At 45.3% G+C, this 57,671-nt stretch carries 54 protein-coding genes (1 of these 54 cut by a window edge); 22 read left to right on the top strand and 32 right to left on the bottom strand.

The features are described from left to right. On the top strand, window positions 1-115 hold the 3' portion of the coding sequence (gene tenA / locus KE627_RS08125; RefSeq protein ID WP_013727278.1) for a thiaminase II. Its footprint begins 545 nt before the window's first position; the window shows 115 of its 660 coding nt (coding positions 546-660); the start codon falls outside the window, past its left edge; the stop codon is at window positions 113-115. A gap of 34 nt (window positions 116-149) precedes the next feature. Next, entirely contained in the window at window positions 150-698 is a 549-nt protein-coding gene (locus KE627_RS08120; protein ID WP_013727277.1) for an RBBP9/YdeN family alpha/beta hydrolase, read from the top strand. Between the two features lie 112 nt (window positions 699-810). Here the strand turns inward: KE627_RS08120 and KE627_RS08115 are convergent, their stop codons facing one another. Further along, entirely contained in the window at window positions 811-1,548 is a 738-nt protein-coding gene (locus tag KE627_RS08115) for an SGNH/GDSL hydrolase family protein (protein ID WP_013727276.1), read from the bottom strand. 68 nt (window positions 1,549-1,616) lie between these two features. Then, window positions 1,617-3,131 carry a ribosomal protection-like ABC-F family protein gene (abc-f, locus tag KE627_RS08110; protein ID WP_013727275.1) on the bottom strand — a complete coding sequence of 505 codons (1,515 nt, stop codon included), beginning with the start codon at window positions 3,129-3,131 and terminating at the stop codon, window positions 1,617-1,619. Between the two features lie 504 nt (window positions 3,132-3,635). On the opposite strand from abc-f, the gene KE627_RS08105 reads away from it, so the two are divergent. Beyond that, window positions 3,636-3,824, top strand: a complete 189-nt coding sequence (locus KE627_RS08105; protein WP_013727274.1) for a hypothetical protein — start codon at window positions 3,636-3,638, stop codon at window positions 3,822-3,824. 170 nt (window positions 3,825-3,994) lie between these two features. On the opposite strand, the gene KE627_RS08100 is transcribed toward KE627_RS08105, so the two are convergent. Then, entirely contained in the window at window positions 3,995-4,627 is a 633-nt protein-coding gene (locus tag KE627_RS08100; protein WP_013727273.1) for a DNA alkylation repair protein, read from the bottom strand. 16 nt (window positions 4,628-4,643) lie between these two features. Beyond that, the gene (locus KE627_RS08095) at window positions 4,644-5,789 is read right to left on the bottom strand and encodes a hypothetical protein (protein ID WP_013727272.1); all 1,146 of its coding nucleotides are present in this window, start codon (window positions 5,787-5,789) and stop codon (window positions 4,644-4,646) included. A 61-nt stretch (window positions 5,790-5,850) separates the two neighbouring features. Between KE627_RS08095 and KE627_RS08090 the strand changes: the two genes are divergently transcribed. Then, a complete protein-coding gene (locus KE627_RS08090) occupies window positions 5,851-6,384 on the top strand; it encodes a GNAT family N-acetyltransferase (RefSeq protein WP_013727271.1) in 534 nt (177 codons plus the stop codon). Window position 6,385: 1 nt separating this feature from the next. On the opposite strand, the gene KE627_RS08085 is transcribed toward KE627_RS08090, so the two are convergent. The 8 genes from KE627_RS08085 to KE627_RS08050 all read right to left on the bottom strand — a co-directional run bounded on the left by KE627_RS08085 (window position 6,386) and on the right by KE627_RS08050 (window position 14,231). After that, complete coding sequence (locus KE627_RS08085; protein WP_013727270.1) at window positions 6,386-7,048, bottom strand: YoaK family protein; 663 nt, start codon at window positions 7,046-7,048, stop codon at window positions 6,386-6,388. Window positions 7,049-7,131: 83 nt separating this feature from the next. After that, window positions 7,132-7,992 carry a metallophosphoesterase family protein gene (locus KE627_RS08080; RefSeq protein ID WP_225424174.1) on the bottom strand — a complete coding sequence of 287 codons (861 nt, stop codon included), beginning with the start codon at window positions 7,990-7,992 and terminating at the stop codon, window positions 7,132-7,134. A 93-nt stretch (window positions 7,993-8,085) separates the two neighbouring features. Continuing rightward, complete coding sequence (locus KE627_RS08075) at window positions 8,086-9,390, bottom strand: D-alanyl-D-alanine carboxypeptidase family protein (RefSeq protein ID WP_056938725.1); 1,305 nt, start codon at window positions 9,388-9,390, stop codon at window positions 8,086-8,088. A 96-nt stretch (window positions 9,391-9,486) separates the two neighbouring features. Then, on the bottom strand, window positions 9,487-10,221 hold the full coding sequence (locus KE627_RS08070; RefSeq protein WP_013727267.1) for a glycosyltransferase family 2 protein: 735 nt from the start codon (window positions 10,219-10,221) through the stop codon (window positions 9,487-9,489). Window positions 10,222-10,457: 236 nt separating this feature from the next. Further along, window positions 10,458-11,186: an L-ribulose-5-phosphate 4-epimerase gene (locus KE627_RS08065; protein ID WP_013727266.1), complete on the bottom strand. Its 729-nt coding sequence runs from the start codon at window positions 11,184-11,186 to the stop codon at window positions 10,458-10,460. A 12-nt stretch (window positions 11,187-11,198) separates the two neighbouring features. Then, the gene (locus KE627_RS08060; RefSeq protein ID WP_013727265.1) at window positions 11,199-12,809 is read right to left on the bottom strand and encodes a xylulokinase; all 1,611 of its coding nucleotides are present in this window, start codon (window positions 12,807-12,809) and stop codon (window positions 11,199-11,201) included. A gap of 122 nt (window positions 12,810-12,931) precedes the next feature. After that, entirely contained in the window at window positions 12,932-13,603 is a 672-nt protein-coding gene (locus KE627_RS08055) for a Crp/Fnr family transcriptional regulator (protein WP_013727264.1), read from the bottom strand. Between the two features lie 13 nt (window positions 13,604-13,616). Beyond that, a complete protein-coding gene (locus KE627_RS08050; protein WP_225424175.1) occupies window positions 13,617-14,231 on the bottom strand; it encodes a hypothetical protein in 615 nt (204 codons plus the stop codon). Window positions 14,232-14,742: 511 nt separating this feature from the next. Here KE627_RS08050 and KE627_RS08045 point away from each other — a divergent pair. Both KE627_RS08045 and KE627_RS08040 read left to right on the top strand, forming a co-directional pair. Then, window positions 14,743-15,366, top strand: a complete 624-nt coding sequence (locus KE627_RS08045) for a LysM peptidoglycan-binding domain-containing protein (protein ID WP_013727262.1) — start codon at window positions 14,743-14,745, stop codon at window positions 15,364-15,366. Between the two features lie 424 nt (window positions 15,367-15,790). Continuing rightward, window positions 15,791-16,219, top strand: a complete 429-nt coding sequence (locus KE627_RS08040; protein ID WP_013727261.1) for a hypothetical protein — start codon at window positions 15,791-15,793, stop codon at window positions 16,217-16,219. 72 nt (window positions 16,220-16,291) lie between these two features. Here KE627_RS08040 and KE627_RS08035 read toward each other — a convergent pair whose 3' ends face one another. The 4 genes from KE627_RS08035 to KE627_RS08020 form a co-directional block, all read right to left on the bottom strand. Further along, window positions 16,292-16,939, bottom strand: coding sequence for a TetR/AcrR family transcriptional regulator (locus KE627_RS08035; RefSeq protein ID WP_013727260.1), 648 nt, complete (start codon window positions 16,937-16,939; stop codon window positions 16,292-16,294). An 11-nt stretch (window positions 16,940-16,950) separates the two neighbouring features. Beyond that, window positions 16,951-18,558: an ABC transporter permease gene (locus KE627_RS08030; protein WP_056938727.1), complete on the bottom strand. Its 1,608-nt coding sequence runs from the start codon at window positions 18,556-18,558 to the stop codon at window positions 16,951-16,953. A 1-nt stretch (window position 18,559) separates the two neighbouring features. Continuing rightward, window positions 18,560-19,480, bottom strand: a complete 921-nt coding sequence (locus KE627_RS08025; RefSeq protein ID WP_013727258.1) for an ABC transporter ATP-binding protein — start codon at window positions 19,478-19,480, stop codon at window positions 18,560-18,562. A gap of 149 nt (window positions 19,481-19,629) precedes the next feature. Then, the gene (locus tag KE627_RS08020) at window positions 19,630-20,478 is read right to left on the bottom strand and encodes an aldo/keto reductase (protein ID WP_049775808.1); all 849 of its coding nucleotides are present in this window, start codon (window positions 20,476-20,478) and stop codon (window positions 19,630-19,632) included. 207 nt (window positions 20,479-20,685) lie between these two features. Here KE627_RS08020 and KE627_RS08015 point away from each other — a divergent pair, with 207 nt between their 5' ends. Further along, window positions 20,686-21,270, top strand: a complete 585-nt coding sequence (locus tag KE627_RS08015; protein WP_013727256.1) for a stage II sporulation protein M — start codon at window positions 20,686-20,688, stop codon at window positions 21,268-21,270. A 518-nt stretch (window positions 21,271-21,788) separates the two neighbouring features. Here KE627_RS08015 and KE627_RS08010 read toward each other — a convergent pair. Next, window positions 21,789-22,562, bottom strand: coding sequence for a (S)-acetoin forming diacetyl reductase (locus KE627_RS08010; RefSeq protein WP_056938728.1), 774 nt, complete (start codon window positions 22,560-22,562; stop codon window positions 21,789-21,791). Between the two features lie 165 nt (window positions 22,563-22,727). Further along, window positions 22,728-23,939 (bottom strand): MFS transporter, encoded by a 1,212-nt coding sequence (locus KE627_RS08005; protein ID WP_013727254.1) that lies wholly within the window; start codon window positions 23,937-23,939, stop codon window positions 22,728-22,730. 176 nt (window positions 23,940-24,115) lie between these two features. On the opposite strand from KE627_RS08005, the gene KE627_RS08000 reads away from it, so the two are divergent. From KE627_RS08000 to KE627_RS07965, 8 genes are all read left to right on the top strand, one after another. After that, on the top strand, window positions 24,116-24,595 hold the full coding sequence (locus tag KE627_RS08000; protein WP_056938729.1) for a PH domain-containing protein: 480 nt from the start codon (window positions 24,116-24,118) through the stop codon (window positions 24,593-24,595). Next, a complete protein-coding gene (locus tag KE627_RS07995; protein ID WP_056938730.1) occupies window positions 24,585-26,033 on the top strand; it encodes a PH domain-containing protein in 1,449 nt (482 codons plus the stop codon). The genes KE627_RS08000 and KE627_RS07995 overlap by 11 nt, the downstream gene beginning before the upstream one ends. 59 nt (window positions 26,034-26,092) lie before the next feature. Next, complete coding sequence (locus KE627_RS07990; protein ID WP_056938731.1) at window positions 26,093-26,938, top strand: aldo/keto reductase; 846 nt, start codon at window positions 26,093-26,095, stop codon at window positions 26,936-26,938. A gap of 138 nt (window positions 26,939-27,076) precedes the next feature. Next, window positions 27,077-28,384 (top strand): lipoate--protein ligase, encoded by a 1,308-nt coding sequence (lplA, locus tag KE627_RS07985; RefSeq protein ID WP_225424176.1) that lies wholly within the window; start codon window positions 27,077-27,079, stop codon window positions 28,382-28,384. Between the two features lie 16 nt (window positions 28,385-28,400). Then, window positions 28,401-28,709 carry a glycine cleavage system H family protein gene (locus KE627_RS07980; protein ID WP_013727250.1) on the top strand — a complete coding sequence of 103 codons (309 nt, stop codon included), beginning with the start codon at window positions 28,401-28,403 and terminating at the stop codon, window positions 28,707-28,709. Between the two features lie 130 nt (window positions 28,710-28,839). Next, complete coding sequence (lplA, locus tag KE627_RS07975) at window positions 28,840-29,913, top strand: lipoate--protein ligase (RefSeq protein ID WP_056938732.1); 1,074 nt, start codon at window positions 28,840-28,842, stop codon at window positions 29,911-29,913. A 1-nt stretch (window position 29,914) separates the two neighbouring features. Next, on the top strand, window positions 29,915-31,297 hold the full coding sequence (locus tag KE627_RS07970) for a lyase family protein (protein ID WP_056938733.1): 1,383 nt from the start codon (window positions 29,915-29,917) through the stop codon (window positions 31,295-31,297). Window position 31,298: 1 nt separating this feature from the next. Further along, window positions 31,299-31,607: a glycine cleavage system H family protein gene (locus tag KE627_RS07965; RefSeq protein ID WP_013727247.1), complete on the top strand. Its 309-nt coding sequence runs from the start codon at window positions 31,299-31,301 to the stop codon at window positions 31,605-31,607. 238 nt (window positions 31,608-31,845) lie between these two features. On the opposite strand, the gene KE627_RS07960 is transcribed toward KE627_RS07965, so the two are convergent. The 4 genes from KE627_RS07960 to KE627_RS07945 all read right to left on the bottom strand — a co-directional run bounded on the left by KE627_RS07960 (window position 31,846) and on the right by KE627_RS07945 (window position 34,642). After that, window positions 31,846-32,349 carry a DNA-3-methyladenine glycosylase I gene (locus KE627_RS07960; RefSeq protein WP_041805839.1) on the bottom strand — a complete coding sequence of 168 codons (504 nt, stop codon included), beginning with the start codon at window positions 32,347-32,349 and terminating at the stop codon, window positions 31,846-31,848. 65 nt (window positions 32,350-32,414) lie between these two features. After that, window positions 32,415-33,056 (bottom strand): uracil-DNA glycosylase, encoded by a 642-nt coding sequence (locus tag KE627_RS07955; protein WP_013727245.1) that lies wholly within the window; start codon window positions 33,054-33,056, stop codon window positions 32,415-32,417. A gap of 154 nt (window positions 33,057-33,210) precedes the next feature. Beyond that, complete coding sequence (locus KE627_RS07950; RefSeq protein ID WP_013727244.1) at window positions 33,211-33,777, bottom strand: L,D-transpeptidase; 567 nt, start codon at window positions 33,775-33,777, stop codon at window positions 33,211-33,213. Between the two features lie 43 nt (window positions 33,778-33,820). Further along, window positions 33,821-34,642, bottom strand: coding sequence for a sugar phosphate isomerase/epimerase (locus KE627_RS07945; protein ID WP_013727243.1), 822 nt, complete (start codon window positions 34,640-34,642; stop codon window positions 33,821-33,823). A gap of 165 nt (window positions 34,643-34,807) precedes the next feature. Here KE627_RS07945 and KE627_RS07940 point away from each other — a divergent pair, with 165 nt between their 5' ends. Together KE627_RS07940 and KE627_RS07935 are read left to right on the top strand one after the other, a co-directional pair. Next, window positions 34,808-36,157, top strand: coding sequence for a TMEM175 family protein (locus KE627_RS07940; RefSeq protein ID WP_013727242.1), 1,350 nt, complete (start codon window positions 34,808-34,810; stop codon window positions 36,155-36,157). A gap of 187 nt (window positions 36,158-36,344) precedes the next feature. Beyond that, window positions 36,345-38,750, top strand: coding sequence for a Xaa-Pro dipeptidyl-peptidase (locus KE627_RS07935; protein WP_056938734.1), 2,406 nt, complete (start codon window positions 36,345-36,347; stop codon window positions 38,748-38,750). 88 nt (window positions 38,751-38,838) lie between these two features. On the opposite strand, the gene KE627_RS07930 is transcribed toward KE627_RS07935, so the two are convergent. Both KE627_RS07930 and KE627_RS07925 read right to left on the bottom strand, forming a co-directional pair. Next, entirely contained in the window at window positions 38,839-41,979 is a 3,141-nt protein-coding gene (locus KE627_RS07930; RefSeq protein WP_225427163.1) for a MucBP domain-containing protein, read from the bottom strand. Between the two features lie 318 nt (window positions 41,980-42,297). Continuing rightward, window positions 42,298-44,166, bottom strand: a complete 1,869-nt coding sequence (locus KE627_RS07925) for a DUF5776 domain-containing protein (protein WP_013727239.1) — start codon at window positions 44,164-44,166, stop codon at window positions 42,298-42,300. Window positions 44,167-44,415: 249 nt separating this feature from the next. On the opposite strand from KE627_RS07925, the gene KE627_RS07920 reads away from it, so the two are divergent. The 4 genes from KE627_RS07920 (at window position 44,416) to KE627_RS07905 (ending at window position 47,579) form a co-directional block, all read left to right on the top strand. Then, window positions 44,416-45,027 carry a TMEM175 family protein gene (locus tag KE627_RS07920; protein WP_056938736.1) on the top strand — a complete coding sequence of 204 codons (612 nt, stop codon included), beginning with the start codon at window positions 44,416-44,418 and terminating at the stop codon, window positions 45,025-45,027. 100 nt (window positions 45,028-45,127) lie between these two features. Then, on the top strand, window positions 45,128-45,934 hold the full coding sequence (locus KE627_RS07915) for a hypothetical protein (RefSeq protein ID WP_056938737.1): 807 nt from the start codon (window positions 45,128-45,130) through the stop codon (window positions 45,932-45,934). Window positions 45,935-46,161: 227 nt separating this feature from the next. Beyond that, window positions 46,162-46,812: an ABC transporter ATP-binding protein gene (locus KE627_RS07910; protein ID WP_013727236.1), complete on the top strand. Its 651-nt coding sequence runs from the start codon at window positions 46,162-46,164 to the stop codon at window positions 46,810-46,812. After that, on the top strand, window positions 46,809-47,579 hold the full coding sequence (locus KE627_RS07905; protein WP_013727235.1) for an ABC transporter permease: 771 nt from the start codon (window positions 46,809-46,811) through the stop codon (window positions 47,577-47,579). The genes KE627_RS07910 and KE627_RS07905 overlap by 4 nt, the downstream gene beginning before the upstream one ends. Window positions 47,580-47,686: 107 nt before the next feature. Here the strand turns inward: KE627_RS07905 and KE627_RS07900 are convergent, their stop codons facing one another. The 5 genes from KE627_RS07900 to KE627_RS07880 all read right to left on the bottom strand — a co-directional run bounded on the left by KE627_RS07900 (window position 47,687) and on the right by KE627_RS07880 (window position 53,751). Beyond that, entirely contained in the window at window positions 47,687-49,009 is a 1,323-nt protein-coding gene (locus KE627_RS07900; protein WP_056938738.1) for a glycoside-pentoside-hexuronide (GPH):cation symporter, read from the bottom strand. A gap of 633 nt (window positions 49,010-49,642) precedes the next feature. Next, window positions 49,643-50,371, bottom strand: a complete 729-nt coding sequence (locus KE627_RS07895; RefSeq protein WP_013727233.1) for a hypothetical protein — start codon at window positions 50,369-50,371, stop codon at window positions 49,643-49,645. Window positions 50,372-50,727: 356 nt separating this feature from the next. Further along, window positions 50,728-51,369 (bottom strand): SDR family oxidoreductase, encoded by a 642-nt coding sequence (locus tag KE627_RS07890; RefSeq protein ID WP_014939408.1) that lies wholly within the window; start codon window positions 51,367-51,369, stop codon window positions 50,728-50,730. Between the two features lie 99 nt (window positions 51,370-51,468). Then, window positions 51,469-52,293, bottom strand: a complete 825-nt coding sequence (locus KE627_RS07885) for an aldo/keto reductase (protein WP_056938739.1) — start codon at window positions 52,291-52,293, stop codon at window positions 51,469-51,471. Between the two features lie 150 nt (window positions 52,294-52,443). Then, on the bottom strand, window positions 52,444-53,751 hold the full coding sequence (locus tag KE627_RS07880) for a hypothetical protein (protein ID WP_056938740.1): 1,308 nt from the start codon (window positions 53,749-53,751) through the stop codon (window positions 52,444-52,446). Window positions 53,752-54,056: 305 nt separating this feature from the next. Here KE627_RS07880 and KE627_RS07875 point away from each other — a divergent pair, with 305 nt between their 5' ends. After that, window positions 54,057-55,328, top strand: coding sequence for an ISL3 family transposase (locus KE627_RS07875; RefSeq protein ID WP_211772854.1), 1,272 nt, complete (start codon window positions 54,057-54,059; stop codon window positions 55,326-55,328). 106 nt (window positions 55,329-55,434) lie between these two features. Here KE627_RS07875 and KE627_RS07870 read toward each other — a convergent pair whose 3' ends face one another. From KE627_RS07870 to KE627_RS07860, 3 genes are all read right to left on the bottom strand, one after another. Further along, complete coding sequence (locus tag KE627_RS07870) at window positions 55,435-55,695, bottom strand: hypothetical protein (RefSeq protein ID WP_056939259.1); 261 nt, start codon at window positions 55,693-55,695, stop codon at window positions 55,435-55,437. 40 nt (window positions 55,696-55,735) lie between these two features. Then, a complete protein-coding gene (locus KE627_RS07865) occupies window positions 55,736-56,059 on the bottom strand; it encodes a hypothetical protein (RefSeq protein ID WP_056939258.1) in 324 nt (107 codons plus the stop codon). Window positions 56,060-56,362: 303 nt separating this feature from the next. Further along, on the bottom strand, window positions 56,363-57,583 hold the full coding sequence (locus tag KE627_RS07860) for an MFS transporter (RefSeq protein ID WP_013727228.1): 1,221 nt from the start codon (window positions 57,581-57,583) through the stop codon (window positions 56,363-56,365). Window positions 57,584-57,671: the final 88 nt, after the last annotated feature.

Here is a 57,671-nt window from a genome sequence, read left to right as displayed (position 1 = left end):
ACTTGGTGAGGCTGCCGATGCTGAAGAACAGGAACAGATGCAGACGGCGTTTTTGCGAAGCAGCTATTTCGAACTGCACTTTTGGGAAATGGCTTACAAGCATGAGCAATGGTAACCGCGCTTTAATACTGGGAAAGAAGGTAGCATAAATGACCATCTACATGTTCCACGGCTATACGTCCAATGCCAACGATCATTGGTTTCCTTGGTTGGAAAATCGAGTGGAAACAGAACTCCACCGACCATTTAAAAAACTGAACTTTCCGGATTCCGACCATCCGGTGGAACAGGCTTGGGATCAGTATTGTGACGCAAATATTGACCCAGCGGACGGCATGACCCTTGTTGGTCACAGCCTCGGCTGCATTCAAGTCCTCCACTACCTTGACCAGCACGACATCCACAACGTCAATGTCTTATTAGTATCAGGCTTTGACGAACCCATTTGGACACTGCCGGAACTTGATTCCTTCACGGAACATCCGGTGGATTATTCCGGAATTCTGCCAAAGATCCGTAAGGTAGCGGTTATTTCAGCTATTAATGACGATAGTGTACCGTACCCGTACACATTAACGCTAGCACGGCACCTACACGCCAAGTTTGTTTTGATGCCATCCGGTCACCATTTCACAGATACCGGTAAGGACAAGCAGCTGCCGATCGTTTTTGAGGAACTCAAGCAACTCATCAAATAAATACGTGTCCTATTGGCATGCAAATACACAGCATACTAAAAAATCAGCAATCGCAAAAATGCGACTGCTGATTTTTTTGAGCTATTAACTTGATTCAAAGTGTTTTTTCTGACTAATTTAAAATTTCCGAAACACGTTTGGCCAGCGTCCGAGTATAGTATTTTTCACCGGTCAAATCCAAATGAACCCGATCACTGGCATACCAACCTTTATGGCCACGGCTGGCTTGATACCAGTTCACCAAATGCACGTTTGAATGCTTCTTGGCTGTCTTGGCGATCATCCGATTAGTCGTGTTCTGCCAATGACGTGGCACCCTGGTATTAATCCAGAAAACCTGCCGTTTCTTACCCAGGGTCTTCAATACTGAATTAATATCGTGCTGAGTTGGCGGTCCGTTAATCCCCAAGTTAATGACGATGTATTTGGACAAATGACCAGTCGCCTTCAAGTGGCGGACAATCCCCGGCAGCGAATAAAACTGGCGGCCGACAGACCCACTCACAGCACTGTGGTGAAAGACCCGTTTGACATCCGGTTTAACGTCAATCATCACCGAATCACCAATCGCGGTGATATAGGTCTTGGAGGCTGTTCGTGTCTCCAGCTTGGTCAGCTTGTAATGACTGGCAATCTTCTTCTCGCGTTTCGTCAAATGAATCTTAGCATTCAACTTGGCAATCTTGGCTTTCTTGATCTGCTTAGCGCTGCGGGTAGCCGTCGAATGGCTGTTGTTGCCCTGGGACACTTTGCCGACGGTAACCATCAGCAAACCCACAACGATAATTGCCCCGAGGCTCAATAATAACGATCGATTGACCGAATGTTTCTTCAATGAATGTTTTGGCATCTTAACCCCTCTAAAAATTCACAACAATATCTAGCACATCTTATAACAAAGTCATCAATAAGTACACCTTATTGTGAATCAATCGGCGCAATTTTTAACAAAGGCGCCGTTTTAACTGCTTCAATAAAGGCCTCATCGTGATCTATGATAAGCATTGACGGCTGCTTGCGCAAGATCAGGTCTTGGATTTGCTTTCGAGTGATCACATCGAGATAGTTCAGAGGTTCATCCCAAATATAAAGATTGGCTGGCTCACACAGCGACCTGGCCAACGAGACCTTACGTTTTTGCCCCATACTCAAATCCTTCAAGTCTTCATTAAATGCCGCTCGCTCAAAGCCCAATTTTCTCAAGGTATTCAGTAAGTCGTTTAACTCAATTCCAAACTGATCAGCGTAGTTCTGAATCGATCCATTGAGATCTTCAAAGTTTTGACTCAGGTATGAGATTCTGAGGCTGGCGGGCTTATTGACTGTTCCGCCAGCGAGCAACTCTTTGTCGCCCATAATCACTTTAACGATGGTCGTTTTGCCCATTCCATTAGGACCAAACAGGATCAAGCGTTGGCCGCGCTTTAAATCGAAGCTCAGGGGTTGATTCAAAATTGTGCCGGCTTGTTGGACCTGCAAGCCTTCCACTTGTAGGAGATATTTTTGTGGTGGTTGAATATTATTCAACTTCAAGGGTGCGACTTCATCGACATTTTTCAGCAAAGACTGTTTGACCTCAATATCTTTCTCAGTGCGCCGCAGCGTATTTTTGGAGCGTTTCATGACCTTGGCAGCTTTATGGCTAACGAATCCCTTATCGATATTAGCGTGCTGGTCACTCTGTCGGCTTTTCTGTTTCTGGCCTTCTGCATGACCTGCCCAACGTTCCATTGTGTTCGCAGTGGCCTTCAGTCGGCCAATTTCCTTTTGAAGGTGCTGCTTTTCGGCAAGCTCCGATTGATTTTCCCTTTGATACTCGGCCGCCCAAGTTTCGTAATTACCAGCAAATAATTGGATTTTTGCGCGATCAATCGACAGCACATGATCGATGACCTGATCGATAAAGTGCCGGTCGTGGCTCACCACGATAAAGCCGCGTTTGTGCTTTAAATAGTCAGCGACCACTTCTCGACCTTCAATATCCAGATGGTTGGTCGGTTCATCAATGAGTTGAAAGGTCTGATCATCGGTAAACATGACAGCAAGTAACGCCTTGGTTCGTTCGCCGGGACTCAGGGTCTCAAATGGCCGCTCCAAGACGCTGTCAGTCAACTGCAGTTTATCCATTTCAACTTGAATTCGCCATAACTCGCTGTCATCAAGTCCGGCAATCTTCAATAAGACCTGCTTTGTCAGCTGAGTAGGATCCGGAATTCTTTGTGGAAAATAGTTAAAGTCGACGCTGCTGTTTAGTTCTCCCTGGTAGGTATACTTTCCCAACAGTAGTTTGAGAAAAGTAGTCTTCCCCCGGCCGTTGCGGCCAATCAATCCCAGCTTCCAACTTTCATCAATGTTTAAGTTCAACTGATCGAAAAGATTGGTCAGCATCCCGGCATACCTAAACGATAAATTTTTAATCTGAATGGTTCCCATAATCTCACCTCATTAAAGGTTCAGATGGGTTTCTGTGCAATATAAAAGCCTGCTGTGCACATCGGCACGCAGGCGATTTTGATAGACTAATTGGGTGTTCTGACACACTAAAAGTATCGAACTTAAAACCCACTAAAATTGCAAAATCGCGCAGAAGAACCCCTGTTCTGAACAGTGATTCATTATCAAATTCTGTCTTAACGATTTGCAATCTTCAATGGGCTTCACTTCCTTTTCATTTCGAATTTCTGTTACCAATATTTTTACACACAATTCATAACTTGTCCAGCACCGGTCATTTTGAACATTCATGCCCCTAATTATTCCCTCGAAATAAAACGATTTAAATATGAGAAAAAAGCTGTATTTTAAACCTGAGTACGTTACAATGAAGTTGTAAAGAAAGCGCAAACAATTTGCTAATGACTACTAACTATAACCACTGATTTGACAAAGAATTGCTTGCGATTTTTACAACAATTAATAGTATGGGGGCGCGATCTCATGGATGAGAATTTAAAAATCACTTTGATCGGTTTGTTAACTTTAGTGTTTGGTACAATTTTTGCATCAATCTTGGCAAGCATCGGCTTTACGAACATGATCCTCGGCTTGTCCTCATTCCTTGTCGCAGCTATTATTGTCGTCACTGGTTTCAGATTGACGGATCATCATTTGGCTTCTAAGCATTGAGAGTGGTGCTTTAGGCGTTTTGATCCCAGAATTTAAGCGGATTGGGCAATTATTCCTTTTGGAATAATTGCCCAATTTGTTTAAATGGCAGGGATCAGCCGTAAGCAGCACGTTTATTCCAAGTAAAAGTGGCGCTCGACAATGAATGATCTCAAAAACACCCACACCCGTCACAAATACTTCGTCCCTTCCCTAACCGCCAACTTCGACAAATGATGCTCAGCCACAAATCGACGCACCCAAGCAGGATTGAATTTACTATAATTCCTCAATGCCCAACCAATGGCCTTTTGAATAAAAAACTCATCGGTGTCAATATCATATTCGATGGCTTTGGCCAGCAGCTCGGTATCCAACGTCTCCTTTTCCAGCAACTGCAAAAGAATGGCGACTCGCCGCATCCAAAAGTTGTCGTGCTGATAGAACAAATCAAAGACCGCCCGCTTTTCGTCCGGATGCAATACCACGAAATCCCCAAACACTTTTCGCCAAGTGTCAACTGTATCCCACCAGGATTTCACCTGAATATACTTAGTTAACGTCTTGACGTCTTTAAAAGATAATCGTTTCACATTGGCATCAGCAACATCAATCGCCACGTACTGGTACTCACGCTCGTCACGGTCATAGAGTTCAGCAATTTCTTCCATCATTTTAGCAACAGGAACGGTTTTGGAAGCTTGGATAAAAGCTTTCGAGGCCGCTTTTCTCTGTGGTGTTTTGAGGCCAAGAAATTGAAACTGATTCCGCATATATCTTGCCATGGGTGCCTGATTTGCCTTGTTTGCTTTCATTTCAAACATCAAAATAACCTCACAATTATTTAATGACATACCGTTGATTCTGAATTGGCTCCAGATAGTCGTTCAAACGTTCAAACAGCATCACCAGCCAACTAAAGGCCAGTAAAAACGCCATGATTTCAAACGCTGTCAGCGACAAATAGCCAACCACCTGAAATAATATCTCGCCAGCCAGCAATGCTGCAGCAATCATCCAGGAGATGTGCTGAAAATCGGTGGAAATATCAGGCAGCAGCCAGCGAATACCAAAAATCAGTCCTAATATCAGGAAAATCAAATAGCCGGCCAGCCGAGTATGCAGCGAATGGATTTCCAAGTTGTTGGGAAAAGCCCCAACCATCCCCAAATCAATCGCCAGCAAAGTCAATAAGATTCTTAACACCAGCAACTGCCGGCTTTTAGGGAAGATTCGTTTCAAAGAAGCAAATAAATAATCCACCAGGGCCAACAGAATTAACCCCGAAAAAAATAGTGCCAGGTTAAACTCCCAAGAATCAACCGCTTTGTTGGTACCCAAAAAGCTGAGGTTGTGTTTCCACCAATACAAGTTCTGATTACTGATCATCGCCAAAATGACCCCGCTGACAATCACGGCAATAAAGATGTTGGTCAAAAGGCGTGAAGATAGCTGAGGAACAAGACTATTGATGGCTTGAATTTCAACACTGGTCATCAGCGCAAATAATGCCGTTGAGGTCACCAAATCAAAGCTGGCGCCCTTAAACAGTCGACCGGCAATCCAAAACAATCCCGCCATCAGCATGAAGCTGATCAACGCAAACGCCAGGGCGACCGTTGGCAGGTTTCGCCACGAAACGGATTCGACTGCCGAGCCAGACTGCCGTTTCAACCGGACGAAGACGACCATAAAACTCATCAGGCCGCTGAGTGTCGTCAATAGTAACACCATTGTCGCCACTGATTCACTACCGACCAGGGAAACCTGATAGATTTTTCGGACCATGAAGTAGCCCAAAAAGACGCAGCTCATTACGAAGGTTAAAATGATCATCCCCCAGCGCCGTTTTTTGACTTCCACTGGTTTAGGAGTGGAAATTTTCAATTCATCAGCACCGATACGGACCTCCACGTGCTCACCAGATTTAACGCCCAACTGTGCTTTTAGCGCGTCAGGCAATTCCAACGTACGTCTTTCATTCAACAAGTCTTCCTCCCTCAAAAAGGTTATACTTAATTGTAACAGTTTGACGAGGAGGGACTCTATGTTTATTGATCAAGTGAACGACCATATTTCCTTAAAATTACCGGCAGCGACTGATGCCAACGGCATTTTGGATCTCATCAACAGCAATCGCATGCAGCTGGCGGAGTGGCTGCCATGGGCCAAAGGGATGGTAGCAGTCAGTGACGAGCAAAAATTTCTGCAATACGGAATCGAAAAAATGGCTCATGGTGATTTTTGGTTCACCATTATTCTGGTCGACAATGAGCCGGCCGGCATGATTGACCTCCATGAATTCAGCCATGAAAATCAGCGGGCCCAAATCGGCTACTGGCTGGCTAATCAATACCAGGGAATGGGCGTGATGACGCTCTGCTTGGCCCATGTGGAACAAATTGCCTTCACTGAACTCGGGTTAAATCGCCTGGAGTTAATCGCCGATGTTAAAAACAACAAAAGCCGCGCCGTAGCAACACGACGAGGCTTTCATGAAGATGGCATTTTAAAGGAATATCTCTTATACAACGGCCAATTCCATGACGTGGCCATGTATTCAAAACTCAAATCAGAATAACTTACTTGGCAAACAAGATGGTTGCCAGCAAAATAACGGCAGCGATTAAAATGGTCTGCCCATGGAAAAACTGAATCAAATAGCCGTTTAACAGCGCCCCAATGAAGAAGGAGCCGATGATTGTCACAATGTCACCGGCTTTTTTGAGTGCCTTCATATCCCCCTGGGCAACAAAGTCCAAGACACTTTCAGATAAGGTGCGGACGTTGCCGGTCATCATCAGTGGCGTAAACGGGGCGTTCTTCATCCGGCGGAATTCCTGCAGCTGGGAGGCTGCAGCCAACGCCAACAGTCCAGTTGTGACCAAAATGGATACACGGCCGGCAATCAAACTCACGACGACCAAAATTAAAATTTCAAACGCTAACGTCACCCGCTTGCGTGTCACTGCCCGCTCACTGGGATAATGGTACTGAATCACCCGGATGATGGCAACGCCAACCGCAAACATCACCAATGACACCAAGGCTTGGCCGATGCTGGCGTAATCGCCGCGGCCAATTCTCAATCCAGTTAAAATTAAGTTTCCCGTCTGCAAGCCGGCGAAGACGCCGCCATCCTGCAGATAGGTGTACGAGTCCAGCACCCCTGCGGCCATAACCAATAGTGACCCGCTTAGCAGTCTTTCGTATGGGCCAATTGGTTCAACTGGTTGCTTATCCATACAGCTCACCCCTTTTTGTAAGGTAAATTCTGTATTAGTGTACGCCAGGATGGCCGATCAGACTATTAAAAACACTTGAAAGTTTACCGGAAAACCCGTTTCATTTCCTGGGCAACAATCTGGGGGTTAACGAAGTCGGTTGACGGAATGTTAAAGGCCTTGATGGTCGTATTTCCCAGCAATAACGGTCGTTGTTCGACACTCGTTTGTTGGTCAGACAAAGTGATCACGTTATAGCCGGTGCCTTCTGAAATTAGATGGCGTTTAGAATTGGAACAATTAATATGATAAGCGGTGGAATCAGCTGACACATTTAAGATGCCATTTTTGATGAACATATTGGCAAAATGCACGTGACCGGTGAAAATCGCTTTGACTTGGCTGCCCTTTAGGATAGATTGCAATTGATCGCCATTTTGCAAAATACTGTACTTCATATTTTCCAAGGGTGCTCCCAGGAGTGGGTGATGCATAAAGATCACGGCTGGTCGATTGGATTCACCCAGCTTCTCCTTCAGCCAGCGCAACTGCTGCTCATCCAGGTAGCCGGGTTCCAAGTCTCCGCATTTGGTATCCAAAAAGTAAAAATCCCAGCCGTTATCTGACAAACTGTAATAATATCGGGGCTGAACTGGTTTATCCAGATAGCCGGTATAAAAGGCGGACGTGCGATCATGATTACCCAGTAGGACTTGGATCGGCACGCCAAATTGGGCTTGTTCCCTGTCGACCAGCTTCTTGAATTGACGATAATCTACGGCTTTTCCTTCATGAATCAGGTCACCGCTGATTACAATCATGTCAGGGTGAACTTGAGTTGCCTCGATGTCATGAAAGACCTGCATCAGCTTGAGCATCGGATCAATCTGCTGGTTATTCGCAGGTTGCGCATTCTGTGGTGTTAAATGGGTGTCTGATATTTGAACGATTCGATAATTTTTCACGATGGCTGCCTCCAAGGATTTGCCCCTATCATACGTCAACTTTGGCATGGAAAACAAAAAGCACCCCCTTTATTAAGGAGATGCCAGAAAAAACTATGGCGTCATAAACTTCACGAAATCCACAAACAGCCGATAAATGCCGCCAAAAATACTGCCGACAAAACCAAAAATCCGTTTGAGCAACGAGGTTTTGTGAGTCGCATGTTTCACTTTTTTAGTTGGCTGCTTAATGCTAGTCGCTGCCAGCATTGGCACCACCGCCGTACTGGAGTTATCTGCCAGTTTGACGATCGCGTTGCCAACCAGTTGGCCTTTGGTAATCGGCAACGTCGTTTTGGTTGCTGAATAATTGGTCACATGCGAGCCATCGGTCCCTTTGCGCTGCCAAATGACTGCTTCAGGGTCTTTAGGGGTGGCGGTCAACTGATGGCCGTCAATTGAGAAAGCATGCGACTTTAAGGCGACCTTGGTGGGCTGATATTGCTGGTTGACCGTCGAGATCAGCTTATTCATCGAAGTATACAGTGTGTTACTGTCAATAATTGTGGCAATCAAGTGGCGACCGTCATGCCAGTACGTCACCGTAATACAGAGGCCGGCGTTCACGGTAAAACCAGTCTTGAGCCCATCGACATGAGTACTCTTGTGATAAAATGCCGAGCCTGGCAGCAGGCGATTAGAATTAACCAACACTTGGTTACCAACCTTCATCGAGGGCTGCTTACTCCATTGGGTAATGGTGGGGAAGATCTCCAGCACCTTGGCAGCCACCGTCGAAATGGCTTTGGCGCTCACCATGTTCTGAGCTTTTGATGTCGTGTGGGGAACCTGGTAATGATACTTGCTCAAATCGGTATTGTCCAAGCCGGAACTGCTGACAAAAGTGGCATCTATGCCCCAGGCGTGCGCCTGTTCGTTCATCATTTTGATAAATTCAGTGTTATTGCCGCCACCGACTAATTTCCCCAAGGCGATCGCTGAAGGGTTGGACGACGCAATCAATGCGGCTTTGTACAAATCGCGGATGGTATATTCCTTGGAACGCTTGATCCGAAAGCCGCCAACTTCATAACTTTTACTCATTCGACGAAGTTGGTCGTCCACCGGCACTTTTTGGTTCCAAGTGATTTGGTGATTATCAATTGCTTTTTTGGTCAGATAAAGGGTCATCAGCTTGGACAGACTGGCAATTGGCCGTTTGGTGCTCCCATTCTTTTGGTAGAGAACCTGCCCGGTTTCTGCATCCATCACATAGGCCTCTTTGGCCTGAAACTTTTGTTGATTGGCTGACTTTGCGGACACACTAATGGCGCTCATTGTCAGGATCGAAACAAGCGTCATCATGAACAAAATGAGTTTATTTAATTTTTGCTGGCGAGATTTGGTAAAACTTGGCAAACCAGAGTACCCCCAAAAATAGATTTCCTCAGATGAAGCTATATTACCTCAAACTGACTGCTAAATGGAAGCTTATCCACAATCTTTACATAAATTTTACGGCTGCATCTTTCTTGCCATTTCATCGATGTGTCTGCGAACAACCTGCTCTTTACTCCGCATCTCCCAAGTCGCAGAGTGAATGATGCTATTGGAACGACTGACTTTTGTGTAGAGTGCCCCTGGGTAGAATAGGAAACGATGGGACACGAAAATATAATCCGCGGTGAACAGCAGATCTTCTGCCAAGTCCAACGATTCGTCAAATTGAATTTGATGATCACGAATAATCGACATCTTGAATCCTTTATTCCAGGTATAGCCGCCAAAATCGCCGCCTCGGCGATTGATTGAGGCATATGCGTTGGTCTTGGAAACTTCGCGGAACTGATCACCAGTGCCGCTGCCCCCACGCCAGCCCCAGTTGTAGCCAACGGCCACTAAATCAACCGACGGATCAGCCAACCCGCGGGCCATGACTTCCAGATATTTCGGCTCCAATAAATCATCGCCATCGACAAAGACAATGATGTCGCCTTTAGCGTTATCAATCGCGTAATTGCGGGCTTTTGAGACCCCTTCATGCGACTGAAAATAGTGGGTGTGGATGCGTTGGTCTTTATCTGCATATTTGGCCATTGTGTCTGGGGTGTGGTCAGTTGAAGCATCATCTACCAAAATGACCTCAAAATTTTGATAAGTTTGGTTCAAAATACTATCCAAAGTCTTGGACAAGTATGATCCCAAGTTGTACGCCGGAATGGAAATCGTAATTAATGGATTCTCAGCCAATGTAATCGCCTCCAAGATTGCTTTTTGGTGAGTATAAGGCTGAAGTTAGGCCGACGCAAATAGTTTGCTCATGCTGAAAAATGAGTGTGGGAAAATCAGCGTTTCTATTCTGGGAGCTGCTGATTTTCCCACTATTCCGCCAAGTGATATTAAGACTACAAAAAAGTCGGGACAAAACGGATGGTTTTGTCTCGACTTTTCTCTTCTTAATAAACTGCCCTATTCGTTAAAGCAGATTATTCATGTTCAGCATGTGACTTTGACTTAGCATTATTTTGACCATAGTAAGCATTCTTACCGTGCTTACGGTAGTAATGCTTGTCCAACAAGTATTGTGGGACATGGGTTTCATCACGGGTTAATTGTAAGGCGTGATAACTGATTTCAGCTGAAACTTCCAATACCTTGGCATTGTAGACCGCTTTATCAGCTGTTGGGCCCCAGGCAAATGGTCCGTGTTGGCTGACCAAAACAGCTGGAACGGCGTCAGGATCAACACCGCGACGTTCGAATTCATCAACGATCACTTTACCAGTGTTTAACTCGTATGCTTCTTCAATCTGCTTCTTAGTCAAAGCAGGGGCACATGGGATGTCGCCATAGAAAGTGTCGGCATGAGTGGTGCTGACAGCTGGGATGTCCATCTTAGCTGCAGCAAATGACACAGCCCAAGGGGAATGGGTATGCACAATGCCGCCAATATTTGGGAAATGATTGTACAAGTAAGTATGGGTCGGTGTATCACTTGATGGGTTCATGTCCCCTTCAACAACTTTACCGTCCAAATCAACAACCACCATGTCGGATGGCTTCATCTTGTCGTATTCAACACCGGAAGGCTTGATAACGAATAAGCCCTTGTCACGGTCGATTGCGGAAACATTTCCCCAAGTGAACGTTACCAAACCAAGTTGGGGTAAACGCATATTAGCGTCATAAACTTCTTTTTTAAGATCTTCTAACATTCTCTCGCACCTCTAGTTTTTCATTTTCATTGATTTAACAGCTTCGGCTTCTACAGGCAAGGCTGCCTTGTAGTTGTCGATAAACTTGTCATAACCTTGAACACTGGCCTCTTCAGGATACAACGTTGCCGTCGTAGAGTCTTTGAAGACCCGGTTGGCAAGGTAATCTTCCAAAGCTTCGCCATTCTTACGGTTAACACAGAAGAGTGCCAAGACAGCCATTCCCCAAGGGCCACCCTCACCGGCATTTTCCATAACGGCAATTGGGGTATTCAGGGCATCGGCCAAGACTTGTTGGGCAACAACCGGGGTCTTGAAGATCCCACCCTGTGCAACCAAAACATTGGTCTTAATGTGTTCTTCTCGAAGCAAAATATCCATCCCAATTTTAAGTGGGGCAAAGGCTGAATAAATCTGCTCTTTGATAAAGTTGGCCAAGTTGAGCTTGCTGTCAGGCTTGCGAACAAACAATGGTCGGCCTTCAGGCATTCTGGTAATGTTTTCGCCTGAAAGATATGCAAAGTTGACTAATCCACCAGCATCTTGATCACCCTTGACAGATTCGGCAAACAACGTGCCGTAGAGGTCATCCGGCTTCAATTGGAGACCCAATGCTTTGGCAAATTCACCAAACAAGCCAACCCAGGCGTTGATGTCTGAAGAACTGTTGTTGGTATGAACCATGGCAACCGGTGCACCATCTGGTGTCGTTACCATATCGATATCACGATGAACAGCCTTCATTGGTGAATCAAGGACAACCATTGAGAAGGCTGACGTACCGGCAGAAATGTTACCAGTCCGCTTCTTGACACTGTTGGTAGCAACCATTCCAGTACCCGCATCACCTTCTGGTGGCGCAATCAATGAGCCGCCTTGAAGGGTGCCGCTTTGGTCAAGCAATTTGGCACCTTCATCAGTCAGCTCACCGGCTTTCTTGCCGGCAGGTAAAACAGTTGGCAAAATGTCGAGTAGATTCCACGGATATTTCTTAACGTCAGGTAATGAACTAAACTTGTCAGCCATTTCCTTATTGTAGTTGACGGTTGATTCGTCAATTGGGAATATCCCTGAAGCATCCCCAACTCCAATGACCTTTTCGCCAGATAACTTCCAGGTAACGTATCCTGCAAGAGTGGTGATGAAGTCAACATCTTTAACGTGCTTTTCGTCATTTAAAATAGCTTGGTATAAATGAGCGATACTCCACCGTTCTGGAATGTTGAAGTTGAACAGCTTGGTCAATGCTTCGGCAGCGTCGCCGGTAATGTTGTTCCGCCAAGTTCTAAACGGTACCAGGATTTCATCATTCTTATCAAATGCCATGTAACCATGCATCATGGCACTGACACCAATCGAACCAATTTTCTTGATATCAACCCCGAATTTGTCATGCACTTCTAATGCCAGGTTTGCATAACTGGTCTGAATGCCATCCCAAACTTTTTCAAGTGGGTAAGTCCAGATGCCGTTATCTAATTCGTTCTCCCAAAGATAATCGCCTGAAGCAATTGTTTGGAAATCGTCAGAAACCAGAACAGCTTTGATTCGAGTTGATCCCAGTTCAATTCCCAACGAAATGTTTCCGCTTACAATTTCATTTCGTACTCGACTTTCGTCCATCGTTTTTTCCTCCAACGTAGCTACGTTTAGTTTTCGTTTACTCTCTCATTGTAAAATATTCGTACGTATAAATCAATTCTTTTCTAAATTTATGCAATAAATATTTACTAAAAAGAAAAAGCTTAGACTAACATGTCCAAGCCGTCTTCATCGATAATTTTAACCTGGGATCCTTTAGCTTCAATCAACCCTTTGCTCGTGAGCTGCTTGAAGGTTCGACTGATCGTTTCCGGGGTCGTCCCTAAATAGGTCGCAATATCTTTCTTCTTTAATGGAAGTTTAAATGGATTTTCATCCAGGGCTGCACCGGTTTCAACCAGGTACTTAGCCAGTTTGCCGGCCATATCCGCCGTAGACGAAAGCGTCTTTTCTTCCTGGAGGCTATTAATCTGCTGACTCATAGTTGCCAGCAGACTCACCGAGAGTTGGGGACTCTTCTGGAGTAATTTTTGAAAGGCCCCCTGCTCAATTTGACAGACGTTGGAGTCCACCAAGGCGGTCGCCGTCACGTTTCTCTGATCGCCGTTAAACAAAGCCGCCTCCCCATCAAAGTCACCCGGTTGAAGGACTTTCAACAATTGTTCCTTACCGTTGGCGGCCACTTGAGAAATTTTAACCTGGCCTGCTTCGAGGATCATGAAGTGACCGACTTTGTCGCCGGCCAGATAGATAATGGTTCCCTTGGGATAATTATGCTGGACCACCAGTTTGGCAACCTCAGTCTTTTGCTCTTCCGGTAGCGAGTGAAACATCGGTACTAAATTAACGCATTCTAATGCTTGCTGTAAATCCATCGTCATGACCTCACTATTCCTTGATTAACTGTTCCAGCCATTGTTTCGTACCCGCATCTTCAGCAATATTGGGATCAAAATGAATGGGCGTGAAAATAGCAGCAACTTTTTGCCAATCAATTTTCCCATCACTCAGTAAATTTGTCTGCAGTGTCGTATACGGTTCGTCGGTAATCATTTTCTCCATTGCCGGATTCTCATGAACCATTTCAATCATGGTATTTCCCGCCAGTTCGGCTGAGACAATTTCCTGCAGTTGACTATCGGAAACCGGATTGGTCACCAAGATCCGATTAGCCAATGGAACCGCCGGAATTTCTCGCTGGAGGAAGTGCTGAATCTCCGGCCAGTTGTTGGTCACAATTCGATAAAATTGATATGGGACTTTGTTGCCAATACTTCGAAGCGTGTCCCGCAAAATCTGGTTCAATTGCCAAGTCTGATCAATCGGCGTCACCACCAACAACTCCTGAATAAATCGTTGAACCGTTTCTTTATCAACCCCCGTCAATCGTTTCTTCAGCGTCAGCCCATAACGGACCAAAACAAAATCTTGAAATTGGTCCGGGTGAATTATCCGTCCCGCCGGTTGATGCATTCGTTTGCGAATCGCTTTAATTTGCTTCATTTTACTGGATCTGGCAAATCTGCCTTGTTTAACCATTTTGTTCACCACTCACTTTTCTTGTTAATTTCATTATACCGGCGAACCTCAAATTCGCCTAATGATTATATAAAAGTTCCGCCATTCACCACTCCACTCAAATTAATTGGCATATACAGGTATTCATTCGCCATTTACACAATCATTACATTCATTTAATGGGAAACAGTCTCTTTTAACTTTAACGTGTTTGTAACATGCTGCCTCATTTACTGAATTACCACGGACGTTCATTGTCATACTTTTGTCTTATTTGTAATCGCGGTTGACGGTTAGTTCAGATCTGATATTATACTTGCGTGATTGATTGTTCCACGTTCACATTACTAATCAATCATCTTCCAAAATTCACTCACCATTTCCAAGTTGTGTTCCGGAACACACACATTAACATTCAAGCAATCATTTTATCAATTTTGGAAGTCGGGCTTTCATTTCAATCGTGAACGTAATTCTAGACACAGTAATCTAAAAGGTGGTTATTACAATCAAAAAGAGTCTATTAACATTATCCGTCGTTGCTGGTTTCTTAGGTTTCACCGGAGTGGCTGCCAGCGCAAGTACTTACACCGTTAAATCCGGCGACACTTTGGCTGAAATTGCTGCTAAGCACAACTCCAGCGTTGACACGCTTGTTAAGCAAAACAAAATTGCTGACAAGAACTTGATCATGGTCGGTCAAAAACTTGAAATTGGCAAATCTGCTAAGAAAACGACCGTTAAGAAAGTTAACAAAAAACATTTCAAGACATCAACTTCAATCAAAAAGGGTTCCGCTCATGCAGCTGTCGTCACTTCCCAATCAGGGTCGGACAACTCAACCAATGACGCAACCAGCAGTGCAACCACAACACCGGCAGCTTTCCAATCACAAGGTGTGATTTACCAAGATGGTAAAAAGTGGACGTACTACACAGGCGCAGCATTCGCGGATGGCACCACCAATCATGGCGGCTACGATGCAGACGGCTACTTAATCGTGGCAGCCCCATCAGACGTCCCATTCGGCACCCATGTCCAAACACCACTTGGTGAAGGCGTGGTCCATGACCGCGGGACAGCGATCGTGGGAAATCATTATGACTTGGTAATGCCATAGAGTGCGACGAGACCCGGGTTGACCCCGGTATGTAAAGCAAGGATTGTATTGATGAACGCATTTTGTTCATCGATACAATCCTTGTTTTACATGTTAGGGGTCAGGGTCATCGGAGCACATTTCAATCAGAGTGCGACGAGGGCTGGGTGACCCGTTTTCTAAGTGAGCTTTGGTTAAAACCCTGAACTTGGGTTTTGACCAAAGCTTACTTAGAAGTTAGGGTCAGGCCCTCGGAGCACGTTTCCACTAGATAACAGAAAAACATCATCAAACAACAACCAAAAGTACCAGCAAAGCCTCCAAAAAGAAGGCCCAGCTGGTATTTTTTCATCCACATACCTATTTACGTTTTTCCAAAGATCACCCAACAACCAACCTCCCCCACCAAAAATCGCCTAAACTCAAAACATAGGAGGTCTTCAAAATGAAATCTAACCCTAACCAAAGCCATCAACTTCTGCACGCCAGCTTGGCATTGCTGTGCCTCGCACTCTTAACAGTGGGCATCTGGGCAACAGTCCTCCTGGTCTTAACCACCAAGATCAACTTGGCGTTAATCCTGGTCCTAGGTGGCGGCTGGGTGGTTCTTGGCTGTACTATCTTCGGCATCGTCATTCTCTGGCGGCTCATTCAACGGCCCCAACAAGTGGTGCTTGCTGTTCATCGTTTGCGGTGGCTGCTTGGCATTATCACTGTAAGCATCGCCACCACCAGTCTGACGTTTGCCTACATCTGGGCCAAGTCCGGCGACGCCCCTGGATTAATCTTTATTGGACTGTTCCTCAGTGCCATGCCATTTGCTTGCTGGGTCCTGGTAAGTGTTTGGCAGACAACATTAACATCACCAAAGTAACTAGTCACGTCACGCACGTTGTTTGCCGGAAAAGATCGTGTGTGACGTGTTTAAAATATTCCTTTAAGCGATTTAATCCCGTCTAGATTCGACGACGCCAAATTCCGCCATTTCCAGATAATTCTTAACGGTGGCAATCAGGTCGTCCATATCCTCAATCCGCTTCATTTCAGGATGCTCCTCAAGTTCTTTTTGGACATCCGCTGAAATCGTCCCCAGAACCAGCGTCAAATATTTTTTTACTTGGCCTTTATCCAGATCTTTGCGAATTGTCATCTTATCAACTACGCGGGTCACGACGGTATCTTCTACTTCTGCCTGCCATTTGGTGAAAATCGCGAATACTTCCTGACGCACCTTTTGGGGAATCAAATTATCCTGCGCATACACGCGGGTCAACAAGGCAAATTCGTTTGGAAACTGATGAGAGAGCTCCGTCTTATATTTGGTCGCATTAATAATCATGGTCACCAAATCGTCCGAATCGGTCCACACACTCAAATCGACCGTCTCAACCAACGTCGCCATCGCCTGCTTAACGGCAGCTACATAAAGTTTCTTTTTATTATCAAAATATCTAAAAACCGATCCTTTGGAAACACCGGCCGCTTCAGCAATCTTATCGGTACTGGCATTAAAACCGTCCTTGCCAAACTGGACCACAGCGGCGTTCAAAATTGCGTGTTCTTTTTTCGGATCACGTGGCAGTCTTTTCGCCATATTAGTCCTCCTTAACTTTCCAAATCACGGTTCTTGTAACCAACAAAGCCAACCATTATCAAAATGGCAGCGATTACCAGCATCCAAATCAAAGGCGTGGTATTAATCGCGTCGATCGGGACTTTTTTCGTCCAATAAAACGGTGAAATTTTGAGCGTCCATTTTGGCAGATCCATCAGGTTACCAAAGTAGGTAATGAGAAATGAAAGGCCCAAATAAGCCCAAACCAGTGTCCGCAGTCGTGGGTAAACACCAATCAAGCCCACCATCAAGGCCATAAACAATGCGATTGACGGCAAATTAGCGACGAACGTTTGCCAGAAGTATTTAAAAGCAATTGGATGAGTCATCACAACATTTCCGGCTGCCATGGCACTTATTAAGGCTACGAAAAGCAGGAGTGCTGCCAAAATCAAGCCGAAGGCCACATAAACTCCCAGCAGATAAGGTCTGCTTTGCGGCTTGGTCATGACCATCTGGAGATAACCCCGACGTTCTTCGGTTATCAGGTGATTAACAACCATCACACCAGCAATCACTGCCAGCAAGCTAAAGATGATTCCCAGCAAACCGACAAACGACAATACTTGGGTCTGCTCAATATGGCGGATGCCACTTTGACCCAAGACTTTTTGAATGGTCGGTGAGGTGTTGAAAATTTTACTGATACTATTGAAGACCGATCCATAGCTAGCGCCCAAAACGGCCATGCCAACAATCCAGAATATCGTCGACGATTTTTGATTCCAAACCAGTAAGGTTGCCGGTCCACGGAGGAAATGGCTCTTTTCACTGCCCGGATTGACGTGGATGACCCCGGCATCGATGTCCCGGTTGCTGTTTAAGGCAACTGCAGCAGCAAACGCCAGGATTCCCAAGGCCAAAAGCATCACGACCGGCCACCAATTATTGTTGGTGTAAATTTCAGTCTTTTCGAGCCAGCCTAGTGGTGAAATCCAGGTGTAATCAGGATTGGAGACGTCAGCCATCATTCTAATGAGATAAGCAATTCCCAAGAAGGCGTAATTGTACATCGAAACGTTGTGGCTGTCAGCAACCAGCTGAGCGAATATCAAGGCAATCATGCCAAACGCCCAACCAACAGCGGCAATGGCAACTGCGGACAGCCAAGTGCCGTTAGTATCACTCCCCGGCATGTCGGCAATCATTGTGCCGATCCCGGTAATCAGGGCAAACAAGCCATTGGCAATCAGTAATTCCAAAGCCGCAGCCAGTAATGGCGCCAAACGACCAACCGGATGACCCCCGAGGACCATTTCCGTCAAGCCGGATTCCTCTTGACCTCGACTGGCGCTGACAGCTAATGAATAGTTGAAGATAATGATAAACAGTCCCCAGAATACCGCCATTTCAGATGCGAAAATCAAGGCTGTGGTCAGCTGACCGTCTGGAACGCTGCCGATCAAAGCGACCATCGCCTTGGACCGCAAAGTGGATCCAATGGCGGCAATTTGTTTGCTGGTGCCATAGATGCCTTCAAACTTAGCAGCCACTGCCACGAAAACGCCGACCAGCGCGGCCAGCCAAATCGTGATTTTAAGCCAGTCCCGTTTCAAATTGGCCTTTAATAACGTCAAAGTTTGTGTGTATTGTGCCATCTTACTCACCTACTTTTTGACCGGCATCTGAATGATAGTAACGTAGGAATAGATCTTCCAAAGTTGGCGGTGTCGTCTTCAACTGAACGATTGAGCTCTTGGTCAGCAGATCCATCACAGCGCCGATTTCATCGGAATCAACCGTAAACTCGGCAATGGTATGCTGATCATTTTTAAAGTTCAATTGATGAACACCTTTAGCTTTGTCCAGCCCGTCCATTGGTGAAGCAGTTGTGATCGCCACCACGTTTCGGGTTAAGTGCTGCATCGACTCCAGTGAACCGGTTTCGATCACTTTGCCTTCTCGAATGATGGCAATCGTATCGCACATCTTTTCGACTTCAGATAAGATATGACTCGACAATAAGACACTCTTACCATGATCTTTGAGTTCGGCTACCCGCTGCTGGAAAATGAGCTCGTTCAACGGATCCAGCCCAGAGGTCGGTTCATCGAAAATATAGAGGTCAACATCGGTTGAAAATGCCGCGATTAAGGCGACCTTCTGGCGGTTTCCTTTTGAGTAGGTTCGATTCTTCTTGCTGGTATCCAGCTTGAATTCTTTGATTAATTCGTCCGTTTTGGCAGTATGGGTTTGCCCAGACATATGCAGCAGCATATCAATCGTTTGGCCGCCGGTCAGGTTCGGCCACAGATAAACATCCCCTGGTACATATGCCAGGTTCTTGTGAATTTTGACCGAATCTTTCCAAGCATCTTCACCAAAGACCGTCGCAGATCCGCCCGATTCCTTGATGAGCCCCAAAATCACCCGAATTGTTGTCGACTTACCAGCACCGTTGGGTCCAATAAACCCCAATACTTCACCACGATGAAGTTGAAGATTCACGTCTGTTAATGCCTGCACCTTGCCAAATGATTTTTTAAGCCCCTGTACATCTAAGATTAATTGATTTTCCATGATGCCCACTCCTTTCGAGCAGCCAAAGCCTTGATATTTCAAATTCGCCTTAAGTCTATCATAAATGACTGGGGAGTCAATAACCATGCAGTCATTATTAGACAATAAAAAATCAGGAGTCGAAAACTCCTGATAAATCTGGTTTCGGGCTACTTTTGAATATCCGGAACCTTTTCAATTTCATTGCCATAACGGCCGTTTGGATTATGCCAGGTAAAATCGTCATACCAAAGATCACGCTTATTTTCATCCAACTGATTAATTCGTTGAACATCTTCATCGCTCAGCTTAAAGTCAAAAATATCACTATTTTCAACGATTCGCTTTTCATGGACTGACTTCACAACCGTGACAATGTCTCGCTGCCATTCCCACCGGAGAATAATTTGGGCAGCGGAACGACTGTACTTTTTGGCTAATTCGTCGATAATCGGGTTCTTCAATGCTTTACCAGCACCAAGTGGTGACCAGGCTTCAAGTTGGATGCCATGGCTGCTGTCAAAGTTCAAAATGTCTTTTTCTTGTTGGGTCGGATTAAATTCCATTTGGTTGATTGCTGGGACAATTTCAGATTCTTCCAGCAATTTGCTCATACGGTCATTATCGAAGTTGGATACCCCAATGGCCCGAACTTTTCCTTCTTTATAGAGGCGTTCAAGTGCATGATAACTTTCCAAATAAGTGGCATCAACCGGCCAGTGAATCAGATATAAATCAACATAATCGAGGCCCAAGTCAGACAGTTGTTTGTCCAATACCTTGGAAACCTTGTCATAGTCGCCCTGTTCACCGTTATACAGCTTGGTGGTGACGAACATGTCCTCACGCTTTAATCCAGCCTGTTGCATCCCTTCACGAATACCTTCACCGGTACCGGGTTCATTCCCATATTCACGTGCGGTATCAATTGCCCGATACCCATGCTTGATAGCTGTAATGACTGCGTCTCGTGAATCGTTGTTACTGGTTTTCCAAACGCCGAGACCTAAGCGTGGCATCTCGACACCATTATTTAATTTAATTGTTGATTGTAATCCGTCCAAGAACAAACATCTCCAATCTTTAATGTTGGTACTCCTTTAGCATACCATACCGCCCGCGGCCAATGAAAATGATTTGTTGAAGGGAAAACACGACGACACATTAATTGGCTTGTGGACAATTCAACTGTATACTTTCATTATAGAAAACAAGGGGGACAGGTTATGATTAGAGGAAGTATTGATCGTTTTAAAAGCATCTATTTTAAGAAAGCCGTTGAATATCTGATCGTCATGGCAATCGTCTGGATCATCGTGTTGATCTATGCCAAGAATTTCATGGACACCGGCAGTCTAGTCCATCACTTTACGAATGGAATTGATAAAACAGCACCCAGCGAAACTAATTTTTTGCCATTATTTTTCTGGAACTTCGCTGGTGCCGCGGTTGTCATCGCCTTGGGTGTGATTGCACTACCGATTTATTGGTATTATGTTTTGCAAAATGCCTATAGTGTCGGTTTGGTGATTTCGATCGTTGGTAGTCCTTTCCTGATGTTTGTCGGTGGTGTCCTGCCACACGGAATTTTTGAAATTTCTGCCCAGGTGATTGCCGCTGCGATCAGTGCACGGTTGGCATGGTATGGGATGAATAAATTCTTAAAACGTAAACGCGAGGATATTAAATATATTGAGTTGCTGAAGCAGACGCTGACGGATACACTGGTCCTGGTGATGCCGCTGCTGTTTGTAGCTGCGATCGTGGAAACTTATATTACGCCGATTTTTATTAAGATGATTATGCCCTGAGTAGGGGACGAGGCGTTTTCATCCCAGAATTTAAGCGACGAAACGAGTTATTCCTGTTTCTGGAATGACTCGTTTCGTCGCTTAAATGGCCGGGATCAGCCGGTTGCTGCACGTTTAGGCTCGATAGCAGTGGTGCTTAAGAGAGGCTACAGCTTTGAATGAACTTATTGGAGTTACGCCTCCCTTCTGCCTTATACACATGCTCCGACGGCCGGCTGAAAGCCTGCCTAGCCCCGTGGGCGACACCCCTGACCCCTGCTACACAAGTCAAAAGGACCAGTAATGAACAAAAACCGTTCATCACTGGTCCTTTTTTTGACTCCACTAATACCTTTTCAAAGAGGCTACAGGGTTTGTGGCACTTATTTTATTTTCTGCTCCCTTCTGCTTTTGAGCTATGCTCCGACGACCCAGGGCCCTAATGTACAAGAAAAAACGGCCAACGATGAACAAAGCCCGTTCATCATTGACCGTTTCTCCTTGTACGCCGGGTCCTAACCGGGTCTCGTCGCACACTTCTATTGAAATTGCATTCCGCCATCCACGATCAGCGTTTGTCCGGTAACATAATTTGAATCCTTACCTGCCAAGAATGATACAGCTGCTGCCACATCTTCCGGCTCCGACAAACGTTTGAGGGCAATATCCTTTGCGAATGTCTGCATGCCCCACTCATCGTCCTTGCCGGCGTTCTTACCGACTTGATGCGCGATATCAAACATCATTGGTGTTTTTACGATTCCTGGTGCATAAGCATTTGCGGTGATGCCTTCTTCTGCCAAGTCACGGGCAGCCACCTGGGTGATGCCTCGAACCGCAAACTTGGTGCCTGAGTACAATGCCAAGTTTGGATTACCGACAACGCCAGCTTGTGAAGTAGCGTTGATAATCTTGCCGCCATGGCCTAATTTCTTAAATGCTTGATGTGCAGCTTGGATGCCCCACAGAACACCACCTACGTTGACACCATACACGAGTTTAAATTGATCGGGGGTAATCGTATCGATTGGTGTCGTTGGCCCCAGACCAGCGTTATTGACGATTACGTTGAAGTCGCCGAATTCATCTACGGCTTTGTTTACAGCAGCGATGACTGAATCACGGTCGGAAACGTCGGCCTTGATGCCAATCGCTTCAGAACCATCTGGTGAAAGCTTCTTGGCTACCTTGTTGGCATTGTCGATGTTCAAATCAACAACGGCAACATTGAATCCATCATCGTGAAGACGAGTCGCGATGGCTTCACCAATTCCCTGACCTGCTCCAGTAACTAATGCAACTTGCTTTGCCATAATTGTTACCTCCATTTGTGAAAATCATTTGTGCATATCCAGTATGCGCTTTCATTGTAACTGATTATGAAAGGCGATGATAGGAAAATGTCGTCTAAATTTCAAAAAATTGGCTGCCGATTCCATTCAGCAAAAAAGGCTTCTCCCACTCACAGCAGGAAAAGCCTAGTTAGTCTCAGTCAAATCAACTGAGAAATGATCCCGAATCCAATACGTCATGATCCATGAAATAAACAGGAAGACGATCACGACCAGATACGGCAGGTGATAACTTGCATCCAACAACGCGCCGGAAACAATCGGCCCAACGATGTTGCCGACACTGGTCAAAGACATGTTAACCCCATTGATTAAACCTTGCTTAGTGGCACTTGCTTTGGTCAGCAGAGTCGTAATTGCCGGGCGAATCAAGTCATACGCTGTGAACACGATTAAAGTTGCAATGATCACTTCTAATTTGGAGTGCGCCAGAATAATCCAGCCGGTGCCCAGAAACGAGAGTAAGAAGCAGTAACGAATCAGGCGTTTTTCAGTCAGCCAAACAACCAGCCTGTCGAACAGCAACGCTTGAAATGTCAGCGAGGTCAGTCCGTTTAACGTCAATACCAAAGCGATATTGCCCATTGTGAAGCCAAAAACTTCGTTGACATACAGACTATAAATACTTTCGAAGCCAACTAATCCAAATGAAGAAATTAAAATCAGAAGAAACAGTAGTCCCATCGGCCCTGCAAACAGCTTCTTTGCCTGCGTCCAAGACGCCCGCTTGGGTGGCCTGCTTTGCGCCGGAACTTGATGGTTGGCAGCAATCTTCTCAATTTCTTTTTCGTTCGGCAGCATTAACCACAATGACAGCATACTCAAGAAACCTAATCCGGCTGCGAACCAGAATGGTGTTTTATAATCAAACTTGGCCAGAATACCACCAATCCCGGGTCCCAGAATCAAGCCGCCACTGAAGGCCGCGGACAACAAGCCAATCACTCGGGCTCGCTGCCGTGGCGTGGTCAAGTCGGCAGCCAATGCGTTGGTGGTCGGTACCACCATGGCGGCAGACAGGCCCCCGATCGTCCGGGAAATATCAAACATCCACAACCAGTTGGTCATGGCAAAGAGAATTTCTGAAACCATATATAATAGCAGGCCGGCAACCAGAATTGGTTTGCGACCAATTTTATCCGAGATTTGACCAACGATTGGGGAGGCAACCAACTGTGCGATTGCAAACAGCGAGTTCATGATCCCCATATCGGTGGCGGATAAATGCAGTTCGTTCTTAATAAATGGCATGACCGGGAAGATCAGACTCATCCCAATACAGACCAGAAAGTTTCCAAATATCAGGACAATTATCGCGTTTCTAACTTTTTTCGACAATTGATAGCCCCCTTTCGATTTTCGTGAAAAGCATAAAAGTAAGTATAACGCTATAAACCGCGTTATGTCTACCGGATTGATTCCCTTATTCAAAAGTCATCGGATGGTAATTGTCGTCATTCTTTTGTAAACTTAACACACGACATATCGTATTTCCCGTTAAGGAGGCGAATCACATGAATGAATCAAATCATTTACCCGCCCAAATCAAAACCGTTTGGCGAATCTCGGCCATCTTCAACACCCTGTTGTCAGCCGGCGTCGGGGTCGCTGGGGTCATCATTCACTATTTTTTCAACTATCAATGGCTACTGTACGCTGCCGGATTCTTTTTTATCGTTGCCGTCATTGATTTCGTTGTCGAAATGAGCCTGGTTCCGTATCGTTATTCTTTTTGGCTGTACACCCTGTCCGATGATGCCGTCGAACTGCGGTCCGGATTTATCTTTCGCAAGTTAGTCTCGATTCCCATCGCCCGAGTCCAGGACGTGACCCTTTCTGCCGGGCCGATTTTACAGTCGCAAAAGCTTCAAGAAGTCCGCATCACCACGGCCTCAACGTCCCACAAAATTGATGGTGTCGAACCGGAAGTTGGCGAACAACTCCGGAAACAAATTATGAATTTGGCGGTGGAGGTGCGGAACAATGACGTCTAATCGACAGCATCTCAACCCATTGTCAATCATCTACTTTATCTTCCAGCATTCTTGGGATACACTGCTTCTGCTGATCATTGGATCCGGGCCGATTACCCGCTGGTCAACAGCCATTGGGATCGCGCCACTCCTAGGATTCAGCGTTCTTATCCTACTCATCATTCTTTGGCATACCGTTCGTTACCTGTGCTTTACATTTGAAATCGACTCGGACATGCTGACGATTAACAGCGGCATCTTCGTCAAACGACACACACACATTCCATACACCCGGATTCAAACAATTCAGCACACCCAGTGGTTCTTTTTGGTCCCATTTCATCTGGAAAAGCTTCAAATTGAAACGGCTGGTCACGATGAGCACGGACCGGAAGCGGTTTTGCCATTAGTTAACGAACGAGTCAGAGCAGAAATTGAACGTCAGCGCACCGGAAACGCCGAACCAGCGCCTGCAGCTGAACACTTAACCGAACAGTTAAAACCAAGCCCTGAACATGCCGACTACGAAATCAACCCGCATGAACTAAACATCTTCGCACTGACCTCACTGGGGGTCTTTCCGATTATCGGGGCCGGCTTTGCGGTCTATGGCAAAATTCAAGAAGCCATTCCGCAAAAGTTAATTGATTCCTTGACCGCGAAATTAATTCATCAGTCTGCAATCATTCTGGGCGCCATTGGCTTGTTAATTGTGATTATCAGTATTGCCGGTTCCTATTTAACCATCGTCCAAAAATACTATCGGTTTCGCCTGAATTCCACAAACGACCAGCTTAAAACTGAGCAGGGTCTATTCCAACGCAATTCAGTTACTATTCCGATTGCCCGGATCCAAGCACTCCGAATTAAACAAAACGTGATTCGCCAGTGGTGTCACATTTCAACCGTCCAAGCACTGGCAGCGTCATCGGCTGGGGATGATGAGAAAAGCAATGATTTAATGATCTTACCCGTGGTGAAAACCGATCGTGTATTTGACACCCTGCATCCCTTCGTCAGCTGGGCGCCCACTCACTTCAGCCAATTGGATCATTTAGCCAAACGAACTTACTGGTATTTCATCCGCAATGCCACTTTGATCAGCCTGGTGATCGTCCTGCCTTGTCTATATCTCTTTAAATTGTGGGGATTACTGAGCCTGCCGGTGGTTGTCATCGCGGCTTTGATGGGCTGGTATTCAGCTGCCAATACCGGCTGGAAGATTGTCAACGACCAGCTGATTCTCCAAGACGGCCATTTCTTCACCCGGTCGCAATACGTGATTCCTCACAAGAATATCCAGTCATTTTTATTTGTCCAATCAATTTGGATGACCCATACCAAATTAGCGCATATCAGGGTCAACGTCCGCCATGGCAATGGCAACCAACTGTTTGAAATTCGCTATTTACCCGAAGCAGTCGGCCAACAAATTTTTGAGTGGTTAAAAATTAGATGATGAATGCCATTATCAGGGTTATACTATTAACTAATGAAAATTAGGAGGTATGACAGTCTATGAGAGAATTGAACATAGGTGGTTCAACAGTACCCGCAATTGGTTTGGGAACCTGGCACATGGGAGACAGTGCCAGCACCCGGGCTGATGAAATTAAAGCAATTCAAGATGGTATTGCTGCCGGTGCCAGAGTAATCGACACCACTGAAATGTACGGAAACGGCCGCAGCGAACGCTTAGTTGGCGAGGCCATCAAGGACATGCAGCATGATGATTTGTTTATCATCGACAAAGTCCTGCCGTCAAATGCCTCAGCTTCCAGAATGGAACACAGCCTGGATACCAGCCTGAAATTAGTTGGGACCGGCTATTTTGATTTATACCTGTATCATTGGCGTGGTGCCGTTCCTTTGAGTGAAACCATCGAGACGCTCCAGCAATTGCAGCAAAAAGGAAAAATTAAGCATTGGGGAGTTTCAAACTTCGACATTTCTGATATGGAAGAACTGATGGATTTGCCGAATGCCGATCAGGTTGCCGCCAATGAAGATCTGTACAATCTCGGCAGCCGGGGCATTGAATACACCCTACTGCCTTGGATGAGACAACGGCATATTCCACTGATTGCCTACACACCTGTTGCAGCTGGTGATGCCCGAGGTCGTTTGACTAATGACCCGGTCGTCAAACAAATTGCCGACAACCATTCGGCAACTGCCTGGCAAATTATTTTGGCTTGGGCAATCCGCGATGGCAATACCTTGGCCATCCCTCAATCGGGTGACCCCAAGCATGCGGTCGATAATGTTAAAGCTGCAGATATTACGTTAACTGATAATGAGTTGGCTCAATTGGATGTTGAATTTCCAAAGCCAACGAGTAAGCAACCGTTGGACATGAGATAGAGTGCGGAGCCGAGCGGTTAGTAACCGGAGCCTAAGCTGACTTTGGACAAAATCGCTTTTGGTGTTGTCCAAAGTTGGCTTAGGTGCAGGTTGCTGCTTGGCGGAGCACATTTTGATTAGAGTGCGGAGAGCAACGTTTTGACACAGAGAGCTAAGATCGCTTTGATTGAAATCCCGGGTTTGGATTTGAATCAAAGTGGCTTAGATCGCAGTGTCAGTTGCTCGCAGCACATTTCAACCACAGTGCCACGTGGGCTGGGTGACCCGCACGTTTCAGTTAACTTTCGAGCAACTCCCCCAATAATGGGTTACAATGCAATTAGACAGAGTCAAGGTTCGGTTGCATTGTTTTTTGAATTCTTTTGTAACCGCTTACTTCAATCAGAGGAGCTGATTATTATCCGTTATGTTGATATTTCCAGTGGTAAAGATTATTTGAACCGGCCGATCATCACCGACAGTCTCTCAAAATTCTTCATCACCAGTCCAAAATTTACTGAACCGATTTTCTACTTTTCCAGGCCCCCACAGGCATCGGTGGTCATTGGGTTGAATCAAGATGTTTATTCCGAGGTTAATTTAAACTTTATCCGTGATCAAAAAATTCAACTCTCCAGACGGTTCGCCGGTGGCGGTGCAGTGTTTGTTGATCCGGGAAATTTGACGTACGTCTTTATTGACAACGATGACGGCTCAAATTATGGTGATTTCAAACGCTATGCCCAACCAGTGATTTCAACCCTGAAGAAATTGGGTGTCGACGCCAAAATGACCGGCCGAAATGATTTAACCGTGGACGGCAAAAAAATCTCAGGAATGTCGGCATTAAAAATCGGGGATCGCTTTTTATGCGGCGGTACTCTAATGGTAGATGTTGACCTGGCCAAAGCGGCCAAAGCCCTTACCCCGCCGAAAGTAAAACTGCAATCCAAAGGCATCAAATCTGTCCATAGTCGGGTCACCAACATTCGGCAGTATTTTGATCCGAAATACAAAAATATCACCTTTGAAGAACTGGAAAAACGTATCCTGCTGACCGTCTTTAGAGTCACCGATATTCGTGATGTACCAACCTATACGATGACTGATGATGATTGGAAGGATGTCTTAAAAATCGCTGATCAAGCCTATACCGGTGACGACTTCGTCATGGGCACCAAACCCAATGATGATTACTTCCGCGGTCGTCATTTTGACGGCGTGGGAACTGTTGAAATCAGTTTCTCAGTCAAAAACGATGTCGTGACTCACGCAAAAATCTATGGTGATTTCAACAATCCCAATGGTGATTTGGCAGCCATTGAAAATCACATTACCAACGTGCCATTTGCCAAGGACAGCTTGGAAGAGGCCTTTAGAATCAGCAATCTTGAAGCTAACATCGGCAAAGTAACGCCACCTGACATGGCAGATTTAATGTTAAAAGAGAAGTACGATCTTAAATAATGAAAGGATGATTATCATGGCAGATAAAGCAGATGATTCCAAATACTTATGGGAAGAAAAAACCAGTGAAGGACACACTCGAATCGGCTTAAACGACTTGGCCCGCGGTGAAATCGGCCAGGTTACCTTCGCCGAATTTCCGGAAAAAATGACTGAATTAAGTGCCGGCGATCCAATGCTGTCATTTGAAGGTGCCAAAGCCGTGACTGAAATCCATTCACCAATGAGTGGCAAAGTTGCCAAAGTGAACTCAGATTTAATTGAGCATCCCGAACTTTTGAACGAGGATAATCGGGACAAAACTTGGATTGTGGAGCTTTTTTAAAAATAATCGGTTTATCGTTTTAGTTTAATAGGGAGTTGGAAATAGCCATTGTGATGGGGTATTCCGCTCTTTTTTATTTTAACCCGGACGTGCTATACTTTTCTATGTAATCGTTAACAGGGGAATTTTTTTGAAGGGACTGAGAATCATTATTTTTGTCGACTTATCTGATCCAAATTCACAACTGCATTTGCGCGACCCGGGAGTCAGCGGCAGTCTCTCGACGTTTTTTATCACTTCGCCTAAATTTACCGACACGATTTTTCATTTTTCGCAACCGGCGGCCGCATCAGTTGTTCTGGGCGTCAATCAGGACGCATACTCCGAAGTTAATTTAGATTATATTAAGACCCACGATATTCGTTTGGCACGTCGTGGTGCCGGTGGCGGTGCGGTTTACGTTGATCCGGGTAATTTGACATATGCCTTTATCGATAACGATGATGGCAGGAATTACCTCAACTTCAAAAAATATGCGACACCAGCCATTCATGTACTGCACAAGCTCGGGGTGGACGCGGAAATGACCGGTCGAAATGACCTCACAGTCGACGGCAAAAAGTTTTCGGGGATGTCATCGCTTAAAATCGGCAACCGATTCTCGTGTGGCGGAACACTGATGATAGACGTCGATCTGGATCAGGCTGCAAAAGCACTAACCCCACCCAAAACCAAGTTGGCCTCCAAAGGAATCAAGTCGGTTCACAGCCGGGTTACCAACATTCGTCAGTATTTCCTACCACAATATCGCCAAATCACTTTTGCTGAAATTCGCCGGCTGCTTCTCGAAGAAGTCTTTCAAACGACTGACTTGGCAACTATTCCCACCTATACAATGTCTGAAGCGGATTGGCAGCAGGTTGAACTAATTGCTCAGAACAAGTTCACTGATCCGGATTTCATTATGGGAACCAAACGCGATGATGATTTCTTCCATGGGAATCACTTTGATGGTCTCGGCACGGTCGAAATCAGTTTTTCAGTAGATGATGGCATCGTGACCCATGCACGCATCTTTGGCGACTTTAATCAGGCCAATGGTCACTTGAAAGTAATCGAGGATAAGCTGATCGGAACGCCTTTTAAGAAAGACAACCTGGAAGAAGCCTTCAGAACGACAAATTTATCAGCTAACATTGGCCCCATTTCAGCAGCTGAAATGGCCGACCTAATGCTTAATCCTCATTTTCAGGAGGTGAACTAACATGAGTGGTGAAATGCTAGGTTCGCTGTACAATCAAAATGGTTATTTAACGGCTCGAATGCGAAATATCTGGTCTGACCAAAATCGAGTGAAAGTCATTTGCCAAGTTGAAACGGCGGTGGCTTACGCAATGGCCAAAAACGGCAAGATCCCTGATAAAGCCTACCAAGAAATCCAAGCCAAATTGGTTCCAGAAAATATTGATAGGGTGCAGTTAAAAATTGAGTCAGCCAGAGCTGGACACTTTCTGGCGGGATTTGTCACAGTTTGTCAGTCACTTTTTGATGACGACAGCGGGCAATACATTCACTATGGAGCTGCCAGTGAGGATGTCGAAGACACCGCGTTTGTCCTTCAACTTAAGGAGTCTGACCGGGTGCTGAAGGATTATCTTGATCAACTTGGTTCGGTCCTTTATGACTTGTGTGAACGATACAAGAGCACTGTCACTGCCGCCGTCGCCCACAAAACATACGCCTCCCCCACCACGCTGGGATTCAAGCTCGGGATTGTTTTGAATGAATTGGACTACCTCATGCGCAAGCTTGATTCACTGGCACCATTTACCTTCGCTGGCAGCTTAGCGGGTGCCGACGGGACGTCTTCAATGCTGGGTGATGACTATGATCAGATCGAACAGGATTTTTGTGATCGCTTGGGATTATCAAAACCGGAAATGTATTGGCACACGCAGCGGGAACGATTCACTGAATACTGCCATGTCGAAACGATGATTGCCCAGGCACTGGGCCGATTAGGCAAGAATTTACTCTATATGAGTCAGATAATTGTTGGTGAATTTCAGGAAACCTATGCGCCCGGCCGCCAAGGATCAACTGTTGTGCCCACCGTACGAAACCCATATATGGTCGAAGCGGTCGTCAATTTGGCAACGGTCATTCGAAACGAGATGGGTCTGATGTACGACACAATGTCAGTTGATGGTGAGAAGGACACCACCGTGTGGCGTGATTTATATGTTGCCCTCCCTGAAATGACAATGTACCTTTCAGGCCAGTTGAACTACGCCATTAATATTCTTAAATTTGGCCAATTTAAGCCTCAACGCATGCGGCAAAACTTATCCGCTGACGATGGCACAATGTACTCCGGATCATTGATGATGGCCCTCGCCAAGCACATGGGCAGAGAAAACGCCCACGGACTACTGGTGAAACTGCGTGACCAAGCTGATCGTGAACACGTCACTTTAAGGGACTTGTTTTACGCTGACCCCACCATTGCCAAGTATTTAAGTTCCGATGACCTTGACCGACTAATGAGGTCGGACGGCCACCTTGGCAATGCCATTTCAAAAACAGAACAGATTCTCAAATTCTATAAAGCTCGTCACTCTAACGTTAAAAATCGAAAGGAAGATTAATATGGCACAAAAAATTGATGATTCAAAATATCTCTGGCAGGCAACAGTTGATGATTCACATACTCGAATTGGGTTAAATGACCTGGCGCGGGGTGAAATTGGTGAAATTTCCTTCGCTGCATTCCCAAAGAACCTCAGTGCAGTTGCAGAAGGTGACGTCATCCTCTCATTTGAAGGGGCTAAAGCAGTCACGGAAGTCCATTCACCAAAGGCCGGTAAAGTGGCCAAAATTAACACTGCTTTGATCGATCATCCGGAGTATTTGGATGACAGCGACCAAGACAAAAACTGGATTGTGGAACTATATTAATCCTGACGCTGAGCATTAGATCGCAAAAAAAGGCTGAGACACAACTAATCGTAAGTTATGTTTCAACCTTTCTTCAGTTCCACTGGTATCTAGTTTAAACGTGCAACGATCGGCTGATCCCGGCCATTTAAGCCAAGAATCGAGTCATTCCAAGAACAGGAATAACTCGATTCTTGGCTTAAATTCTGGGATCAAAACGCCTCGCGTTCCACTCTCTTTTAGTCTGCTTGAAGGTTTCCTAATCATGTTCATGTTTCAAAATGCCACTGCCAATCAGCAGCAACTCCATCGTGGTCGGACCGACGAACGTGAAGCCCCGTTTCTTCATATCCTTGGCCAGCTCAACTCCCAAGCCATGGGAATCTTGCTGCAATGATCCGCGAACCACATCATCTTTTGGCTCGAACGACCACAAATAGTCTGCCAAATCTTTAAATTCAGGCTGCAGTTTTAAGGTTGCTTGAGCATTCTGAACAACGGCCCGAATCTTCCGGGGGTTTCGAATCATTTCTGGATCGGCTTCCAAAGCTTCGAGATCCATTTCATCGAACTTGGCGATTTCGTGAACGTCAAAATGCTTGAAGACTTTATCAAATACCGGAATCTTGCTGGCAGCCACCCGCCAATTTAATCCTGGCTGAAAAACGTTCACTGTCAGCATTTCAAACAACACGCGTGGATCGTGAATCTCAGTGCCAAATAATGAATGATAGAGATCAACGCCATTTAACGGTTTTGCCATCATCCTCACCTTCCTCAAAACACTATTTGATTATAGACTAACACCATCCAGCCCATATTCGGCGTTCAATGACGGTTTGATTGCTGTTCGAGTAATTGTTTGAGCTTTTGCGAATCCGCATCGACCACGGGCTTCATATTCTTGAACCGCTTCGAATACGATGGATGATACAAAGGAAAGATTTGATGTTTTTCCTTAGAGAGTTCAAAGGAATCCGTCTGCTGGTTATATTTTTGAATTGAGCGTTCCAACAACTGGCCATGTAAATCACCGATTTTGGCCTTGGTACCTAATAACCGCTGAAGGCTGGCATTCCCCATTGGCACCAACAGGACATCAGGAAAATGGGATAGTTCCCAGTCAAACATCGCAGCCGAGCGCTTAACTTCCTTCTGATTGGGGCGCCGGTCACTTTTTCGACCCGTTTTCCCAATTGAAAATGGACGGGAATTGACCACTCCGGTAATGTAGATATCCTCACGGGTTAACCCCAGCGATGCCAGCCAACGATCCAGTTCTTTGCCGGATGGTCCCATAAATGGGCGACCAATCTTGACCTCTTTGTCACCAGGGGCTTCACCCAACAAGAGAATTCGTGGATGAAGGCCGCCCTCGCTGGGAACAAAGCCCTCCAGCCGGGGATTCTCGGCGGCAATCAATTTGGCTTCATGAATCCACTCTGGGGTTAAAATGGTATGCAATGTCATGTTAGAACCTTCTTTCAGTTAATTATTTAGAACGCCTGATCATTCTTTGTCGGCGTGGAAATCCCAGCCTGTTTAATTAATAAAATGAGGCCGAGGCAAACAGATTAGCTCTTTGTCTCAGCCTCATTCATCGAATAATGACTATATGACTTCATTAGTGAACAACAACCTTAGTTCCAAACGGCACCGTTTGATACATCCATTTAGCATCAGCGATTGATAGCCGAACGCAGCCATGGGATGCGGGAGTGCCTAACTTCTCAGCTTCAGAAACCACGTACTGACCGTGGGCGTTGGTCGGCACACTGTGGAATAAGTAGACGCCGTGATCCAACCAGGAAACCCAGTAGTGGGCGCCTTCGTGTGAGCGCTTGTTATAAAATGAATAGCCGCGTTCCTTTTGGATATGGAACGTTCCCCGTGGCGTTGGGCTGCTGGGGATGCCAGTTGAACAGTTCATAATGTATTGAACCTTGCCATTACCATGGATGAAGACTTTCTGTTGTTTGACACTCACATAAATCCAAGGCTTGCTCATTTTGGACCATTCTGGATAAGCTTTGTTTTCAGACGGCGCTTTCCAATAGACACTTTGAATGGTGGTCTGACTATCACTTGGCGTTGTTGCCTTCCGAACTGCAAATGAATGTTGAGCAGCGGCCAAGGCCATGACGATGAATACTGAAACAATGATAAATGCAAAGACATTTTTAAATTTCACTATGTAACTCCCCCAAACCAACTACTCCCATCTTACAACAAAATCAACCAGATGTTTGCCAGCATGCTCGTAGGTACTGATAGCTGGCACGCATTTCTTGACTGTTCATTTGGTCTTTGAGATTGATTTCAAAAATATCGGTGGCGTCCGGATTGACGACCGATTTTAAAGGCTGCCAATCAATCGCGCCCTTTCCCAGTTCCAAGCTGTCGTGGAACTGGCCCATTGAATCCACAAAATGATAATGGACAACCTGATCTCGCAAATGCGCCATACTGGCCTTGAGTTTCGAATTATTGCCGTGCAGCACAATGAACCCATGACTGGTATCGTAGCACAGCCGGTATTGATGCTCAATGATCAGGTTTTCAATTTCTGGATCGCCGTAATCAAACAGCGGTGAAATGGAATTTTCAAACATCACATGGTCCCCGCCCAGTGATTTAAAATGGTCCAAGCGATTGAACACCACCTTGCGGGCGGAATCAATCGAAGGGTAGTTGCTGAGAATATCTGAAACCGGTGAGTTGTAGGCCCCGTGAATCAAAACTTGCGTGTTAGTCTGAATGGCCAGCTGAATCAAATTTTCAGAACTCTGCATTAAAAAGTGGTAAGCGTCCGGATTACTCAATCGGTCAACTGCCACTTCATTGTGTTGGCCGTTAAACTTCATCGGGTGGTGCATGACAATTCTGTCGACCCCAGCGGCCTTCACGTGTTCAATCATCGCCTTCAAATGGTTCAGGCCACTTGGCGTCACATCCTGATCGGTGGTGAAGAATTCAAATACTTCAGGATGATATTTTAATCGTTCATCAATTTGGGCTTGGTTGGTACTGGCTTTGAGACCCAAGTAAGGAAACATACTGCCACCTCTTTCACAATCATTTAATTAGTTTTATTATATCGCCACCCAATTATTTTGTGAGACTGATAAAATTTCTTAAACAATTTATCACCTTATTGACGACCACTGTGCTACATTTAAAGCATAATACATACTACTAAATCGATTCTGGGGGCAAAACAAATGAAAAAGTTGAAGAGTCGGCTGGACGCTTTTAGCGACGCGGTGATCGCCATTATTTTGACAATTATGGTTTTGGATCTAACACCAGTCTTGCGGGACAACTTGAATGATTACTTGTTTTTAAGCAAACAAATTGGCATCTATATTATCAGCTTCGCTTTTGTGGCCAACATGTGGTATCAGCATGCCACCTTGTTCAATGACATTGATGATATGAGTTATCGAATCATGTTGTATGATTTTATCTTCTTAATCCCACTATCACTGACACCACTGGCCACTAACATGATGGCCAGCAACACCACCCGGATTCCGGTCATGGCATACGGTCTCCTGTTATTTTTGGTTTCAGCATCATTTCGCCTGCTGGCACGATCAGTCATGCACTTTGAGTACACTGACAAATCAAAAATGCGCCAGCTGTATCGGAAAATCTATGGGCGTCACAATCAATACTATTTAATTTTCAACGCCGTCTTGATTGTCCTGGCCTATTTTTTCCCACAGGTTGTCTTGTGGTTCTACCTTCCCTATCCAATCGTCTATATGATCCTAAGCAGCCGCGATCGTCAACAAATGTACGATGCTTCGCAATTGACCACCGAGCAGCGACAGGAATACTTGAAGCTGCCGCAGAACGCCATTAATCAATTTAGAGAAATGGTCCAGGACCAGGCAGCAACCGGAACTGACAGAACAACGTCAAACGCGAGTCATCCTCAACACGGGTTTAGCGGTTGGCTTGATCACCCGGTCGCCACCGACAGTGCCGGCCATTCGGTCAACCCACACGCTCCCAGCAATAATCCAGACAGCGTCGAAGTCAGAAAAGAGCGCCAGGCACAGTGGGAAGAATTTGCCAAGCAAATCCGTGATGGTTCCAAGAAATATCGTGACGCAGCTGAACAAATTCGTAAAGAACAGCGTGATACCAATCGAGAAGCCGTCAAGCAAGCAGCACGACAAGCCGAACAGCAGCAAGATCAACGCAAGCATGACGCCGAAGCTGCTGCCAAGGAAGCCGAAATTCAGCGTGAAGCCCGTGAAAAAGCCTCAAAACAAGCCGCTAAGGAGACCGAACGCCAACAGGAAGCTGATAAGGAATCAGCCAAGCAGGCTGCCAAAGATATTGAACGCCAAGCAAAGGCCAAGCGCCGGGCTGCTCACGAAGAAGATAAAATTCTTGAGCATCAAAAACGCACCCAACGGCGAGCAGAACGCCGGGATGCCAAGCACGAAGTCAAGCAAAAGAAGCTGCAGGCTAAGGCTCAAGCCTATGAGCCGGATCAAAATTCCAAACCCACTGACCATGACACTGAACAGTCCGATCAGGAAAAGCATGAAGAGTAGCACAGCATCCCCAGGCTAAAAGATTCCCCACCAGCCAATTTGATTTGAGATTAACCTCCTCAAAAACTTGTGAATAACCAAGCAGCGATTCCTTAACCACCAAGCGGAATCGCTGCTTTTTAAATTAATTTTGCAGTGCCAAGCCGCAAATGTATAATGGCATTAATTACATTCAGGAGGTCACTTAATGAAAATTAACCAATTCGGGTATGTCCCCACCAACCATCAACAAATAATCAATGAACTGACAGAAATTCATTTTTTGAATCCGACCAATCTTAAGATAAGCGATCCGATGGAACTCTATCGCGATTTTTTGCTGGAATACTACTCCCAGCACGCTTCCCTAACCACTCGACTGGAAAAGATTCATAACTTAATGGCAACAGAAACGATTGATGCAGCAACATTTACCAAGGCAACTGGTTCCGTGTCCGCTAAAGCCTTCTATAATATTGGCCTGCAATTACTGGGATTCTTAGACGGATTGGATTTTTCCCTCGAAGCTCCGTTCAAGGGCATCACGCAACTGGGCCTGCCGAAACCGTTGAACCAGTCAACGATGAACCGTGATCAGCTGATCGATGCTTGGTATCGGTTGTTGAATACCCGGAACAAATACGGTCAACTCCTGATCGACTACATAGCTGGCAAAGGGTATTACCAGCAGTTGCTCAACGATTCCGATTTCAAAATACCACTATTCTTCAACGGCAAAGCCCAAGCCGTTTTCAATACAGATAAATTAATCCGCGAAGTCGTCTACGTCGAATCATCCCTGGACTCGGACCACGACGGTAAACGGGATCTGCTAAAAACCAATATCATCCGGCCTGCTGAAACCAACGAGGGCTACCAAGCGCCGGTTATCTTCACTGCCGACCCATACGCCCAAGGCATGAACGAAAAATGGTCAGAGAAGTTCTCCCACGACAACAAGCGTCCACTCAAGCGAAAACAACCGAATCACCTAACCTATCAAGATGTTGAAGCACAACCCAGCAACGTCACCCCACCCAAGCCGCGAAAAATTAACGGCCGAACGACTAAAACTGGTGAAACCTTTACCAAGTTTTGGTCGTATTCTCTCAATGATTATTTTTTGGCGCGAGGTTTCACGATCGTTTACTCATCAGGGATCGGAACCAAGGACTCTGACGGGTTCCGGACCACTGGTACCAAGGCTGAGACCCTAAGCGCAACGGCGGTCATTGAATGGCTCAACGGCAACCGGACTGCCTTTACCAATCGCTCCGATCAAATTGCGATCGATGCTTGGTGGAGCAGCGGCAGTGTTGGGATGACTGGCCGCTCTTATTTAGGAACACTTGCCACCGCAGCCGCGTTTACTGGCGTTGACGGCTTAAAAACCAGCATCGTGGAGGCCGGCTTATCCGATTACTACCCTTATTATCGGGAAAACGGCCTGGTGGTTGCCCCAGATGGCGATGATGCCGACGTTTTAGCCGAATGGACTTTCAGCCGCCAACAGACCGCTGGGGATTATGTCCAAATCAAGGATGCTTGGCTGAAGTATTTTAAACAGATGACTCACGACCAAGAACACGATACCGGCAGCTTCAATCAGTTTTGGGACGCCCGAAACATTACCAAATATAACCATACCAAGGCGGATATGCTACTGGTTCACGGTTTGAATGATTGGAACGTCAAGACCGGTCAAGTCTGGAATTCCCGGAATAAGTTAAAGACCCGAGATATCACGCAAAAATTGATCCTTCACCAAGGCCAGCACGAGTATCTCAACAATTTTCGCTCCTTTGATTACACCGATCTGGTGAACCTGTGGCTGTCCAACAAACTATTTGGGATTCAAAATCGGGTCGACGACGTGATGCCAGATGTAATCGTTCAGGACAACGCCCACGCAGAAACGTGGCATAACTATCCTGACTGGGGCGGATCTGAATCAACTAAGCGCACTTTCTCGCTCGCCAGTTTGAATAACATCAAAGGCAATTTCAGTTTCTCAGATCAGCTGCCAAACCAGGTTTTCAAGCATTACACCCAGCACCTCAATGACTGGCGCAATGATTTATATTCACGCCAAGGCACCGCCATGGACAACCACTGCATTCGGCTCTTGTCCGACCCACTGACACACGATATCACAATTGATGGCCAACCAACGATCTCGTTAGTTGCCCAAACCAGTTCCATTGTCGGCCAAATCAGCGTTGCCCTTGTCGACTACGGTGAGGATCAGCGATTAACTGAAGTCCCTCAAACGCTGGTTTCCCAAAAGATTTTGCAAGGTTACCATTGGCGAAAGGATGACTTAAAAGAATTTCTTCCTCAGACGAACCCAACCGACTTTAAACGAATCACCGAAGCTCACATCAACATGCAGAACCGCCAAAATTCTTATCGCGTCGATGATGTGCAGCCACAAACCGGTTATAAGTTGCGCTTTGCCTTCCAGCCAACCTTTTGGCACTTACTCAAAGGCCATCAATTGGGGTTGGTAATCTATGCCAGTGACCTGGTCTACACCGTCCACGGTAATCAAGCCATCACTTACACATTGAACTTAAACGATTCAACGCTGGAAGTGCCAGTTTTAAAATCGTGATTAGATCAATGAATTTGTAAAATAACGACTCCGTCCAAATCAAAAAGCTTCGATGCCAACTACTGACACCGAAGCTTTTAATACGGCCTTATTTCACAATCTTCACAAAATGTCCATTAGCGGTGACATATCCACCACTGACAAGATATCGTTTGGCACCAAAGGTCGTTGTTGAATATTGATGGGAGTAATCCCACTTCTTCACTTTCAAAACAGTTCCTGCCTTGATGTGTTTCAATCGTTTATTCAAGTTCACGTTGTTGTACAAGTAAATCGACCGTTTAACCTTAATCTTGGTTGGTTGAACCAGTTTGCCGGCAAATACCAGCTTCCGGTTACCGGTAATATAGTGTCCATTACTCAGCAGGTATCGGGTAGTCAGGTTATGTTTGACAAATCCCTTCACTTTGAGTTGAGTGCCCTGCTTGAAGTTCTTAATCTTACCAGTCAAATTTCGGTTGGTATATTCATTGACGCCGGTTGGGTTAATGACTGTCAGAACTTGGTGCTTGCTGTGGTAATACACTGGGCGGACGTATGCATACCGAGCGGTAATATACCCCTTCATCCCATCAGATTTGGCGTGGTGATTCACATCTTTCACCACGTACCGCAGGGCGCCGTTCTTTGATTTGGCATAATCGCTCACGACAAACATCGGCCGATTTACCCGCGGCTTTTTGGCATAGCTGGCAATTCGTTCGCCTTTCTTGAAATCAGCGTGCCGATACAGGTAAATCTTCTTCAGTGAATAGACCGCTTCACCTTTCTTGGCAATCTTGCCGGCTTCATTTGGTGCCGTCACCGTCTCCTGTGAAGTCGGTTCTGACTTCGGCTGAGGAGTTGGTTGTGGCGTCGGCTGTGGTGTCGGTGTTGGGGTTACCGGCGTTACTGGTGGGTTAACCGGCGGCGTCACTGGGGTGGCCTTATCTTTGGTGTAACGATAATAGACCGTGTGGCCAGTGGCATCAAAGGTCCCGGTAGCATCCCCTTGGATATCTTTAAAGGTATAACCATTAATGCTGAGTTTATACATATTGTCACGGACATCATATTTGTCACCAATGATGCCGGCTACAGTTCTGGTTGGCGCAATTTCATGAGGCATGTTGTCCGCATCAACGTAACGAATCATAATCGGTTTAGCCTCATTTTTCGCTTGATCCCGTTTATAACGATAGTAGACCGTCTGCCCCTGTTCACTGATTTGACCCGTCACATTTCCTTGGATATCCACAAAGGTATACCCATCGATTGCAAGTTTGTACTGAGCTTCAGTGGTGTTGTAGTTGTCACCGATTTTTCCGGTAATCACTTTTTCAGGACCAATCTCGTGAGGCAGGTTGTCAATATCGACGTACCGAATGGTCACTGATTTTGGCTGGACAGGATTCTTGGTGTACTGCATGTAAATCGTTTGCGCATCGTCACCAAATTTTCCTGTCGCATCGCCCAAAATACCTGCGAATGTATAGCCTGGAATGGTCAACTTGTAATCATCACTGTTCACATTAAAGGTGTCATCCCGTTTGCCGGTCAAAACCTTTTGTGGCCCGATCTCATGAGGCATATTGTCCTTGTCAACGTACCGAACGGTGACTGGTTTGGCTTCGGTTGGCTTGACTTCATACACGTAGGTCAGTGACATGTCCATAAAATCAAATTTCGCTGGTACTGTTTGGCCTTCCTTGAGCCCCTTCAAAGTGTATACCTGATCATCTTTGGTGATTGTTGAAGGAATTGTCGGTAAGGTAAAATCAGTATTGGTCTTGCCGGTAACCGCCGTTGAATCTTGGAGCTTGTTGCCGTCTTGGTCCTCGTAGTTGATTGTGACGGTTGATGAATCCGATGCAAACACAATCGTCCGGGTCTGAGGAAGATCGGTGTACGTTCCGGACTGGCCAACCGCGTTGGCTTTACCGTTATTGGCTTTGAAATCGGCATATAAGCCGGTGCCATCAAACACGCCAATTGCCACCCGTTTGTCTTCTCCCATTAATTTATTCAGGGTGTAAGCCGTGTTAGGATTATTGCCAATATTATAGGCATCCCCCACATTTCCGGCCATTGTGCTGGTTGGGGCCAACTGGAGTTGATTTCCATTGGACTGCAGCAGCTGATAGTTCACAAAGACATTCCCGACCGTTTGGTTAAACTGATAAGGTACCATAATCCAGCCTTCAAAATCAGAGTTGGGATCGGTCCAGTGACTGGACAACGAACCATACAAGTTGGTTTTGTCTGGTAAGAAGTTTGTCCACGTCAAAGTGGTTGGATTGATGTTGCCGCCATCAGAGGTGCTTGGGTACAAACTTGGGTAATCAGACTTTTCACTTTTGATGTCAAACGCCTTGACCGGTAAATTGGCGGATTCCAGATCCTTGATGATAAAGGACGGAGTCGTAAACGACGTTTGAGCAGCCGTAGCGGCACTGCCCCGCAAAGTAACCGGTTCCAAAAGAATGTGCTGGTGATTGAACCCTGTCTTCAAATTCAGTCCTTTATTGCCTTTGTTAGTTGCCAGAGGTGACAAGTCGGCAATTTGATTGTAAGTCAACGAAAGGTTGGTTAAATTAGGTTTATTGGCCAGAGCGGAGACGTCGTTAATTGAAAACATTTGGATCATCACCGACTGTAATTGATTCAAATTTTTCAGCGCGCTGATATCCCACAAATTTCCATTTTTGGTACCTGTCCCAAACGCTGCCGCACTGACAGCCGCGTTGGGATCCAGATTAATCTGTTTGAGATTCGTTGCATATTGCAGTCCCTCAAGAGAATTCATTCCCATTAAAGCCATATAATACTGGGATGGTTTTGGATTTGAGTCGGTCCCGGCATTTTGTGGGCCCATTTCGCTATAAAGTGACTCAAGATCCTTCAAATCATTTTTTGAAAAGTTGGCAAAAAAGCTTTCCGCCGTTTTGTACTTGTCCGCAAAGGCTGCCTGCCAAATGAAATACTCAAGTCCAGGATCCGGCATCCATTCACTGACGTACGAGTTGCCGGTCTTCGGATCAGTTCCCTTGGCGTCGTTAGGAATTGCGGCGGCATAAGCTGCCCCCTGCCACCCTCCCAAGTGACTGAGACTCTCATGGACGTATGTGTATTGCAGTGGATTCACTTTACTAATATTGAATTCATCGGTCCGCGGGATAACGTTGGTCACATCATCGGCAGAAGCGTGCATGAATCCCAATCCGCACGCGACTGCGATTGTGGTAACCATCCCCGTTAGGATCTTCCATATCCGTCTGTGTTTTGTTCGAAACTTCAAATTTGATGAGTTGCTAATTCGGCTATCCATCATAAACACTCCCTCATAATTTGATATTCATACTTTCCCCACTCCACCCACATAGTACCACTTTGTTCCTACTTTTAGTACTAATTTGTTTAATATATTATTACATAACGATTATGTTAGGGGAAGTCGATCAGTTAAGTACAAAGCGCTTACAATTGTGTGCAAATCGGTTGTAATGAGAATTTTACCCATCAAAAAAGTCCTGAGCAGCGGATGCCAGGACTTTTTCTGGAAAATAATTTAGTGATTTCCTTGAATAATTAATTTCTTGTTGGCGGTGATGTAGTCACCATTGGTAAGTTGATAACGAGTCGTTAAATGATATTTGACAATCTTCTTGACCCGCAGATGGCTACCGTTCTTATAAGTCTTTGTCTTCCCGGTCAGGTTGACGTTCTTATAGGCATGAACGCCTTTCTTCGAGATCACCGTGAGCTGATTTTTCTTTGGCATGGTCTGGTAGTATACGTTGACAACGTACTTGGTGTTAGCCGTAATGTAGCCGATCTTACCATCAGATTTCTTGGTATGGTTAACATCCCGAACCTTATATCTTAAGGCACCTTTGCTTGAGCAATCATATCCTGTGACCACAAACATCGGTCGATCAACACGTTGTGCTTTGTGATATTTAACCAAGCGGTCCGCTTTCTTGAAATTAACGCCCTTGTGCAGATAAATTGTCTTCTTGGCGTACACAGCAGCGCCTTTCTTAGCGACCCCTGGTGAAACCTGAATTTCTGGTTGCGAATTGTTGGCAGGCTGCTGGTTTGTTGATGTCTGGGTATTGCCACCGCTAGCTTTGGAGTTATCCGTAACTGGTCGTCCCGGAACCTTCACTGTGCTGCTTGTCGAACCTGTATTTCTGGCAGGTGGTGTCACCACACTGGCCCGTTTGCCAATGGTTACTTTGACAGTTTGAGAAGCGCCACCATTGGTGTAAGTGATGGTATAGGTTTTCTCTGCAGCGTTGGTGTCAACCTTGTCGACATCCTTGCCGGCTGCGTCTTTGATATTGGTAATCTTCACGTTACCTGGCGATTTAACCTTATTGCCGTTAGCGTCGGTCAAACTCTTAATTCCATTAAACTTCTGAGTGTCCCAGTTGCTGCCATGAGAGATGGTAAAGTCGCCAGCCTCGATGGTTGATTGATCTTTGACAGTGGCCTTCACTTTCTTGGTAACCCCATCGTAAGTGTAGGCAACATCGTAAATGCCTTTTTGATCAGTTGGGGTGATCTTGGCGTCGGCTTTGGTCTTGTCCGGCTGTTCCTTACCATCAGCATCAAACATATGATTGATCCCTTCGAATTTATCCGCGTTGGTTAACGTTGCGTAGGTTTCGGATTCGAAGTCGGCAACGTCGAGAGTCCGAGTAATTTGGAGTGTAATTTCATTTTTTACCACCTTATCCACGCTGGTATTGTCCGTATAGAATTGCATTTCACTTCTAAATCGAGCGATACGTGATGGATTAAAATCAAAATCCGGTGCCAGTTTCAATGGAACTGTCATCTCAACTCTTGCATTTGCAGCCATCTGAATTGGCCAAACACTACTTGTGTCAGTCATTCCACCATAAAAAATACTTGTTAAGTCTTCTGATGGTGTATATTGTAAAACGTATCTGCTGTCTTGAGAATATGACCATGATTCCATCATTGGTTCTTTGAGATCGCTGGCAAACCCAATTGACTTCATTTCCGGGTTCCCTCGGCTTGGGTCAAAAACTAAGGATTTTGGGTTATTGGCGGTGTGATCAAACAACCACGGAAGATGGACAAAATTCCAAACCGGCAACGAATATCCCAAGTCATTTGTAACTGAATACCGCGCATATATGTTTGAATATTTATCGACATTCAGCAAGGCATGAGTAGTTGTTGGATCGGCAACACTTTGGATTGAAGCAATCGTCTGCTGCTTCCCATTAGCGTCATCACCAGTTATCGCAAGTGTCGGTCGCAAAATATCCTTTGAAGGTGTTGCAGCACTGGCCGTGGACGTTGTTGAAAATCCAAGGCCTGTTAAAACTGCAAAGAATGCTACCACGGCCACACACGCCTGTTGAAACCGTGTAATAAATGAACTCTTCCCTAAAACACGCATAAGTATCACTCCTATATGAATTCCATTCCCGTTTAATTTACAAAATAATATTATCACACTATCCTAAAAAACATAACTAATTTGATTTGATATTGATAACAATATGTTAATGACATTGCAGGTCAATAATTGAATATACCTACAAATTAAAAAGAACAATAACCAACCATTTATTTCATAACTAAACTACCCTCTCCGACTAAAGAGCTGTAAAATAAGCTCATACACTAATCTAGGGGGATGGTCGGGGTGTTTCACTATTCAAAATCACGCTTAATTGGTATTTCGGACGAGATCTTTGCTGTGGTTCTAACCATTATGGTGTTGGACATCAAAACACCAATCAGTACAGCGCAGGGACCAATGCTGGATCTGATCAAACATTTGGTGATTTATTTTGTTAGTTTTGGGATTGTTTCTCAGTATTGGGTCTATCACCAGGAACTATTTAGTCGCATCGAACATACAACGTCTTTGATTACAATCACCAACATTTATTACCTTTGCTTCATCAGTTTGACGCCGTTTGCGACCTCTTGGTTAAATGACGATTTTGGCCACCAGCTGCCGACAATGGCTTATTCAGTCATCATTATTTTGGTGAACCTGACCCAGGCAATCATGTTCCACGAAGTTATTGAAATCGGTGAATCAGATGGGATCAAAATGTCGGCTCATGACCGCGAAGAATACAGATCGGCTCAGATCATGCTCGGATTCAGTCTGCTATACCTGCTGATTTCTTACTTTGCACCGCAGTACTTCCTAATTGTGGTGATCATCGGGATTGCGCTGCGGACAACGGTTACCACGAGTGCCCGAATCATTAATTTCATCCGGACTCGAAGAATCACGAAATAATTCATTTTTTCTTGAACGCCCTCCGGCATAATTTGCTATAATGAATTTGCAAACACTTAAGAAATTCTTAATAATTTCGATCCGTATTGGGGGGATATAGATGAAATCAAGCAGTCAATTGTTATCAATCATCGCTTTGACGTTGGGACTGGTTTCGGCTGCCGTATTTGGCAGCAACGCTAAAGCCGCCAAAACTATGACGGTTAATTACGTTTCAACATCGGGGCAAACTTTGCGGGCACCCATTACGTATACCCGCATTTCAAATGGTATTAATGCGTTTGGTACCACCTACACGTATACGACCAGCGGTTATCCGGCCACTAAGTCCGGCTATGTCAAAACAATCAAGGGCTATTTACCCCACAAGATTCAGCAGAATTACACCTATGCCAGCATGCCAAGCTCGCTAACCGTGAAGTACATAAAGGAATCAACATTGGCTCGCAAGGTTGACACACAGTACATGAAACAAATTAATGCTTATCGATTGACGAAAGGACTCAAGGCTTTTAAGCATCGATCTTCACTGAAAGCTAAAACTGTTGTCCGTTCCAAAGAACTGTGGACCAAGCTAAGTCACGTTCGTCCAAATGGCCAGTCCTATAATGCCTCGGGGAGTGGCTACGCAGAGTGTATGGCCGTTTTGCCGACTTATTTCACGCCATATGGCATCACGACTTACAATTCCGGCCAAGGGGCAATTCTGGTGTACAACTCCAATGGTTATGTATCGTATAAAAAGACTGCCCAAACAGCCAGCCATGAACTGCTGACCTGCGACGCCGAACACCGAGACACCGAGTTAAATAATTGGGCAACTTACAGTGAAGTTGCCTTCAGCTTCCACGCTGATGGGTCCGCCAAAATGGCTCAGCTGTTTGAATTAGCTGGTGCGAAAGAATAAATAATAATGTCCAAATCAAAGTGCCCCAAATACCATTTTACGATGATAGATGATATTTGGGGCACTTTTTCTTAGCGTTCAACTTATGTCATGACGGCAAGCACTCGACTGTCACGCCGACTCACAAGCTAATTTAGTATGATTATAAATTAATAATCATTATCAGTGACATTGTATTTGCAATCCTCTACAATCAATAATAGAAAACGAAAATGGGGGAATCAAAAATGGCAGAGGCAATTTTTGACATACAAAACGTTGGCTTAACAGTCTCACAACGAACGCTATTGGCTAATATTTCTTTTAAGGTGGCACCGGGAGAATTTGTGACCATTACCGGTCCTTCCGGGTCAGGTAAGAGCACCTTACTGTTATTATTAGCCACCTTGCTCACACCCACAGAAGGCCAAATTATATTTTCGGGTCAGCCACAACAAGAATATGAAACGACGGCGTACCGTCGCATGGTATCTTATTGCTATCAGCAACCCAGTCTTTTTGGTGAGACAGTTGAAGACAATCTGGCCTTTCCTTTCCAAATTCGCCAAAAGCCGGTCAATCACGATCGGATGGTAAAAGCTTTGGCAGATGTGAATCTCCCTGCCGATATGCTGACAAAGAACATTACGGAACTTTCTGGTGGTGAAAAGCAGCGTGTCGCGTTGATTCGCAATCTCATCTTCACGCCAAAGGTGCTGTTATTAGATGAAATTACAACTGGGCTGGATGCGGCAACAAAGGACACTGTCCATCAAGTGATGGCCAACTTTACCAAACAAGGCGTCACGATTATCACTGTCACGCACGATGAGTCTGAATTGGCGGCAGCCGATCGGCTTATCACCATTGTTGACGGCAGAATGGAGGTGACAGCATGAATCACCTGATTGTTACCCCGACCGCTTTATTTTTTGCAGTTGCCTTAGTGGCTGTCGCATTTTTTATCAGCCTCAAAGAAAAAATTGGTCTTGAAAAAGACTTGGTAATCGGCGTCATCCGTGCCGTTATTCAACTGACAATTGTCGGTTACGTCCTGACCTATATCATCTCAGTTAACCGAGCTTGGCTGACACTTCTCATGGTAGCGATCATTGTCTTCAACGCAGCTTGGAATGCAAGAGGCCGTGCCAAAGGCATTCCCCATGCTTTTGTGATCAGTCTGCTTGCCATTGCCGTTGCCACGGGGGTTACAATTGGCTTGCTGGTTTTGGCGAAAGCGATTGCCTTTGTTCCCAGTCAAATCGTGCCGGTTTCCGGTATGATTGCCAGCAATGCGATGGTTGCGATTGGTTTGGCCTACCGAAGCTTGAACAGCCAGTTCCATGATCAGCGCCAAGGGTTGTTGGAAAGGTTGGCTTTGGGAGCGACGCGTTACCAAACCGCCATTACGGTCGTACGAGAAGCAATTCGGACTGGGATGAGTCCCACGATTGATTCGGCAAAAACCGTGGGGATTGTCAGCCTCCCCGGTATGATGTCTGGTCTGATCTTTGCTGGTGTTGACCCTACGAAGGCGATTATGTACCAGATCATGGTCACCTTTATGCTCATGGCGGCCACTAGTATTGGCAGTACGATATCGTGTTATTTGGCGTATCCACAATTTTTTAATACCAATATGCAGTTGAGGACGCCGCACTCGTAAATGTTTCCGGAACCGGTCATTCAACTAAACAAGGCACCCATTTCAAGGTCAGAAATGGGTGCCTTGTTTAGTTAGATTGCGGTATCAAATCGACTTTCACCACAATTTTATTTTTCAATGGCATCAATAATTCGCTGTTCATCATATAAATTCAACACCAGATACATCCCGATATAAATCACCAGTGGAATCCAAACATAGTTCCAATTAATCATCGACAAAGTCGCCGCATTCTGTGACTGATTGGCAACGTAACCCGACACGTGAAACAAGCCGGCCGTAATCAAGCCGCCAATTCCCAGACCAAAGTTAACGCCAAAATCATCCGTTGAAGCTAAAATACCTTCTGCCTGAATCCCCATGCTGGCACCGTATCGGATAGTGTCGGCAATCATAATTGAGACCAGACCGATGATAATGCCGTTTCCAATTGAGTTAATAAAGACACCGGCAAACAAAACCAGCAGCCATTTACCATACACGCCGGCAGCAATAATCGCCTGCGCGGTTAACGCAATCAAGATCCCATGTAACATTGTTTTCTTCTTACTTTGGTGATCGGTCAGTCTAATAATCATTAACACGCCAATTAAAGCGGCCAAGGTAAAGCCATTTGCCCAAGGAACCAGTCCTTCATTGCCAAGGGTGTACTTGAAGTAATAAATGGTCGTCTGATTCTTAATCGCCGTGACCAGCCAATACATAGAGATCACAATCGACATGATAATCCACGGCTGGTTGTGAGCTAACATGTTCAAAACAACCTTGACCGGTTGGTGGGCAATGTGTGGATTGGAGAAGCGTTCACGCACGTGCACGAAGGTGTTGAGAATCAAAAAAAGTGAAATGATTCCAAACACGATAATCGTTCCCAGAAATCCCTTCTGCTGGTTGCCGTGGCCGAATAGCCAAACCAAAGGCAGTGTGAAAACTGCCACGATGATTTGTACTGAACTGCCAAAGAACTGGCGGATAACCCCAAGCAGTGTCAGCTCACGAGTATTCTGTGACATCGTTGGCAGAATTGATGTAATTGGCAGATTAACGGCGGTGTATAAGAATCCCAGACCAAGATAGGTCACGTAAGCCCAAATCAGTTTGCCGCCATAGGAGAAATTCGGTGTGACAAACGTCAGAATCGCAAAGGCCGCGTAAGGCACCGAATACCACAGAAAGAACGGCCGACTCTTACCAAATCTTGAATGGGTGTGGTCAATCATGATACCGATGATAAAACTTTCGACGACATCAGCTACTCGGGCGACCACAAACAAGATGGCGACCGCACTGGGTGTCAAACCATAGACATCGGTGTAAAAAAACAGCAAATAAGTCGTCATCATTTGAAAAATCAGATTGTCAGCCGCATCACTTAATCCATAGCTGATCCGTTCAGTCCACCTGGTTGACCATTCAGCACTCGACTTCAAGATTGCCACCACCTTTTGTTAGGAATTAAAACATCTAAACTAATTGTACGCAACTTCGCTTTTACCAACAATCAAATGCACGTTAAAAATTTGAATGAAGACAAAAAGAAAGCCCTGCTCGCATACAGGACTTTCTAAGGGAATTTTATATTTCATATTGAGGGGTAATTCTTATTCAATTCATATTGAGGGGTATTTCATGAAGTTAAGAATCTTGTCAATCTTGTTGGGTATTTCTTAGTAATTATTTGAGGGGTGAATATTATATTGTGATACGCTAGTAAATCCGATTATTCTCCATGGCATCAGTCCTTTCAATGGGTTAGTGAGTTCCAGCGCTCGGTCTTGAATTAACTCGGTACTTGGTTTTAGTAGCAGCTCCAGACCACAAATCTTTGATGCTGGTTGGAACCGTATGCGTATTTAAACTTGGGTTTTAAAAGGGTCTTTTTTGACATGTACAGTTCATCCTTCCTTTCGCATAGACAGTCATCTGGGAGCTGATTAGAAATCATATTAGGGGTTTGGTTTGATGTGCTTGCTTGGTGTTTCCCTCCTCTCTTATTTGATTGTCTATAGATTACCTCAGCCAACTTAAACGAAGCTTAAATGGCTAAAATTTATTTGATTTTTTTATTCAACTGATAAACCGCCAGTGTAATGAGTTGATTGGCTGGTGTAGACACGCAGGGTGTAAGTACCTTTAGGAGCGCTGAATGACCCGGTTGCGGTACCAGAAGATGCGTTAATCGTCTTGTAAAGGCTGCCGTCTTTGTAAATCTTAATTTGGAACGGCTTGGAGCTGGCTGAACCGTCAGATTCGTAGGTGTTAATTGAGTATTTGACAGTCACATTTTTATTAGCGCGCTTATTTTGAACAGTTGGTTTAAACCCGGCATTTTCACTCTTATAAGCTGAACCGGTTAGCCTTGGGGCTCGTTGATCAAATGTGGTCGTAGCGGCTGTACTATTCGTTGTCTTAGCTGGGGTCGTAGTTTTGGCAGGAGTTGAATTATTCGCCTGCTGATTGCTGCTCGAATTTGACTTGGCTGGCGTAGTGGTTTGGTTTCCGGTTTTGGCTGGTGTGGTTTGCGTTTTGGTTGGCGTTGTCGTTGCAGCTTTATTCTGATCCGTCTTGCTCTGATCCGTCTTCTTAGCAGCTTGATCAGTGTTACTCTTGGACTGGTTGTTCGATTGGGTCTTATTGCCATTAGCTGTTTGGCTGTTGGTATTTGTTTTATTAGCTTGTTGAGATTGTGGGGTTGGGGTAACGGCAGCGTTGGCAGTTGCGCCAGTCACTGCACTCGTTGTGAAGATTCCCATTGCGGCACCGGTTGCGTATAAGATTGTTTTTAAGTTCATATTGATGATCTCCTTTTTGGTTTCATTTTTTAGTGAATCGATTTTGTTAAGTTGAAATGTTTGTTGAAGTGCTGCTTGATGATTTACCTTTGTTTGAATGGCTGATGTGGCATTGGCATTGCTCCCTTCGTTATTGATTGTCACTAGATTATCGTTGGCAGCTTAAACGCAACTTAAAAACGCAAACCAAGTGATAAAGTTGCACTTTCCTTAACAAAATCGCAAACCTTTTTAGAGAGTTGTAAGTTTTGAACAAAAAAGTGTGCGCCAATAAGCGGTTAGCCTTCCTTATACACTGGAAGCTGCTTATTGGCGCACAGTTCTACTAGATAACATTCAGACGCAAATCGAGACAATCAGTACCAACTGGGTTTGTCCCCATCCGTATTCGGTTGGTTGACACCCAAAGAGTGGCGAATTGCTTGGCTTGGATGGTTAATCAACTTAACAACCAGGTCGGCAATACTCTTGCGCGAGACTTCGGTCCCCTTGAAAGGTTCACCTTTTTCGGTGGTTTCGTAACTCACAATGTCTTTATTCGATAACCAGGCTGGCCTGATAATCGTGTAGTCCAAATCGGAGTTTTCGACTACCTTGGCAGCTGCGGTATACGGCTCAAGATAGCCACCGTCGAGCTGCTGATGGTTCCATTTGCCAAACGCACCGGGAACTTCGTCATAGATTCCCAAAGTCGAAATCCAAATCAATCGTTGAACGTTGGTCCGATCGATGGCACCGACAACTGCCTTGGCCTGGTCTTCAATGTTTTTGCCACTCAAATTTGCATAAACAATATCAATGCCGTCGAGGGCTTTGATGATTGCCTGTCGATTGGTGGCATCCCCTTCAATGACGGTTTCACGTTTGGGATCAGCGACCGTGATCCGGTTCGCCTGCCGCAGAAACAACGTTAACTGGTGGTCCGTTTCATCGAGCAATTGTTTTTCAACCAACTTCGCAATTTGCCCATTAGCACCTAAAATCAATACATTTGCCATAAATGATTTTCCCCTTTTCAATTAGGATTCAACTCCACTGTAACAAATTTCAAACAAAAACGGGTCGCAAATGTGCGATCCGTTCAAGATTTCTCTATATTACATATCAGTTGCTGTCAGCCCATTCAAAAGTTTCATATCTTCTGCACTAATCGTAAAGTCTAATTGGGTATTATTTTCAATATGGTTCTTGTGAGTTGCCTTAGGTAATGGCAGCACGTCATTTTGCAGGACGAACTTAATGGCTAATTGCGCGACGCTCACGCCGTATCTGTCAGCAATCTTTTTAATGTCTAAGTTCTCCAGAATGCCGCCGGTGGCAAGTGGAGAATATGCCTCCACCAAGATATCATTATCTTGGGCAAATTGGGTTGTTTCAGGCTCGGTGTAGCCGACGAAGTAGCGAATCTGATCCACCATCGGTTGAACATCAGCATGAGCCAAAATGTTTTGAAGATCATGGACATTAAAATTAGAAACCCCAATTGCCTTCACTTCACCACTGGCATAAATATCCTGCATGGCTTTCCAGACTTCCACATTGGCTTCATCATAGTTGGTCGATCCCCGTTCGCCCCATGGCCACGGAGCATGAATTAGGTACAAATCCAAATAAGATAGGTTCAAGGCCTTCATTGTGGAACGAAAATCCGCAATCGCCCCGTCATAGGACTTGGTTGCGGCTGGTAATTTTGATGTTACGAAGACGTTTTCCCGGTCCACATTCGAATCAAGAATTGCCTCGCCAACGCTCTTTTCATTTCGATAGGCTTTTGCGGTATCAATGTGACGATAGCCAGCCTGAAGGGCCATGCTGACAGCGTCGTAAGTATCCTGGCCGCCCGGAATCTGCCAGGTACCAAAGCCCACTTTGGGAATTTTAATGCCATTATTTAATTCATAGGTATCAGTTAAAATCGACATCCAAATGCCTCCCTTTACTTTTTAGAGTATTTATATTATGGGCTAATCCGGTGGAAAAAGTAAGCAAAAAGCTTTCAGAACTGGTATTTTGATAGTTTATAAACAAAAATGACATTCAAATTCATCAATGAATTTGAATGCCATCTTAGATTATCTCTGCGGCAGCGTATAATAAAGCTTCAAAGTATCGCCATACCTAGCTGTTGTGTTGGCGGCAATTGTCGCCTGCTTGTTGAAGTAATAAATTGGTGTAGTCATCGTACCGTCAGCATTCTTCACCGAAACGCCGGTCAAGGAAGCCAGTTTGTTAGGGTCTGCAAACAAAGCGTTATCAAAGACTTTAGCTGGCACGATTCCCTGGGTTTGACTTGAGAAAATCGTCATCTGGGCGTCTATCAAAATCGGATAGGTATTGCCCACTAGCTGAGATGGGCTAATTTGTTGACCGGTATTGGTCAGATAATAGGCAACCGGTGATAGGAAGTTGGCCTTGATCGGATCGACATAGACCAGATAGTCCTCTGATCCAACGGTGAAGTTAGCCGGTTGATTGGTTGGGCTTTGGGTGGCACTGATCTTATACCCGGTTGGCACGTTCTTAGTGGCCACATCACTTAGTTGAGTGCTGTTTTGGAGAATATCCCCCAGCTTGTCACCATCGGTCATGGTAGCCCCGGCTTTTAGATCTGTCTTTTGAATAATCCATGTGTAAGCCCCAACGGACTGGCCGGCTGGATTTACATAGTTAATCTTGACGCTGTTATCTTTAGTTGCCTGTTGGGAATTAGGAGCTGCCACGCCACCTGAATAGACCCAGCCAACAATCGCGGAATTTTTATCATCAATGACTTTATAGTATAAATATTGTTCGCGGGTCTTAACAGCCGCATCGGTAATTGTAAAGGTGTCATTGGCGCTATAGCTGCTCATGTCAAATTGTTTGGCCTTATACTGTGACCATTTGGGATCGACCCACAGTGTGTATTTCTGTGGATTGGTCAACGTGTAGCCGGTCTTTTGCAAAGGCAAATTCGCATTTACCATTGTGTTGGCCGGATTCAAACCACCGGCAAAGGTCCCGTTTACTCGCCCGCCATAGATCCAACCACGGTAAACACCATTGAATGAAACAACCTTATAGTAAACCGCACCCCGATTAGTCGTGGCGACCCGGTAAGCCCGGAAATACTGGCTGGAAAGCTTGGAGCTGCCATATCGCTGCAACGTATACTTAGACGCAATCATTCGGGCACCGCGCAGGGTACCGGCTTTGGTGTAAAGCGCATTGGTCCCGTTGGTCGTCACGTTACGGTTCTGCGGGGCTGTCTGCATCACCTGGTTGGATGTGATTCTAGCATATGATTTGGCACTGGCATCAGTGGTTGTTAATTCAACTGCGGCCACTATCGCAACTGCTGCCAGGCCAAGATACAATGATTTTTTGAAACTCAAAATCATGAAATTCACTCCTCAATATCCTTTTGTCGCACAATTTGTATTAAGTTAATATTACCATTTTGCAATTTAATATGGTACTGTTCTCGGGGGAATTAACCAAATCGACTCGCGGTTGTAACTCAAGGGACACAAAAAGTTGGAGATAAACTCCAACTTTTTTGGTTCTACAATATCTGTTGTTGGTAATAGATTTTTATCTATTACTGATGACAGATTTTTTGTTTATCATTAGAATAAAAAAGCGGACATCTCCCGTCCGTTAACTTGCTCCCACCACAGAATTAAGTCAAGAAAGGAAATGCCCTATGTCAAATGATACTACGAAAATGTTGTTAGGAATAGATGATGAACACTTAATAATTGAGGAAGGACAAGTGGGTGATGATGGAGTGATTCGATTGGTGGGGTCCCTAAACTACACCCCCAAGGCATGCCGCAATTGTGGGATTATCAATGATCACCAAATTATTGGCTATGGTTGGCGGAAGACCACCATTAGATTCGCAAAAACATTGGGCAGCACCGTTATCCTGTGTCTCAATCGGCGAAACTTTCACTGTAAGGCTTGTCATACCAATTTCCTGGCGCAGACGAATGCGGTGCCGAAACACTGCACGATTTCAAATACGACCCGCAAACAATGCTTAGAAAAACTGACCGAACCGGTTTCGCTCAAACACATTGCCGATGAGTTATCCACTTCGGATTCATTCGTTGGTCGGCAGCTCTTGCGCGCTGAACGGGACTTTCAAACCAACTGGCACTATTTACCAAAAGTTCTCCTCATGGACGAAGTTAAAAGCACTAAGAGCGCCACCGGCGCGATGAGCTTTGAATTTATGGACGCGGAAACCCACGAATTGATCGACCTGTTACCCTTTAGGACCATCTATCAGCTTCAAAAGTATTTCCAGCATTACGACCAGGCTGCGCGAGAAAATGTGAAAATTATCGTCACCGATATGAACTATACCTATCCCAAATTGGTGGGGCAGATCTTTCCGAACGCCATCGTTGTCATCGATCCGTTCCACTTGGTTAACGCTTTAAATCGAGCTTTTAATAAGACGCGGGTGCGCCTCATGAAAACCCTGGCGACTTCCTCACGCGAGTATCACGCCCTAAAACGCTATTGGAAACTATTATTAACGCCGGAAAATCACCTCAACTACGAAGCTTTCCGTAAGTGGACAAACTTCCCTTATCCAGCGACTGCCACTGATGTGGTTGATGCTTTATTGGACATTGATCCCGAGCTCAAGCAAACTTACAACGTGATGAATCGGTTACGTGAAACCATCAAAAACCGTGATTGGCCCAACTATAATCAAGTATTCCATCACTTAGAGGGCTGCTCGGAAGAGATGTTGGCAACCCTCCAGACCCTAGCGACTCATCATGATGAAATTGGCAATACCTTTACTCACCATTACACCAACGGGCCCTTAGAAGGTTCAAACAACAAGATTAAAGTCATTAAACGCACTGGATTTGGTTACCGAAACTTCTTCAGATTCCGGCTAAGAGTGCTGTTCGCTTTTCGAGTTCATACAAAAAGAGCTCTAATCACCAAGTGATTAGAACTCCAATATTTTGTTCACCAACAACAGTTGACGAAGAACCACTTTTTTGATGGTCTTATTTGGTTTGATTGCAGTACACAATGGATTGGACAATGTCTGATCAAATATCGCTTAGTTTCTTAATATATAAGTGAAGCCCATTGACAGAAACATATGGAATCGTGGGTTGTTTGTCGATATCACTCTTCTTTAATAATAACTGGCTAAATCCATTAGCGGTATAAAAGTCTCTCAAATGTGGTTCATTTTTTGCTTCAAGATACAACATGGTACCGACGATTGCTTTCCAAGCATGTTTAATTTCCTCATAAGCAAGGCCAAGCAGTTCTTCACCTGTGATAACATTTTGATCTTTATACAAAAAATTTTTCCCCAACTGGCCAAGAAGTATGGAGGAAACTTCATAGCTGTCTTGAGCAGTTTTGTAACCAATGGGCATTAACCTTTTTTTGAACACTTTTACTCAAATGGTGCCAGTTTTTCTTGGAGATCGAGAGTGGTTTCGAAGATATGGAAAAATACCCAGCTATAACTAATTGCCCCTTTATTGACGTATAAACTAGTGTCGTTCGTGATAAACCAATCTTTTCAAATTGAATCGCAGTATCGTGAATAAAGTGAGCCACATCATCATTTATAGGCAAAAAAGAAGAAAGCTGCTGGCGAATGCTATCTTCTGGGTAGCTCTCTAGCAGCTTTCCTAATGAAACTACTTCAAATGCCATATTCTATTTTCTCACTTTCTGAGCAAATAACTTATCGAACTTTTTATGGAATTGCTCAGAGTTATTGTCAGTGTACCTGTTTACTGGTTGGGTAATCTTAATATCTACTCGCCGAGAATGCACGAATGCTTCTGCGAGCGCATGACCAGATTTGCTGGTAAACTTAAAATCAGTTTGGAAACTTTTTGTGGCCATACTATCCCTCTTCACAGCCCTATCTGCCATCATCTGCCTCTAACATAAAGATACGGTTTTAGGAACGTAAAGTCAACAAAATAATCAGTAAAAAGTTGCGCACAAAAACTATTGATTTGGAACAACCTTAACATGGTCCTTCTTATAAGCAACGACAACCACCACAATGTTGATTAATACCAACAGCGTGGTCATCAAGAAAACGTATCGATAGTCCAAAATCCCGGCAACCCCTGATGCCAGCATGGGGCCAACAACCGCCCCCATTGCCTGGAAGGACTGGTTGTAACTAAAAATTCGACTCACCGAACGGGCCGGCGCCTCCAGTGTCATGACGGTTTGAGTAATCGGCAGCAGTGCCGCATTGGCGATCCCAATCAAGAATCGCAGCACACCCAACATCACAACCGTAGTCACAAAGAACATTGGAAAGAAGACGACCGCCGAGAAGATCAGCCCAGCCAACAGGATTCGCTCAGGTCCGATATGATCGCCCAATCTACCTAAATAAGGTGCTGCAAAAATCGTCGCAATCCCGGGCAGTGCCGCGATCACCCCACTGGTAAAGGCTACGTTTCCATGACTATGCATTAATTCTTTGACAAACAAACTAATAATTGGGTTGATGGAGGTCGTGGCAGCCATGACCAGCATTGATGAAATGATCATTGCCCAGACCACGCGCTTGTGAGCGATCCCTCGAAAAGCATCCTTCATTCCCGTCTTGGCACCCTTTTTAATTGGGGTGAAGTCTTCTTTAACAAAGAACCAAGTCGACAGTGATGCCAGAAACATCATGAACCCAAACATATAAAATGGCAGCCGGTAGCCAAAAATACCAGAAAGATATCCGCCAATAATCGGTCCAATCAGTTGCCCACCGACATTTCCGGTCGTCAAAGTTCCCATCGTCTTACCGCTGTCTTCAGTTGGAACTTCACTGGCAATCAGCGCGTAGGCATTATTGATATATCCCGAGAAAGTTCCCTGGATAAAACGAATAATGATCAGGAACCAGACATTCGGCGACAACCCTGTCAGTGTGGCACTAATCGTCATCCCGATCGCCGCTCTCAGCAGCATTGGTTTTCGACCGGTTTTATCAGCCAGATTTCCCCACATTGGCGAGACAATCGCCTGACTCAAGAACACGCCTGAGAATGCCAGCCCGGCATATAACGTTAATTGCCACTTGGGGAAGTTGCCCATCTCGGAGATAAAGAGCGGCAGAAACGGCATTGACATACTCGCGCCGGCACCGGTGGCAAAGTTGCCGAACCAAAGCGCCCACATGTTTTTCTTCCATTGTGGTGTTTTCGATTTCATCATTTTTCAAGACCTTACTAAATTCGAATTTTAGATACAAAATTCATTATAGCCATTCTCATTGTATGTGGCAATTATCATTAATACCATG

It is taken from the genome of Lentilactobacillus buchneri (genome assembly GCF_018314255.1).
Classification (GTDB): domain Bacteria; phylum Bacillota; class Bacilli; order Lactobacillales; family Lactobacillaceae; genus Lentilactobacillus; species Lentilactobacillus buchneri.
This window is presented reverse-complemented; position numbering and strand designations above follow the sequence as displayed.

Coding starts and splice junctions, on each gene's coding strand:
- KE627_RS08030 (WP_056938727.1), bottom strand. CDS start 18,558: ATGGCACAATACACACAAACTTTGACGTTATTAAAGGCCAATTTGAAA.
- KE627_RS08050 (WP_225424175.1), bottom strand. CDS start 14,231: ATGAAGCAAATTAAAGCGATTCGCAAACGAATGCATCAACCGGCGGGA.
- KE627_RS08085 (WP_013727270.1), bottom strand. CDS start 7,048: ATGGATAAGCAACCAGTTGAACCAATTGGCCCATACGAAAGACTGCTA.
- KE627_RS07960 (WP_041805839.1), bottom strand. CDS start 32,349: ATGGCAAAACCGTTAAATGGCGTTGATCTCTATCATTCATTATTTGGC.
- KE627_RS08065 (WP_013727266.1), bottom strand. CDS start 11,186: ATGTTAGAAGATCTTAAAAAAGAAGTTTATGACGCTAATATGCGTTTA.
- KE627_RS07955 (WP_013727245.1), bottom strand. CDS start 33,056: ATGACATTGCATACCATTTTAACCCCAGAGTGGATTCATGAAGCCAAA.
- KE627_RS07910 (WP_013727236.1), top strand. CDS start 46,162: ATGGCAGAGGCAATTTTTGACATACAAAACGTTGGCTTAACAGTCTCA.
- KE627_RS07880 (WP_056938740.1), bottom strand. CDS start 53,751: ATGATTTTGAGTTTCAAAAAATCATTGTATCTTGGCCTGGCAGCAGTT.
- KE627_RS08010 (WP_056938728.1), bottom strand. CDS start 22,562: ATGGCAAAGCAAGTTGCATTAGTTACTGGAGCAGGTCAGGGAATTGGT.
- KE627_RS07980 (WP_013727250.1), top strand. CDS start 28,401: ATGGCAGATAAAGCAGATGATTCCAAATACTTATGGGAAGAAAAAACC.
- KE627_RS07915 (WP_056938737.1), top strand. CDS start 45,128: ATGAAATCAAGCAGTCAATTGTTATCAATCATCGCTTTGACGTTGGGA.
- KE627_RS08040 (WP_013727261.1), top strand. CDS start 15,791: ATGAAATCTAACCCTAACCAAAGCCATCAACTTCTGCACGCCAGCTTG.
- KE627_RS08090 (WP_013727271.1), top strand. CDS start 5,851: ATGTTTATTGATCAAGTGAACGACCATATTTCCTTAAAATTACCGGCA.
- KE627_RS07970 (WP_056938733.1), top strand. CDS start 29,915: ATGAGTGGTGAAATGCTAGGTTCGCTGTACAATCAAAATGGTTATTTA.
- KE627_RS07860 (WP_013727228.1), bottom strand. CDS start 57,583: ATGATGAAATCGAAAACACCACAATGGAAGAAAAACATGTGGGCGCTT.
- KE627_RS08025 (WP_013727258.1), bottom strand. CDS start 19,480: ATGGAAAATCAATTAATCTTAGATGTACAGGGGCTTAAAAAATCATTT.
- KE627_RS07885 (WP_056938739.1), bottom strand. CDS start 52,293: ATGTCGATTTTAACTGATACCTATGAATTAAATAATGGCATTAAAATT.
- KE627_RS07965 (WP_013727247.1), top strand. CDS start 31,299: ATGGCACAAAAAATTGATGATTCAAAATATCTCTGGCAGGCAACAGTT.
- KE627_RS08105 (WP_013727274.1), top strand. CDS start 3,636: ATGGATGAGAATTTAAAAATCACTTTGATCGGTTTGTTAACTTTAGTG.
- KE627_RS08100 (WP_013727273.1), bottom strand. CDS start 4,627: ATGTTTGAAATGAAAGCAAACAAGGCAAATCAGGCACCCATGGCAAGA.
- KE627_RS08060 (WP_013727265.1), bottom strand. CDS start 12,809: ATGGACGAAAGTCGAGTACGAAATGAAATTGTAAGCGGAAACATTTCG.
- KE627_RS07875 (WP_211772854.1), top strand. CDS start 54,057: ATGTCAAATGATACTACGAAAATGTTGTTAGGAATAGATGATGAACAC.
- KE627_RS07895 (WP_013727233.1), bottom strand. CDS start 50,371: ATGAACTTAAAAACAATCTTATACGCAACCGGTGCCGCAATGGGAATC.
- KE627_RS07890 (WP_014939408.1), bottom strand. CDS start 51,369: ATGGCAAATGTATTGATTTTAGGTGCTAATGGGCAAATTGCGAAGTTG.
- KE627_RS07865 (WP_056939258.1), bottom strand. CDS start 56,059: ATGGCATTTGAAGTAGTTTCATTAGGAAAGCTGCTAGAGAGCTACCCA.
- KE627_RS08055 (WP_013727264.1), bottom strand. CDS start 13,603: ATGGATTTACAGCAAGCATTAGAATGCGTTAATTTAGTACCGATGTTT.
- KE627_RS07990 (WP_056938731.1), top strand. CDS start 26,093: ATGAGAGAATTGAACATAGGTGGTTCAACAGTACCCGCAATTGGTTTG.
- KE627_RS07925 (WP_013727239.1), bottom strand. CDS start 44,166: ATGCGTGTTTTAGGGAAGAGTTCATTTATTACACGGTTTCAACAGGCG.
- KE627_RS08035 (WP_013727260.1), bottom strand. CDS start 16,939: ATGGCGAAAAGACTGCCACGTGATCCGAAAAAAGAACACGCAATTTTG.
- KE627_RS08000 (WP_056938729.1), top strand. CDS start 24,116: ATGAATGAATCAAATCATTTACCCGCCCAAATCAAAACCGTTTGGCGA.
- KE627_RS08115 (WP_013727276.1), bottom strand. CDS start 1,548: ATGCCAAAACATTCATTGAAGAAACATTCGGTCAATCGATCGTTATTA.
- KE627_RS07945 (WP_013727243.1), bottom strand. CDS start 34,642: ATGTTTCCTTACTTGGGTCTCAAAGCCAGTACCAACCAAGCCCAAATT.
- KE627_RS07905 (WP_013727235.1), top strand. CDS start 46,809: ATGAATCACCTGATTGTTACCCCGACCGCTTTATTTTTTGCAGTTGCC.
- KE627_RS07995 (WP_056938730.1), top strand. CDS start 24,585: ATGACGTCTAATCGACAGCATCTCAACCCATTGTCAATCATCTACTTT.
- KE627_RS08020 (WP_049775808.1), bottom strand. CDS start 20,478: ATGCCACGCTTAGGTCTCGGCGTTTGGAAAACCAGTAACAACGATTCA.
- KE627_RS07935 (WP_056938734.1), top strand. CDS start 36,345: ATGAAAATTAACCAATTCGGGTATGTCCCCACCAACCATCAACAAATA.
- KE627_RS07930 (WP_225427163.1), bottom strand. CDS start 41,979: ATGGTTACCACAATCGCAGTCGCGTGCGGATTGGGATTCATGCACGCT.
- KE627_RS07940 (WP_013727242.1), top strand. CDS start 34,808: ATGAAAAAGTTGAAGAGTCGGCTGGACGCTTTTAGCGACGCGGTGATC.
- KE627_RS08015 (WP_013727256.1), top strand. CDS start 20,686: ATGATTAGAGGAAGTATTGATCGTTTTAAAAGCATCTATTTTAAGAAA.
- KE627_RS08120 (WP_013727277.1), top strand. CDS start 150: ATGACCATCTACATGTTCCACGGCTATACGTCCAATGCCAACGATCAT.
- abc-f (WP_013727275.1), bottom strand. CDS start 3,131: ATGGGAACCATTCAGATTAAAAATTTATCGTTTAGGTATGCCGGGATG.